The 52,501-nt window shown below is 43.8% G+C and carries 40 protein-coding genes, 3 pseudogenes and 1 riboswitch; of the genes and pseudogenes, 38 read left to right on the top strand and 5 right to left on the bottom strand.

Annotated features, from left to right (window positions below; genetic code table 11):
* The first annotated feature begins 107 nt into the window (after positions 1 to 107).
* On the top strand, positions 108 to 437 hold the full coding sequence (locus AB5618_RS16485; protein WP_195379234.1) for a hypothetical protein: 330 nt from the start codon (positions 108 to 110) through the stop codon (positions 435 to 437).
* A gap of 64 nt (positions 438 to 501) precedes the next feature.
* On the opposite strand, the gene AB5618_RS16490 is transcribed toward AB5618_RS16485, so the two are convergent.
* A complete protein-coding gene (locus AB5618_RS16490) occupies positions 502 to 1,197 on the bottom strand; it encodes a GTP pyrophosphokinase family protein (RefSeq protein WP_368366918.1) in 696 nt (231 codons plus the stop codon).
* A gap of 268 nt (positions 1,198 to 1,465) precedes the next feature.
* Here AB5618_RS16490 and AB5618_RS16495 point away from each other — a divergent pair, with 268 nt between their 5' ends.
* The 5 genes from AB5618_RS16495 to phoU all read left to right on the top strand — a co-directional run bounded on the left by AB5618_RS16495 (position 1,466) and on the right by phoU (position 5,815).
* On the top strand, positions 1,466 to 2,326 hold the full coding sequence (locus AB5618_RS16495) for a substrate-binding domain-containing protein (RefSeq protein WP_368365694.1): 861 nt from the start codon (positions 1,466 to 1,468) through the stop codon (positions 2,324 to 2,326).
* 176 nt (positions 2,327 to 2,502) lie between these two features.
* Positions 2,503 to 3,357 (top strand): phosphate ABC transporter permease subunit PstC, encoded by an 855-nt coding sequence (pstC, locus tag AB5618_RS16500; RefSeq protein WP_148461214.1) that lies wholly within the window; start codon positions 2,503 to 2,505, stop codon positions 3,355 to 3,357.
* Positions 3,350 to 4,207, top strand: coding sequence for a phosphate ABC transporter permease PstA (gene pstA / locus AB5618_RS16505; RefSeq protein WP_368356785.1), 858 nt, complete (start codon positions 3,350 to 3,352; stop codon positions 4,205 to 4,207). Before pstC ends, pstA begins: the two co-directional genes overlap by 8 nt.
* A 176-nt stretch (positions 4,208 to 4,383) precedes the next feature.
* Positions 4,384 to 5,133 (top strand): phosphate ABC transporter ATP-binding protein PstB, encoded by a 750-nt coding sequence (gene pstB / locus AB5618_RS16510; protein ID WP_148461216.1) that lies wholly within the window; start codon positions 4,384 to 4,386, stop codon positions 5,131 to 5,133.
* Position 5,134: 1 nt separating this feature from the next.
* Positions 5,135 to 5,815 (top strand): phosphate signaling complex protein PhoU, encoded by a 681-nt coding sequence (phoU, locus tag AB5618_RS16515; RefSeq protein ID WP_148461217.1) that lies wholly within the window; start codon positions 5,135 to 5,137, stop codon positions 5,813 to 5,815.
* Positions 5,816 to 5,965: 150 nt separating this feature from the next.
* On the opposite strand, the gene AB5618_RS16520 is transcribed toward phoU, so the two are convergent.
* Positions 5,966 to 7,375 (bottom strand): sodium:alanine symporter family protein, encoded by a 1,410-nt coding sequence (locus tag AB5618_RS16520; RefSeq protein ID WP_148461218.1) that lies wholly within the window; start codon positions 7,373 to 7,375, stop codon positions 5,966 to 5,968.
* A 2-nt stretch (positions 7,376 to 7,377) separates the two neighbouring features.
* A riboswitch (glycine riboswitch) is annotated at positions 7,378 to 7,487 on the bottom strand.
* A gap of 795 nt (positions 7,488 to 8,282) precedes the next feature.
* Here AB5618_RS16520 and AB5618_RS16525 point away from each other — a divergent pair.
* The 25 genes from AB5618_RS16525 (at position 8,283) to AB5618_RS16645 (ending at position 37,279) form a co-directional block, all read left to right on the top strand.
* Positions 8,283 to 9,749, top strand: a complete 1,467-nt coding sequence (locus AB5618_RS16525) for an aminotransferase class I/II-fold pyridoxal phosphate-dependent enzyme (protein ID WP_148461333.1) — start codon at positions 8,283 to 8,285, stop codon at positions 9,747 to 9,749.
* A 112-nt stretch (positions 9,750 to 9,861) separates the two neighbouring features.
* Positions 9,862 to 10,716 (top strand): polyamine aminopropyltransferase, encoded by an 855-nt coding sequence (speE, locus tag AB5618_RS16530; protein WP_148461219.1) that lies wholly within the window; start codon positions 9,862 to 9,864, stop codon positions 10,714 to 10,716.
* Positions 10,717 to 10,719: 3 nt separating this feature from the next.
* Complete coding sequence (gene speB / locus AB5618_RS16535) at positions 10,720 to 11,577, top strand: agmatinase (protein WP_148461220.1); 858 nt, start codon at positions 10,720 to 10,722, stop codon at positions 11,575 to 11,577.
* A 42-nt stretch (positions 11,578 to 11,619) separates the two neighbouring features.
* Positions 11,620 to 12,879 (top strand): saccharopine dehydrogenase family protein, encoded by a 1,260-nt coding sequence (locus tag AB5618_RS16540; protein ID WP_148461221.1) that lies wholly within the window; start codon positions 11,620 to 11,622, stop codon positions 12,877 to 12,879.
* Positions 12,879 to 14,102 (top strand): carboxynorspermidine decarboxylase, encoded by a 1,224-nt coding sequence (locus AB5618_RS16545; protein WP_148461222.1) that lies wholly within the window; start codon positions 12,879 to 12,881, stop codon positions 14,100 to 14,102. The genes AB5618_RS16540 and AB5618_RS16545 overlap by 1 nt, the downstream gene beginning before the upstream one ends.
* Before the next feature lie 311 nt (positions 14,103 to 14,413).
* Complete coding sequence (locus AB5618_RS16550) at positions 14,414 to 14,635, top strand: hypothetical protein (protein ID WP_118582969.1); 222 nt, start codon at positions 14,414 to 14,416, stop codon at positions 14,633 to 14,635.
* A gap of 28 nt (positions 14,636 to 14,663) precedes the next feature.
* The gene (locus AB5618_RS16555) at positions 14,664 to 15,182 is read left to right on the top strand and encodes a CarD family transcriptional regulator (RefSeq protein WP_178090559.1); all 519 of its coding nucleotides are present in this window, start codon (positions 14,664 to 14,666) and stop codon (positions 15,180 to 15,182) included.
* Positions 15,183 to 15,434: 252 nt separating this feature from the next.
* On the top strand, positions 15,435 to 16,802 hold the full coding sequence (locus tag AB5618_RS16560) for an MATE family efflux transporter (RefSeq protein WP_148461224.1): 1,368 nt from the start codon (positions 15,435 to 15,437) through the stop codon (positions 16,800 to 16,802).
* A 13-nt stretch (positions 16,803 to 16,815) separates the two neighbouring features.
* Positions 16,816 to 17,403: an AAA family ATPase gene (locus AB5618_RS16565; RefSeq protein WP_148461225.1), complete on the top strand. Its 588-nt coding sequence runs from the start codon at positions 16,816 to 16,818 to the stop codon at positions 17,401 to 17,403.
* Between the two features lie 432 nt (positions 17,404 to 17,835).
* Complete coding sequence (locus AB5618_RS16570) at positions 17,836 to 18,477, top strand: class I SAM-dependent methyltransferase (RefSeq protein ID WP_148461226.1); 642 nt, start codon at positions 17,836 to 17,838, stop codon at positions 18,475 to 18,477.
* 27 nt (positions 18,478 to 18,504) lie between these two features.
* Positions 18,505 to 19,293 (top strand): class I SAM-dependent methyltransferase, encoded by a 789-nt coding sequence (locus AB5618_RS16575; protein WP_334285934.1) that lies wholly within the window; start codon positions 18,505 to 18,507, stop codon positions 19,291 to 19,293.
* A gap of 26 nt (positions 19,294 to 19,319) precedes the next feature.
* Positions 19,320 to 20,255: an acyl-CoA thioester hydrolase/BAAT C-terminal domain-containing protein gene (locus AB5618_RS16580; RefSeq protein WP_148461228.1), complete on the top strand. Its 936-nt coding sequence runs from the start codon at positions 19,320 to 19,322 to the stop codon at positions 20,253 to 20,255.
* Between the two features lie 22 nt (positions 20,256 to 20,277).
* Positions 20,278 to 21,072 carry a hypothetical protein gene (locus tag AB5618_RS16585; protein ID WP_148461229.1) on the top strand — a complete coding sequence of 265 codons (795 nt, stop codon included), beginning with the start codon at positions 20,278 to 20,280 and terminating at the stop codon, positions 21,070 to 21,072.
* 283 nt (positions 21,073 to 21,355) lie between these two features.
* On the top strand, positions 21,356 to 21,769 hold the full coding sequence (locus tag AB5618_RS16590) for a hypothetical protein (protein ID WP_368366917.1): 414 nt from the start codon (positions 21,356 to 21,358) through the stop codon (positions 21,767 to 21,769).
* Positions 21,770 to 21,807: 38 nt separating this feature from the next.
* Positions 21,808 to 24,390, top strand: coding sequence for an ATP-dependent chaperone ClpB (gene clpB, locus AB5618_RS16595; protein WP_148461230.1), 2,583 nt, complete (start codon positions 21,808 to 21,810; stop codon positions 24,388 to 24,390).
* Positions 24,391 to 24,568: 178 nt separating this feature from the next.
* Entirely contained in the window at positions 24,569 to 24,742 is a 174-nt protein-coding gene (locus AB5618_RS16600; protein ID WP_118582984.1) for a DUF4250 domain-containing protein, read from the top strand.
* Between the two features lie 396 nt (positions 24,743 to 25,138).
* The gene (locus tag AB5618_RS16605; protein ID WP_226837944.1) at positions 25,139 to 25,630 is read left to right on the top strand and encodes a MarR family winged helix-turn-helix transcriptional regulator; all 492 of its coding nucleotides are present in this window, start codon (positions 25,139 to 25,141) and stop codon (positions 25,628 to 25,630) included.
* Between the two features lie 77 nt (positions 25,631 to 25,707).
* Positions 25,708 to 27,870, top strand: a complete 2,163-nt coding sequence (locus AB5618_RS16610) for an ABC transporter ATP-binding protein (protein ID WP_148461231.1) — start codon at positions 25,708 to 25,710, stop codon at positions 27,868 to 27,870.
* Positions 27,867 to 29,714 (top strand): ABC transporter ATP-binding protein, encoded by a 1,848-nt coding sequence (locus tag AB5618_RS16615; protein WP_148461232.1) that lies wholly within the window; start codon positions 27,867 to 27,869, stop codon positions 29,712 to 29,714. The genes AB5618_RS16610 and AB5618_RS16615 overlap by 4 nt, the downstream gene beginning before the upstream one ends.
* Before the next feature lie 277 nt (positions 29,715 to 29,991).
* Positions 29,992 to 32,067 (top strand): UvrD-helicase domain-containing protein, encoded by a 2,076-nt coding sequence (locus AB5618_RS16620; RefSeq protein ID WP_148461233.1) that lies wholly within the window; start codon positions 29,992 to 29,994, stop codon positions 32,065 to 32,067.
* A 324-nt stretch (positions 32,068 to 32,391) separates the two neighbouring features.
* Entirely contained in the window at positions 32,392 to 33,405 is a 1,014-nt protein-coding gene (locus AB5618_RS16625; protein WP_173717445.1) for a hypothetical protein, read from the top strand.
* Between the two features lie 81 nt (positions 33,406 to 33,486).
* On the top strand, positions 33,487 to 34,248 hold the full coding sequence (locus AB5618_RS16630) for a class I SAM-dependent methyltransferase (RefSeq protein ID WP_148461235.1): 762 nt from the start codon (positions 33,487 to 33,489) through the stop codon (positions 34,246 to 34,248).
* 71 nt (positions 34,249 to 34,319) lie between these two features.
* Positions 34,320 to 35,198, top strand: coding sequence for an Hsp33 family molecular chaperone HslO (gene hslO, locus AB5618_RS16635; protein WP_148461236.1), 879 nt, complete (start codon positions 34,320 to 34,322; stop codon positions 35,196 to 35,198).
* Between the two features lie 70 nt (positions 35,199 to 35,268).
* Complete coding sequence (locus AB5618_RS16640; RefSeq protein WP_368366919.1) at positions 35,269 to 35,334, top strand: DUF6783 domain-containing protein; 66 nt, start codon at positions 35,269 to 35,271, stop codon at positions 35,332 to 35,334.
* Positions 35,335 to 35,362: 28 nt separating this feature from the next.
* Positions 35,363 to 37,279 (top strand): NAD(+) synthase, encoded by a 1,917-nt coding sequence (locus AB5618_RS16645; RefSeq protein ID WP_148461237.1) that lies wholly within the window; start codon positions 35,363 to 35,365, stop codon positions 37,277 to 37,279.
* Between the two features lie 93 nt (positions 37,280 to 37,372).
* On the opposite strand, the gene AB5618_RS16650 is transcribed toward AB5618_RS16645, so the two are convergent.
* Positions 37,373 to 37,828: a hypothetical protein gene (locus AB5618_RS16650; RefSeq protein ID WP_148461238.1), complete on the bottom strand. Its 456-nt coding sequence runs from the start codon at positions 37,826 to 37,828 to the stop codon at positions 37,373 to 37,375.
* Between the two features lie 184 nt (positions 37,829 to 38,012).
* Here AB5618_RS16650 and addB point away from each other — a divergent pair, with 184 nt between their 5' ends.
* Positions 38,013 to 41,345, top strand: a complete 3,333-nt coding sequence (gene addB / locus AB5618_RS16655) for a helicase-exonuclease AddAB subunit AddB (RefSeq protein ID WP_148461239.1) — start codon at positions 38,013 to 38,015, stop codon at positions 41,343 to 41,345.
* Positions 41,345 to 45,100 (top strand): helicase-exonuclease AddAB subunit AddA, encoded by a 3,756-nt coding sequence (gene addA / locus AB5618_RS16660; protein ID WP_148461240.1) that lies wholly within the window; start codon positions 41,345 to 41,347, stop codon positions 45,098 to 45,100. The genes addB and addA overlap by 1 nt, the downstream gene beginning before the upstream one ends.
* Before the next feature lie 272 nt (positions 45,101 to 45,372).
* On the opposite strand, the gene AB5618_RS16665 is transcribed toward addA, so the two are convergent.
* Positions 45,373 to 46,782: an RsmF rRNA methyltransferase first C-terminal domain-containing protein gene (locus AB5618_RS16665; protein WP_148461241.1), complete on the bottom strand. Its 1,410-nt coding sequence runs from the start codon at positions 46,780 to 46,782 to the stop codon at positions 45,373 to 45,375.
* Between the two features lie 306 nt (positions 46,783 to 47,088).
* Between AB5618_RS16665 and AB5618_RS16670 the strand changes: the two genes are divergently transcribed.
* The 4 genes and pseudogenes from AB5618_RS16670 to AB5618_RS16685 all read left to right on the top strand — a co-directional run.
* Positions 47,089 to 49,590 (top strand): LuxR C-terminal-related transcriptional regulator, encoded by a 2,502-nt coding sequence (locus AB5618_RS16670; RefSeq protein ID WP_148461242.1) that lies wholly within the window; start codon positions 47,089 to 47,091, stop codon positions 49,588 to 49,590.
* 75 nt (positions 49,591 to 49,665) lie between these two features.
* Complete coding sequence (locus AB5618_RS16675; RefSeq protein WP_148461243.1) at positions 49,666 to 51,159, top strand: hypothetical protein; 1,494 nt, start codon at positions 49,666 to 49,668, stop codon at positions 51,157 to 51,159.
* A 68-nt stretch (positions 51,160 to 51,227) separates the two neighbouring features.
* A complete protein-coding gene (locus tag AB5618_RS16680) occupies positions 51,228 to 51,290 on the top strand; it encodes a hypothetical protein (RefSeq protein WP_368072586.1) in 63 nt (20 codons plus the stop codon).
* Positions 51,291 to 51,860: 570 nt separating this feature from the next.
* Positions 51,861 to 52,253, top strand: a pseudogene (locus tag AB5618_RS16685) (pseudouridine synthase); the annotation flags it as partial.
* 57 nt (positions 52,254 to 52,310) lie between these two features.
* Here AB5618_RS16685 and AB5618_RS16690 read toward each other — a convergent pair.
* Positions 52,311 to 52,439 (bottom strand): annotated as a pseudogene (locus AB5618_RS16690) (DUF6783 domain-containing protein); the annotation flags it as partial.
* Between AB5618_RS16690 and AB5618_RS16695 the strand changes: the two are divergent.
* Positions 52,425 to 52,501, top strand: a pseudogene (locus AB5618_RS16695) (DUF6783 domain-containing protein); the annotation flags it as partial. The pseudogenes AB5618_RS16690 and AB5618_RS16695 overlap by 15 nt on opposite strands.

Here is a 52,501-nt window from a genome sequence, read left to right on the forward strand (position 1 = left end):
AGTCATTAGCTTGCCGGAACGTTGCGACGCGCGGCGGTGAATATACATTGTGAAATCGCGTCCGGAATAACGACCAACACATTAAATAGCAAAACAGGAGGTTCTACATGGGAAAAAGAAAAAAAGAAGAATTGCCCGATTACACAGTAGCCAATATGGATGTGGATGGTATGCCCTGGAATTCCAGAAGACCATGGCAGATATTTCCTGGAGATCCATCCAGACGCAGAAAAGAATTTGATGTAAAAGTGCCGGAACCGGGAATGGAAAATGAAGTGACGGATAATCTGAGCGCTTTTCAGAATCCGCCGATGACGAAGGAAGAAAGAAGAGGAATCATCTGGCTTTCGCTAAAGGCGTCACTGACTGTGGGACTGATCTTTGGCGGTGCGGCATTTTTGTTTATTTTATTCTGTGTATTCGTGTGGCTTAAATAAAAAAAGAGAACAGCGGTTTTACCTGTGAAAGTGAGCATTTCACAGGTAGAGCCGCTGTTTTTTATTAGATATCATGAAACATTCCGATTTTATTCTTAATTTTTTGCATTTCGTTATCCGTTTCGATTACTGCCTGGGCCGAGCGGAGCAGTTCTTCACTGATCTCTGCATATCCTGGCAGGTCCTCGATTCCCTTCTTGTAGCGGAGCTGATGCTCCAATGTAGCCCAGAAGTCCATGCCGTTGGTGCGGATCTGAAGTTCTACTCTCATAGGTGTTTTCCCCTTGGAGAAGAATACAGGAATCTCCACTATCATATGATAACTACGATAACCATTTGGCTTGGGATTCTTGATATAATCCTTGATCTTAATAACTTTAATATCATCCTGTCCGGCAATCAGATCAGCTACCGTATAAATATCGTCAATAAAAGCACAGACCACCCGGACACCAGCCACGTCATTTAATTGTTCCTGAATATTCTCCGCTGTAAAATCATATCCCAGCTTCTGTAGCTTCCGGTAAATGCTCTCCGGTTTCTTTATCCTTGTCTTAATAAAAGAAATAGGATTTCTCTTATACTCCACGGAAAATTCATCATCCAGAACCTCCAGCTTGGTCTGTACCTCCCGGATGGCACATCTATACATCATCATCAGATCATTAAACTTTGCTGCATTTTTGATAAAACGTTGCGGATCTGGCGTATCCAGCCAGGGCGCTTTTTTTTCTCCTTCGTTCATGGCAGATCCTTTCATTTTTAACATACAGATTATTCTGTATACAGAATTTTATATAGCCCTATTATATAAGAAAAACGCTGTGGAAGCAACGGATAATCCCTTCGAAATATTTGGTGAAAGGAAAGAAAATATTGTTAAAAAACATATAAAATACCTCTGCTATATTTTACAACGATTTTACATTCCAAAGCTAGTGTATTTTACATCCGGACAGTAAGATACATACTGTAATCGCGAGAGAGAGAAAAACATAGAGACCGCGAAGAAAAGGAGAATTTAAATCATGAAAAAAGGTTTAGCAGTAGCAATGGCGGCATTATTAGGAGTAGCAACAATGGGAACAACAGCAATGGCAGCAGCTTCCGGAGATATTACAATCTGCTCCAGAGAAGACGGATCCGGTACAAGAGGTGCATTCATTGAACTGTTTGGAATTGAAGAAAAAGACGCAGATGGAAATAAAGTAGACAATACAACAGAAGCAGCAAAGATCACAAACAGCACATCCGTTATGTTAAGCACAGTAGCACAGGACGTAAATGCAATCGGATATGTATCTCTTGGTTCTCTGGATGACAGTGTAACAGCATTAAAAATCGACGGAGCAGAGGCAACAGCAGAAAACATTGAATCCGGAGATTACAAAGTAGTTCGTCCATTCAACATTGCAACAAAGGATGATGTAAGCGAAGCGGCACAGGATTTCATTACATACATCATGAGTGCAGATGGACAGAAGATCATTGAAGACAACGGATACATCTCAGTAGGCGACAAACCTGCATACGAAGCAGCTGCTGTAGAAGGAAAAGTTGTAGTAGCTGGTTCCTCTTCTGTAACACCTGTTATGGAAAAACTTGCTGAAGGCTATAAAACAGTAAATGACAAAGTTGAAATTGAGGTTCAGCAGAGCGATTCCACAACCGGTATGACATCTGCAATCGACGGACTTTGCGATATCGGTATGGCATCCCGTGACCTGAAAGACAGCGAGACTGAGGCTGGTCTTACCGCAACTGTTATCGCAAAAGATGGTATCGCTGTAATAGTAAACAACGACAGCGGTGTTGAAGAACTTACCAGTGAGCAGGTAAAAGATGTTTACACAGGAAACATCACAATCTGGGAAGACCTTACAAAATAATAAGAAATAAAGTTACTGTTCGCAAAAAAGACCTTGTGGAATGCTACCAGTGAATAGTAAAGAAATAAAGTACCTTTACAGTTACGAAACATGAAATAGAAATAAGGAATCCTGCAAAGCCGGTTAAAAGCTTTGCAGGATCTAAATTTTCCGAATAAAAAAGGAACTTACTTTATATGAAATCGATCAATGAAACTGTAATGAAATTTGTTTTCCTTGCAGCGGCCTGTACCTCCGTATTAGCCGTTGCATTAATCTGCATTTTCCTGTTTGCAAACGGAATCCCGGCAATGGCGAAGATTGGCCTGCCAGATTTCCTGTTTGGAATGAAATGGAAACCATCCAATGGACTGTATGGAATTTTTCCATTCATTCTTGGAAGTATCTATGTAACAGCCGGGGCCATTGTGGTGGGAGTTCCAACAGCTCTTCTGCTTGCAATCTTCCTTGCATTTTATTGTCCGAAAAAGCTGTATGCACCATTAAAGGCAATGGTAAACCTCCTTGCAGGAATACCATCTGTTGTATATGGATTTTTCGGTTTGACAGTGTTTGTCCCGCTGCTTCGACAGCTTACCGGTCATGATGGAAGTACCATGCTGACAGCTTCCGTGCTTCTTGGAATTATGATCCTTCCAACGGTAACCGGCGTTGCAGAACCAGCCTTAAAAAGTGTTCCCACAAGTTATTATGAAGGGGCATTGGCACTTGGAGCAACCCACGAAAAAAGTGTATTTGGCACTGTTTTCCCGGCTGCAAAATCAGGTGTATTAGCTGGCGTGGTTCTTGGAATCGGACGTGCCATTGGTGAGACGATGGCAGTGATCATGGTAGCTGGAAACCAGACCTGGATGCCACAGGGGCTTTTCAAAGGACTTCGAACCATGACCGCAAATATTGTAATTGAAATGGGCTATGCAACCGATCTTCACAGGGAAGCGCTGATTGCTACAGGTGTTGTACTTTTCGTATTCATCCTGATTATCAACCTGTGTGTATCAGCCCTGAAAAGGAGAGCAGAAGATGAGTAAAAATAAATTATCTTATTGGAAAAATCATCCTGGTTCTGCCATCCTGAGGCTCCTGGTATGGTTATCTGCAATTATTACAGTGGCAGTTATGGCGTTTCTTGTTGGTTTTATTCTGATAAAAGGTGTTGGAAATCTGACACCAGACTTGTTTGCACTGGAATATAATTCTGACAATGCTTCTTTAATGCCGGCTCTGATCAACACCTTGATCATCACCCTGTTATCCCTGGTAATCGCTGTGCCATTTGGAATTTTTGCTGCGATTTACCTGGTTGAGTATGCGAAAAAGGGCAGCAAGCTGGTCAAGATCATCCGTATTACAACAGAAACCCTTCAGGGAATCCCATCCATTATCTTCGGTCTGTTCGGTCTTCTGTTTTTCAGTACCGCTCTCCATTGGGGATATTCCCTTCTGGCCGGTGCTATGACACTGGTGATTATGATCCTTCCGCTGATCATCCGTACTACAGAGGAGGCACTTATGGGTGTCCCGGATGCGTACAGAGAAGCTTCCTTTGGCCTTGGGGCAGGAAAGCTCCGCACTGTGTTTAAAGTGGTGCTTCCAAGTGCAATTCCTGGAATCCTTTCTGGTGTGGTACTTGCAACAGGACGTATTGTTGGTGAGACTGCAGCCCTGATTTATACTGCCGGTTCTGTGGCGAAGGTTCCATCCAGTCTGATGGGATCCGGACGTACCCTGGCAGTACATATGTATGTGCTTTCCAGTGAGGGACTTTACATGGATCAGGCTTATGCCACAGCAGTTATTCTGCTGATCTTCGTACTTGTACTGAACGGAGTGTCCGGTTTATGTGCAAAGCACTTAAGTAAAGCCACTAACGGTCAGTAAGTGCCATAGGTGTTGCTAATGTATGCAGTTGTGGCAGCGCAATAGGCGAGAAATAACTAACTTTCATATATGATAATATTGCCAGCAGGCGATACGTCAGTTTGATAAAAATTCACACTCAGCAGATTTGTTTAGAAAATGTAATAGAACTAAAAATTTCTGCAGCAAGGAGAATTATGGGTAAAATAGATGTAAAAAATATGGATCTGTATTACAGCAGCTTCCATGCCTTGAAAAATATTAATCTGGAGATTCCGGAAAAGAAGATTACCGCATTCATTGGTCCAAGCGGCTGCGGAAAATCCACATTACTGAAATCCTTAAACCGTATGAACGATCTTGTGGAAGGCTGTAAGATCACAGGCGATATTTGTCTGGACGGTGAGGATATTTATGGTGACATTGATGTAAACCTTCTTAGAAAACGTGTTGGAATGGTTTTCCAGAAACCAAATCCTTTTCCAATGAGCATTTATGATAACATTGCATATGGACCTCGTACTCATGGAATTCATTCCAAGGAAAAACTGGACGATATCGTAGAACGTGCTCTTCGAAATGCTTCTATCTGGGATGAGGTAAAGGACCGGTTAAAAAAGAGCGCCCTGGGTATGTCTGGCGGACAGCAGCAGAGACTTTGCATTGCAAGAGCTCTTGCAGTAGAGCCGGAGGTACTTCTTATGGATGAGCCTACCTCTGCACTTGATCCAATTTCCACATCCCACATTGAGGATCTGGCGCTGGAATTAAAAGACCGATACACCATCGTGATCGTAACTCACAACATGCAGCAGGCAGCCCGTATTTCTGACAAGACTGCATTTTTCCTGCTGGGTGAGATTATTGAATATAACGATACTACAGAACTGTTTTCCAGACCACAGAACAAGAAAACAGAAGAGTATATTACAGGGAGGTTTGGTTGATATGAGAGATGTGTATACCGCAAAGCTCTCCAGGCTTTCAGATGAGATCCTGGAAATGGGAAATCTGTGCGGTCAGGCCATCATGAAGACCTGTCAGCTTCTGGCAAGCGTGGAGATCCGTGAGGCTGCCACAAAGGAGATTGGAAGAATTGAGAAGGAGATTGACGACAAAGAACATAATATTGAGGCTCTGTGCATGCAGCTTCTTCTGAAACAGCAGCCGGTTGGTACTGATCTTCGCAAAATTTCCGCAGCACTTAAGATGGTAACAGATATGGAGCGAATCGGCGACCAGGCTACTGATATTGCGGAGATTCTGAACACAGGCAGCGTTCATGTGCCGGTAACAGCTATCCCACTTCAGGAAATGGCAGATTATGCCATGCATATGGTAAATGACAGCGTTACCGCTTATGTAGAGGGAAAAAGTGATCTGGCCAAAAAGGTGATCAGCAGTGATGATGTTCTGGATAACCTTTTCAATAAAGTAAGAAATGCGTTGGATCAGAACACCATGGGCTTTTCCAGTGACGAGGTTCTTGATCTTCTGATGATTTCCAAATACTATGAGCGAATCGGAGACCACGCCACCAATATCGGAGAGTGGGCAGAGTTTTCTGTAGACGGAATCCATAGAAACGGAGACAGCATCAGCGATCTGTTTAATCCGGATTCCTTATAATAAGATTGGAACAAAGACAGGGGCAAACATGTTTTGCCTCTTTTTGGCAGGAAAGTTACATATAAAAGAACCTTGTCTGACTGGCTAAAAGCATCGTATCAGACAAGGTTCTATGTTTTTCAGGAGAGGAATTCTTTCTTTTATTTTATCTTATTCGTAATTTTTATGTTTTTTAAAGAAATCCTTTGTTTCCTTTACGACTACACCGCTTAAAGCAAGCAGCGCGATCAGGTTCGGGAAGGCCATCAGGGCATTGAAGATATCTGCAATGTTCCAGACAGCAGCAACAGTCATGTACGGTCCGAAGAAGACGCAGATGATATATAACCAGCGGTAAGTCTTTACGGCAGTCATGTTGCGGTTGAAAAGGTATTCCAGGCAGCGCTCACCGTAATAATCCCATCCAAGGATGGTTGTGAATGCAAAGAATACCAGGCACAGCATAAGAGCAAAGGAGGCAAACTGTGCAGGGAATGGAAGACCTTTCTGGAAAGCTGCAGTAGTAATCGCAACACCTTCAAGTCCTGTATTCCAGGTTTCGGTAATGACAATGGAAAGACCTGTCATGGTACAGATTACAATGGTATCAATAAAAGTACCGGTCATGGAAACAAGTCCCTGGCGAACCGGTTCCTTTGTCTGAGCGGCAGCTGCAGCAATAGGAGCGCTACCAAGACCAGACTCGTTTGAGAAAATACCGCGGGCAATACCTTTCTGCATTGCCACAACCATGGTTCCCATGGCACCGCCTGCAAGGGCACTTCCGTTGAAGGCTGTTTTTACAATTGTAGCGATGGCACCAGGAACTGCAGTAATATTTGTGATCACAATGATCAGTGCAAGTGCAACATAAAGAACCGCCATAAATGGAACGATAATCTGGGAAACCTTTGCAATACGCTGAATACCGCCAAGAACTACAAGTCCTACACATAAGGTAAGAATCAGGCAGGCGATTACAGTTGCCCAGGAGTATGTATTTCCAAAAAGGGAAACGGTGTGTACGGTATCCGGGTCAAAGAAGTTCTTTACTGCAGAAGCAATACCGTTTACCTGAGTAAAGGTACCAATTCCGAAAAGACCGACCCCGGCTCCGAAGAATGCAAAAATCTTTGCAAGCCATCTCCACTGTTTTCCCATACCATTCTCAATATAATAAAATGGTCCGCCAAGAACGTGTCCGTCCTTGTCGATGGTACGGTATTTGATGGCCAGAAGGCCTTCTGCGTATTTGGTTGCCATTCCGAAGAATGCAGCAACGATCATCCAGAACAGGGCTCCGGGTCCGCCTGCAGCAATAGCAGTGGCAACACCTACGATGTTACCGGTTCCGATAGTTGCGGACAAAGCTGTGCAGAGCGCACCAAAGCTTGTGACTTCACCTTCGCCGCCTTCTTCATTTTTTACCATGAATTTCAGTGCTTTTCCAAGATGTCTTACCTGTAAAAAGCCTAACCGAACGGTTAAAAGGAATCCTGTGACCAGGATCAGAATGATTAACGGAAGTCCCCAGACTACTCCGTCAAACCAGGTGATAAAGTTGTTGATTTGTGTAAACATGTTCTCTTTCCTCCATCCTTTTGCCTGAGAGATTAACAGCATTACAAATGCTGCGTACACCTTCGGCGCTCTTCCATAAATTTTTTTGAAGAGACTCTCCTGAGTTACGAAAAACCTGCCTATACATTTTTTATAAAATGTACGAGCATGACGGCCATTCGTACTGTGTAGAAACACACTAACACACAGAATATCATATACGATCATAAATTTCAATGAAAACATTAGAAAAATATTTTGTTTTGACAAGAAAAATATTTGCCTTTACTTCATTGCATCGCGAAGCGAGTTTGAAAAGTCATTTCCGCAATCTGCTGGTATCATAAAATGAAACAGTTGACATGCATTTTCATATATGCTATGCTTATGAAGATTTTGAAAGACAAAGAAAGAGTCTTTTCAAAGCAATTATTTTGGATCACTCCATTTGGGGTTAAGGCCATACGGACAGCCGGGTCCACTGCCGCTGATGGTAACTTTGGTTGCCTTATTGATTGAGTTAGAAGCTCAAATTTTATAAGTTGGTTCCTTTGATAACCACTATGCGCCTGATGCGCAGACTTGTGAAACGGTCAATAAGAGTAGTAAAAGTATGATTGCTATATAGACTCTGACATATATCATCCGGATTTCTATTTTATGTAAATACGAGGATTTCTATATTTATTATAAGTCAATGGAGATAGAATCGGGAAGAATGATCCAAGCAGGTTTGCGGTTTTAAGGCAGCCTGCTTTTTTTATGTAATAGAAAATCACGTTGGAATTTCCTATTATATAAAAAGCTCTGCCGGGTAGGATTCCACTGCAGCGGAAGAGCAGATGGCGCTGGAGACGCCCCTTTGCAGGCGGATAATCCTGCAAACAGGATTCTTTATACAGACAAAGGAACTGGAAATGGAGACGCAATGAACAGAACTCGTTTTAAACTGGACCAGAATCGTGCACCAATTCACGAGGCTCTGGAAAATTTCCGGCGCATGAGGGTGGTACCCTTCGATGTGCCAGGACATAAAAGAGGAAGAGGAAATCCGGAGCTTACTGAGTTTCTGGGGCAGAAATGTGTAGGCGTGGATGTAAACAGCATGAAGCCGCTTGATAATCTCTGTCATCCTGTATCTGTGATCCGGGAGGCAGAAGAACTGGCAGCAGATGCTTTTGGAGCAGCTCACGCCTTTCTCATGGTTGGCGGAACTACAAGCTCCGTACAGACCATGGTGTTAACAGCCTGTAAGAGGGGAGACGAGATCATTCTTCCCCGCAATGTTCACAGAAGCGTGCTGAATGCGCTGGTTCTGTGCGGAGCAATTCCGGTTTATGTGAATCCGGAAGTAGATCAGAGACTTGGAATCTCTCTTGGAATGCGCCGTGAACAGGTGGCAAAGGCAATTAAGGAGCATCCCAATGCAGTGGCTGTGCTGGTAAACAATCCCACCTATTATGGAATTTGCAGTGATCTTCGTGCAATTGTGCGGATGGCTCATGAAGCAGGAATGCTGTGTCTGGCAGATGAAGCCCATGGGACTCATTTTTATTTTGGAGGAGGTCTGCCGGTTTCGGCAATGGCAGCTGGTGCAGATATGGCATCTGTATCCATGCATAAAAGCGGTGGAAGCCTGACCCAGTCCAGCCTTCTTCTGACTGGACCTGACGTACATGCCGGATATGTCCGTCAGATTATCAACCTGACCCAGACTACCTCTGGAAGCTATCTTCTGATGTCAAGTCTTGACATTTCCCGGCGGAATCTTGCACAGCGCGGACGTCAGATTTTCCACCAGGTAGCAGATATGGCAGAATATGCAAGGGAAGAGATTAACGCCATTGGCGGCTATTACGCATTTGGAAAAGAACTGGTGAATGGAGATTCGGTTTTTGATTTTGACATTACGAAATTAAGTGTACATACCCTGGATATCGGACTTGCAGGAATTGAGGTTTACGACATTCTGAGAGATGAATATGATATTCAGATCGAATTTGGTGATATCGGAAATATTCTGGCTTATCTGTCAATTGGAGACCGTGCCCAGGAAGTAGAGCGGCTGGTAAGTGCCCTTGCGGAAATCCGCAGGCGTTTCCAGAAGGATAAATCAGGATTGCTGGATCAGGAATATATTGATCCCCAGGTAGTAACAAGCCCTCAGGAAGCGTTTTATGCAGAAAAATGCAGCCTTCCTCTCCGGGAAACGGAAGGAAAGGTATGCAGTGAATTTGTAATGTGTTATCCCCCGGGAATTCCAATTCTGGCTCCAGGAGAGCGGATCACCCCGGAAATCCTGGATTACATTGAATATGCCAAGGCAAAAGGATGCAACATGACAGGTCCGGAAGATCCGGATATATTACGGTTAAATGTGCTGGAGCATGTTTGAAGTTACTGTGAACGGAGTGAACAGTAACTGTTTGAAAAAGGCTGTCTGCAAATTGTGACACACATTTTGCGGGAATAATTTTAAAACACACTCTGGCAGGGAGGTAAAGAAAATGGAAATGTGGTTTTCGGAATTTCATACACCGGATGTAAAGCATAGTATCCGGGTAAACCGTCAGCTCTACTCAAGGCAGAGCGACTATCAGCGAATTGATATTTTTGAGACACCGGAATTTGGCAGGGTTCTTACACTGGATGGCAATGTAATGCTCACGGAACGTGACGAATTTATTTATGACGAAATGATTACCCATGTACCTATGGCTGTTCACAAAGAAGCCAGGGATATTCTTGTGATCGGAGCAGGAGACGGCGGAGTTGTACGTGAACTGACAAGATATGACCGTGTTCGTCATATTGATCTGGTAGAGATGGATCCCATGGTAGTGGAAGCCTGCCGTGCCTATCTTCCGGGAAATGCCTGCAGGCTTGATGACAGGAGAGTGCATCTTCATTACGAAAATGCATTGAAATTTATCCGACGCTGTGAAAATAAATATGACCTTATCATCGTGGATTCTTCCGATCCTTTTGGTCCTTCGGAAGGCTTGTTTACCCGAGAATTTTATGGAAACTGTTATAATGCGCTGAAAGAGGATGGAATCATGGTCAATCAGCAGGGAAGTCCTTTTTATTCTGAGGACGCCCATGCCATGCAGCGCAGTCACAAAAGAATTGCCAGTACGTTCCAGATCAGTCGTGTTTATCAGGCACATATTCCTACCTTTGCTGCCGGCTACTGGCTGTTTGGTTTTGCAAGCAAAAAGTACCATCCGGTGGATGATCTGGATCCGGAGGCATGGAACGCCCTGAATCTTCGCACCCGTTACTATACCACAAGGCTTCACAGAGGCGCCTTTTATCTTCCGGCTTTTCTGGAGGAAATGCTTCAGGAGGTGGAGGACTGATTTATGATTTTACCTAATATTGAGAATTTTATCGGCTGTGACAGCAGCTTTGAGGAAGCAGGGATTGTTCTTTACGGAGCGCCCTTTGATTCTACCACAAGCTTTCGCCCTGGAGCCAGGTTCGGCCCTTCTGCCATTCGTCATGAAAGCTTTGGACTGGAAACCTACAGCCCTTATCAGGACCGTGACCTTACAGATATTCAGGTATTTGACAGTGGAGATCTGGAGCTTTGCTTCGGCAGCAGTGAAATGGCACTTGCGGATATACAGAATCGTGCCTGGGAAATTCTGGAAGCAGGAAAGATACCCTTGCTTTTAGGCGGTGAGCATCTGGTGACACTGGCGGCTGTAAAAGCCGCAGCCAGAAAATATCCAGGACTTCATATTATTCATTTTGATGCCCACGCAGATTTGAGGGATGATTATCTTGGTGCTCGTTTAAGCCATGCGTGTGTCATTCGCAGATGCCATGATATTCTGGGAGATGGACGGATCCATCAGTTTTGCATCCGAAGTGGGGAAAGAGAAGAATTCCAGTTTGCAAAGGAACATACAGATTTTCATCCCTTTACCTTTGAAGGCTTGGAAGAGACCATACAGGAATTGGACAGAGAGCAGGTTCCAGTATATTTTACCATTGATCTGGATTGCCTGGATCCATCCGTATTTCCGGGAACCGGTACACCGGAGGCGGGAGGTGTAAGCTTCCTTGAGCTTCTTGCGGCTATCCGGAAGGTATCAGAATTAAATATTGTGGGAGCAGATGTCAATGAGCTGGCACCTATGCTGGATCCAAGCGGTGTTTCCACAGCCACAGCATGCAAGGTGGTCAGGGAACTGCTGCTGGCAGTGGCGAAATAAAAACAGCTGCGATAGTGAATTATAAAAAAGGAGATAAAAAATATGAGCAGAGTACTTGTAATCGGCTGCGGCGGAGTAGCCAGTGTAGCAATCCAGAAATGCTGTCAGGCAGATGAGGTATTTACAGAACTGTGTATTGCAAGCAGGACAAAAGAAAAATGTGATGCCCTTGCCCGGAAACTGGAAGGAAAAACAAAAACAGTTGTTACCACAGCAAAGGTAGATGCAGATGATGTAAACCAGCTGATCCAGCTGATCAATAGTTACAAACCGGATCTGGTAATGAACATTGCACTTCCATACCAGGATCTGACAATTATGGATGCCTGTCTGGCATGTGGCGTAAACTATATGGATACGGCAAATTATGAGCCAGAAGATACCGATGATCCGGAATGGCGGGCTATTTACGAAAAACGCTGTAAGGAAGCTGGATTTTCCGCATATTTTGATTATTCCTGGCAGTGGGCATACCGGAAGAAATTTGAAGAGGCAGGACTTACTGCACTTCTTGGCTGCGGCTTTGACCCGGGCGTTACACAGGCATACTGTGCATATGCATTAAAGCATGAGTTTGACCAGATTGATACCATTGATATTCTGGACTGCAACGGAGGAGACCATGGGTATGCATTTGCAACCAACTTTAACCCGGAGATCAACCTTCGTGAGGTAAGCGCTCCTGGAAGCTACTGGGAGAATGGACATTGGGTGGAAATTCCTCCGATGGCCATTAAGCGGGAATATGATTTTGACCAGGTTGGCGATAAGGATATGTATCTTCTTCATCACGAGGAAATCGAGTCTCTTGTCCAGACAATTCCGGGAGTAAAGAGAATTCGTTTCTTTATGACCTTTGGACAGAGCTATCTGGATCACATGCGTTGTCTGGAGGATGTGGGAATGCTTTCTACTACCCCGATCAACTATAACGGACAGGAAATTGTTCCCATCCAGTTTTTGAAGGCTCTTCTTCCGGATCCGGCAAGCCTTGGTCCCCGTACCAAAGGTAAAACCAATATTGGCTGTATTTTCACCGGAGTAAAGGATGGACAGGAGAAAACCTACTATATTTATAATATTTGTGACCATCAGGAATGCTATAAGGAGGTTGGAAGCCAGGCAATCAGCTACACGACAGGTGTTCCAGCCATGTGTGGGGCATTAATGATGCTTACTGGAAAATGGATTCGTCCAGGAGTGTATACAGTAGAAGAATTTGACCCGGATCCGTTCCTGGAGGCACTTGACAAATACGGACTTCCACGCAGTGAAAATCATAATCCGGAGCTGGTTGATTAATGGAAAAAACAGATACAAGACCACCCTTTGCAGCATCCGGCGGAGTTATTCCGCCGGAATTCCGGAAAATCAAGACGCCTTGTTATGTTCTTGACGAAACAGCGCTTATAAAAAATGCAGAATTAATGGGAAAGATCGCCGAAAAAACAGGATGTAAAATGCTTTTGGCGCAGAAGGCTTTCAGCAATTATGACTGCTATCACCTTCTGGAGCCTTATCTGGCTGGAACAGAAGCAAGTGGACTGTACGAAGCAAGGCTTGGCGCCCAGGAGATGCCAGGAAAAGAGGTACATGTATTTTGTGCCGGATACCGTGAGGATGAATTTGAAGAGCTGCTTTGCTTTGCAGATCATATAGTGTTTAACTCACCCTCCCAGCTTCTCCGTTTTGGAAAAAGAGCGAAGCAGGCTGGAAAAAGTGTAGGGCTCAGGATCAATCCGGAATGCTCTACCCAGGAAGGACATGCAATTTATGATCCCTGTGCACCAGGCAGTCGTATGGGTACCACGAGAGCACAGTGGGAGGCTACTGTGAAAATGCATCCGGATCTGACCGGATTATTGGATGGTATTCACTTTCACACCCTTTGCGAGCAGGATTCCTCTGATCTGGAAACCACTCTTGCAGCGGTGAAGGTGAAATTCAGAGATCTGATTTCTCAGGTAAAATGGCTGAATCTGGGAGGAGGACATCATATTACAAGACCAGGTTATGATATTGCACGGCTTGAAAAGTGCATTGAGGCGGCAAAGGAAGAATGGAAGGTGGATATTTACCTGGAGCCTGGAGAGGCATGGGCTTTAAATGCCGGATTCTTTCTGACAACCGTGCTGGATGTGCTGCAAAATGGTGATACCCGGCTTGCAATTTTGGATGGAAGTGCTGCATGTCATATGCCGGACGTTCTGGAAATGCCTTACCGTCCGCCCCTTCTTGGAGCAGGGGAGCCAGGAGAGAATGCCGTTACCGTCCGTCTTGGAGGACCAACCTGCCTGTCCGGGGATGTTATAGGAGATTACAGCTTCCAAAAGCCTTTGGAATACGGAGAGCTTCTCATGTTTGGCGATATGGCCATATATACAACCTGCAAAAACAATACCTTTAACGGAATGCCCCTGCCTGATATCTGGCTGCGGCATGGTGATAAAACCATGGAACGTCTGACTGATTTCGGCTACGAGGATTTTAAAGGCCGACTTGGACACCGCAGGAAATCAGAGTAGGTCTCCTGCAAAATTTGTAAAAAGACGTAAGTCATAGAAATATGGCTTGCGTTTTTTTCTGTCTGGAAGAAAGTGAGATATAATGACACAACACCAGAAAAGATCTGGAACGTATGAAACAGTCTGAGTATATGTAAACGTATGGTAATAATATCTAAAAAAAGAAGATACATTTTTAGTAAAAAACGCTTTTGAAATAAGAACAAAATGGTTTTATAATAAAAATAGAGGCAGGCGGCGTAGTGATGCGGGAAAGAAACATCTCATATGCTGCCTGTTGTTTATAAAATGAATTTCAGGAGGAACCATACATGCATGAATATGAAATCTTTATTGAAGAAATAAATCCGTGTGGAGGAGAACAATACAGTAAAAAAACTTTGATTGAGGCAGAAGCAGTAAGTCCGGAAGCTTATGTAAAAGAAAACGGAAGATTTCCGGTTCTGGAATCCACATGCAATGAGAGCGGCGATGTTGTAATAGTAACAGGAGACAAACAGGGTTCTTTTGTACGTTATACTTTTACGGAATAAGAGTTCCGGGCAGCAAGGAGAGGATTTTGTGAAATATGAAATTGGAGATTTTGTCAGCAAACCAGTTACAGGTATCTGTAAAATAGAGAACATTTTATATTTGAATCCGCAGGATGAAAAAAATGATAAATTGTATTATCTCATGAAACCGGTAGAAGATGAAAAGGAAAAAATATATGTTCCTGTTTCAAATTCAGCTTCGAGGCTGCGACTGTGTCTGACAAAAGAGGAAGCATGGAATCTGATCAAACGAATTCCAGAGATTCCGACAGCATGGACAAATAATGAAAAAATGAGAGAGCAAAGCTATAAAGAGGCAGTAAAAGCAAATGATCCTGAAGCCTTAATTGCTATTATAAAAATGATTTATCAACGAAAACAAAAAAGGCTTGCACAAGGGAAAAAGTGCACTGCTACAGATGCAAGATATTTTCAGGTGGCCGAAAATCTGTTATATGTAGAGCTTGGAATTGCTCTTGGAAAACCAAAGCAGCAAATCTGTAAAACAATTATTGATTATATGAATCAAAGTGAACCAAAGAGTTGACAATCGTATTTGAAAAATGGAGGAATTGTATAGAAAACGCAAAAAAATTTGTTTGACTTTTAGAAAAACAGGCAATATAATTAAATCAAACGAGTAGCAGGTAAGCGTAAATCCAGTTTACAAGCTGCTCGTTTTTGTTTTACTAAAAATGAATATCGCCATGAAAAAGTGTGTAGCCTGTCAGCGTAAGTCCAGCTTATATGACAGGGTGCGCGCTTTTTTTGTGCAGAAAAAGAGAGGAGTTAAAACAAAATGGCGGAAAGCAACAAGATGAAGGAGATGCCGGTGAATAAGCTGATGGTCCAGATGGGAATTCCGATGATCTTATCCATGGCATTGCAGGCAGTCTATAACATTGTAGACAGCGCATTTGTAGGAAATATGAGAGTGGGCAGTGAAGCAGCACTAAATGCACTGACTTTGGTATTCCCGGTTCAGATGCTTATGGTGGCAGTGGGAATCGGAACGGGTGTAGGAACCAATGCACTTCTTGCAAGGACACTGGGACAGGGAAACCGTAAAAAAGCTGCAAAGGTAGCAGGAAACAGCCTGTTTTTGGGTGTGATCATTTATGTAGTTTGTTTATTATTTGGCATCTTTGGAGTGAAAGCGTATATTTCATCTCAGACAGTAGATGCAGAAGTACTTGAGAGGGGAGTCAGTTATCTGCGGATATGTTGTGTGATTTCTTTTGGAATCATCTTCTTTTCTTTATTTGAAAAGCTGTTACAGGCCACAGGACGCTCTCTTTATTCTACAATCGGTCAGGTGGTTGGAGCAGTTGTAAATATTATCCTTGATCCGATCATGATCTATGGGATTGGACCTTGCCCGGAAATGGGAGTGAAAGGTGCAGCCTACGCAACTGTAATTGGACAGGTAGCATCCGCAGTATTACTGCTTATCTTTCATATCAAATTAGATAAGGAATTTGAGCATGGGGCAAAATACATGAAGCCGGATGGCAGAATTATCAAGGAAATCTATGCAATTGGACTTCCGGCGATTATCGCTCAGGCGCTGATGTCTATTATGGTTTATGTGATGAATCTGATCCTGAAGTTCAATCCGTCAGCACAGACAGCTTATGGATTGTTCTATAAAGTTCAGCAGTTTGTTCTCTTCCTTGCATTTGGTCTGCGAGATGCAATCACTCCGATCATTGCATTTGCTTATGGAATGAGAAGCAAAAAGAGAATCCAGGATGGAATCAAATATGGTCTGATCTACACTATTGCATTAATGATTATTGGAATTGCAATTACGGAGATTTTCCCTGGAGCATTTGCAACGCTGTTTAATGCAGGACAGTCAAGAGAATATTTTATCGGCGCGATGAGAGTGATCTCGGTAAGTTTCCTGTTTGCCGGAATCAATGTTGCTTATCAGGGCATTTACCAGGCACTGGACGGTGGTGTGGAATCATTGGTTATTTCACTTTTGAGACAGCTTATTATCATCCTGCCGTTGGCAGGAATCTTTTCCCTGTTTGTGAGAAATGGTCAGGTGGGCGTTTCCTTGATCTGGTGGGCATTTCCGATTACAGAAGTAATTGCATGTCTGGTAGGATATGTATTTTTAAAAAGAATCAGAAAAAATAAAGTTGATGCTTTGCGTTAAGGAGGAACTGGAAATGGCAAAAAGAATTATTACAATCAGCAGAGAATTTGGAAGCGGTGGACGTTTTATCGGAGAAGAAGTCGCGAAGAAGCTGGGAATTGCTTATTACGATAAAAATGTTATTAATGAAATTGCAGAAAAGTCCGGATTATCGCCAGAATACATTCAGGAAAATGCAGAATTATCTCCGAAAAAAGGGATGTTTGCATATGCACTTGCCGGACGTGACATCACAGGAAGATCTGTGGAGGATATGGTATATGAGGCGCAGAGAAAAGTTATTTTAGAACTAGCCGAGAAGGTCCCTTGCGTGATCATTGGAAGAAATGCGGACTATATCCTGAAAGACCGTGATGATGTGCTGAATGTATTTATTCATGGAAATATGCCGGAGAAAACACAGCGGATCATTCGATTATATAATGTAGATGAGAAAAAAGCTGTGAAAATGATGGCCGACACAGATAAAAGACGTATGACAAATTATAACTTTTACACGGAGCATAAATGGGGAAAGGCCAGTAATTATACGTTGTGCCTGAACAGTTCACAGCTTGGATATGACAGATGTGAGAAGATCATTATGGAATGTATTAAATAACAGGAGGTGTATACTGTTTACTACAAATTGCTGTTGGTTCCAGGGCAGGAATATTAGACGAAATAGTCAGTGAGGTTTCTATGGCGATTTCTATTTTTCGCTATGGATGGAAAAATATGGATTGTTCTGAATGTGAGACATAATGACAAAATCTGCTTGATAAACCAGATAAAGGTGATATACTGGATGCATAAGAAAAGAAACCGTGTGGAATTACAGTTTTGTTTTCACACGGTTTTTTAGAAGATATGAGTTAGATAATACTAACACTGGCGACTTACTTGAAAAAGAGGGCAGATTTTTATGAAAATATTGATTTATGGAAAATGAATATTTGGGGTTTCCTGTCTTTACAAATTCTAATGGTTATGTGAAAAAATTGAAGACATGTGAATGTAAGGCGAAAACAGCACAGTGATTGGAGGAAAAAGCATGAGAAACGAAGAATACAAAAGGTTGTCGATTGCTGAATTTACAAAAGCAGCAGGAAGATATGAAAGTAACCATGCGGGTATATACGAAATGTGTAAGAAGGATTATCCAGATATTCTGGCGGAGCTGGAGAAAGAGTCGTTTAGAGAATTGTTGGATGCAGGCTGTGGTCCGGCTCCAATGATTTCTTTATTATCAGAAAAATATCCAGACAGGCATTATACCGGGTTGGATCTGACTCCTGCGATGATCGAACAGGCAAAAAAGAAAGAGATTCCAAATGCAACATTTGTTGTGGGAGACTGTGAGAATTTTCCTTTTGAAAATGATTCATTTGATGCAATTATTTGTTCTATGAGTTTCCATCATTATCCGGATCCACAGGCATTTTTTGACAGTGTAAAAAGATGCCTTCGCCCAAATGGGAGATTGATTCTGCGTGATGTGACCAGTGACAATAAAGTATTGGTATGGCTGATGAATACACTGGAAATGCCTTTGGCAAATATATGTGGACATGGAGATGTCCGGGTTCCAACAAGAGATGTGGTCATGAAATGCTGTAGGAAAGCAGGATTAAAAGTAGAAAAATTTGAAATCCGTAAAGGTATGAGGATGCATTGCGTTGTAAGAAAACAATAGAAGAAGGCGATAGACAATGAAAAAAAAGTGAATGTGACAGGTGTGCCGGAAACGATGGTACAGACTTTGTATGCAAGAGCAAAAGAAACAAAAAAGCAAAATGCCAAAATCAAGGATGAGATTGCAGTAGAACTTGTGGAGAAGCTGGACTATAACTTTTCCAAAGCAGATAAGGATAAAGCCATGAATTATGGCGTAATTGCTAGAACAATCGTATTAGACCGGATGGTTAAGCAATATCTGGAGAAGCATGCAAATACAGTTGTTATAAATATTGCATGTGGACTGGATACCAGATGTTATCGGATGGAGAGAAAATATCTGCACTGGTACAATGTGGATCTGTCAGAAACGATGAAGATAAGGAGTCAGTTCCTTACCGAAACTGGTCCGGTATATCAGATTGCAAAGTCTGCAATGGATGAATCCTATGTAGATGATATCGATTATCATGGTGAGAATGTTCTGGTAATAATCGAAGGTCTTACAATGTATTTGTGTGAAAAGGATATTAGAAAAATGTTTTCTATTATTGAGAAATCATTCCAGAAGGTAACCGTAATGGTTGAAACCATGTCCCCTTTTGTTGTAAAACATGTGAAAGAAAAATCTATAGAGGGGAGCAATGCAAAATTCACATGGGGAGTTAAGAATGGAAAGGAACTGCAAAGAATCATACCGGCATTTTCTGTTCGACAGGAAGTCAGTCTGATTGAAGGAATGAAAGAGCTTATGCCGATTTATCATGTGATAGGAAAGTTTCCAATCGTTCGGAACATCTCAAATAAAATAATAGTTATGGAGAAACGTGGCTGATATTATACAAGCAGGAGATGATACAGATGATGAAAAGACATTTTGATGTGGAATCAGATGGATTTTATGGTGCATACTGGAAATGCAAAACAGGTTCAGACTGTGCAATGATTGCAATGATCGGAGATGATCCGGAGGATTATCTGGCGCGTACATCCGTGAAATGGCTACATAAACTCGGTGTGAATGTGATGACAATGTCACCTGGAAAAAAGGATTATGGACATCACAATTATCCGCTGGAACGTATAGAGAAAGCAATCGATTGGTTAAAAGTACATGGTAATCAGAAGATAGGTATTGTCGGGGCATCTACTACAGGAACACTTGCCTTAACTGCCGCTTCTTATTTTGAAGATATTACATTGACGATCGGTCTGACACCGAGTGACTTTGTCTGGCAGGGATTTATGCAGGGCAAAAAGGATGGCTGTAAGGAATGGCCGATAGAGGGAGAATCTCTTTTTTCGTATAAAGGAGAACCACTTCCGTACATGTCTTTTTGCTATGAACATCCGGATTACTGGCATGTGATTGAAAAAGAAACAAAGCGAACCGGTGATATGATTAATTCAAGAAAACTGTTTGACGATTCGGAAAAGGCTCATCCAATCCAAGAAGACGAGATGATCAAAATTGAAAAGATCAATGGAACATTATTGCTGATTGGTGCGGAAGATGATGTGTTGTGGGATACTGCAAAATACATCCGCCGAATGAAGCAGCGTATAAAAGAACATCCGCATACATGCAGATTAGAGTCTGTAATTTATGAGCATGGAACCCATTTTGTTTTTCCAGAGAGCATGCTAAAGACAATGCTTCCGGTTGGTTCCGGACTCTTTGTGAAACTGGCATTTCAGGCAGCAAGAAAACATCCGAAAGAATGTCGCAGAGCACGTCTGGATATTGACCAGCGGGTGAGAAATGCTGTTGCAAAATGGAAGAGAGTAGATAGATAAAAAATAGACAGAAGGTGGAAGTGTGGTATTTAAAACAACAGGAAATAAATCAAATCCAGTCATTTTGTTTTTTCATGCAATGGGAGTAACTGGGGAAAGCAGTATGCCGGTTGCAGAGAAAATGGCAGAAAAATATTATTGCATTATGCCAACATCGACTGTGTATTGCTCCGGACAGAGGTATCAAAGCAAAAGAGATGAGATACAACAGATTGTACGATTTTTGGTGAACCATGGAATCAAAGAAATAGAACTTATAGTTGCATCTTCGATTGGAGCAGATCTCGCCATGGCATTCCTGACAGAGATAAAAATACCGGTAAAGCATGTTTTTTTTGATGGCGGGCAGTTTGCACAGATTGGAAAGGCAACACGCAGAATCATGGTTCCGTTCTTATATATAGCAATGAAAAGTTTATATTGGTCAAAAGGAAAGACACTAAAGAGAATCATGTGGTGTGACGATGATAAAATTAAACCTTATTTTATAGAGGCAGGAAAGAACTTGACGTATGGAAATCTGAGAAGACAGCTGACAGACAGTTTGGAAGATAAGCCATTTTCAGAACTGTCAGAAGAATTGCAGAAACATACATTCTGGGAATTTGGAAGTATAGAAGAACATTTTAAATACAGAAATGCAGTGATGCAGACTTATATATACGGTAACTTTCCGGTTTTTGAGGGATTCAACCATATGCAGTATCAAATTCAAAATCCGGAGGGATTTGCCAGAATGTTGGAAATGATTATTGAGACCGACCGATTACCGGAATTGACATTTGCGAAAAATAAAAAATCTAAACAGCTGACTTGATTATATCTATGATCATTATGATAATTTTAGATTATTGTTGAAATGCGGAGACAGTGGAAAATTTGAATTATTCATACACAATATAGTGGATCGTGAAATGAAGTCCAGCCTGAAATATTTGGAAAAAATGAAGGAGGCTGGTGTAAAAATACCGGTTGTAGAGGAAAGCCTTATGCACATGACAGGATGCAAGTCATGAGGAAGTGGTGGCAGCGGCATTCCAAGAATTATAGACAAAGTAAAAGCTTCCGGACTGCAGGAGCCGGAGTTTATTGGTGGCGAAGTGGATTTGCGTATCAATATTTATCGAGGTCAGGTTGATACAAATAACGCCATAATTAACGCCAATGGCACTAAAAATGGCGCTAATGGCGTTAAATGTGGTGCCGATGATGGCACTAATGACGCTGAAGTGCCGCTTAATAAGGAACAGACGCAGATAGAAAAATTGTTGCAGATTATAGAGAAGAATCCGTCCAAGCAAATTTGCAGGGCGTTTATTTTCGCCATTTGCATGGCATGTAGATTTAACAAATTCTTCACAAAAAAAATTAGCACTCACCTCTTGACAGTGCTAACAATCGGTGATATATTAAAAACCGTAATAAGAAACTACCTATACAAAACGCAGCCCCTGCGAGTTACTTTTTTAAAGAGCCGCGGCAGCTGCGTTTTATATATAAAAATAGGTGGGTGAAATTATTTTCATTCACCCAAGCTGAAGGAGGAGAGCCTATGAACATCAGCAAATTTACGCAGAAATCCGTACAGGCTGTTCAGAATCTGGAGAAGGTTGCTTACGAATACGGCAATCAGGAAATTGAACAGGAACATCTGTTATATACCCTCCTGACACAGGAAGACAGCCTGATTCTCAAGCTTATTGAGAAAATGGAAATAAATAAAGATTACTTTGTTGATACTGTAAAGAAAGCTCTGGATGCCAAGGTAAAGGTATCCGGCGGAGAACTTAGATTCGGACAGTATCTGAATAAGGCTTTGGTAAACGCAGAAGATGAAGCGAAGGCAATGGGAGATGAATACGTATCCGTAGAGCATCTTTTCCTGGCACTTCTGAAATATCCAAGTCCCAGCATGAAGAAAATCTGGAGCGAATTCGGCATTACCAAAGAACGCTTTCTGCAGGCACTTTCCACAGTGCGTGGGAATCAGCGTGTAGTAAGCGATAACCCGGAAGCCACATACGATACACTGAATAAATACGGCGAAGATCTTGTAGAGAAAGCAAGAAGCCAGAAACTGGATCCGGTAATCGGACGTGACAGTGAGATCCGGAATGTGATCCGTATTCTTTCCCGTAAGACCAAGAACAATCCGGTTCTCATCGGTGAACCTGGTGTTGGTAAAACAGCCGCTGTGGAAGGTCTTGCACAGCGAATTGTAGCAGGAGATGTTCCAGAAGCACTGAAGGATAAGAAAATTTTTGCCCTGGATATGGGTGCACTGGTAGCAGGTGCCAAATACCGTGGTGAATTTGAGGAACGTCTGAAAGCGGTTCTTGAAGAGGTAAAAAAGAGCGAAGGTCAGATCATCCTGTTTATTGATGAGCTTCATCTGATCGTAGGTGCAGGTAAGACGGATGGCGCAATGGATGCCAGCAATATGCTGAAACCAATGCTTGCCCGTGGTGAGCTTCACTGCATCGGTGCTACCACATTGGATGAATACCGTCAGTATATTGAGAAAGATGCCGCCCTGGAACGTCGTTTCCAGCCGGTTATGGTAGATGAGCCAACTGTGGAGGATACTATTTCTATCCTTCGTGGTCTGAGAGAACGTTACGAAGTATTCCATGGTGTTAAAATCACAGACAGTGCACTTGTTGCAGCTGCAACACTTTCACATCGTTATATTACAGACCGTTTTCTTCCGGATAAGGCAATTGACCTGGTAGATGAGGCCTGTGCCCTGATCAAGACAGAGCTGGATTCCATGCCGACAGAGCTGGATGAGCAGCGCCGTAAAATCGATCAGATGAAAATGGAAGAGCTGTCTCTGAAGAAGGAGACCGATAATTTAAGTAAAGAGCGTCTGGAAGAGCTTCAGAAGGAGCTTGCGGAAATGCAGGATTCTTTCAACACCCAGAAGGCTCAGTGGGAGAACGAGAAACATTCTGTAGAGAAGCTTCAGAAGCTTCGTGAACAGATTGAGGATATGAACAAACAGATCCAGATCGCAAGACAGAACTATGATCTGGAGAAAGCTTCCGAATTGCAGTATGGCGAGCTGCCGAAATTACAGCAGCAGCTGGAAATCGAAGAGCGCAATACAAAAGAGAGCGACAGAAGCCTTGTCCACGAAGTAGTAACAGACGATGAGATCGCAAGGATCATTTCCCGTTGGACTGGCATTCCGGTAGCAAGGCTGACAGAGGGAGAGCGTGCCAAACTGCTTCATCTGGAAGATGAGCTCCACAAACGTGTTATCGGTCAGGACGAGGGTGTACGCCGTGTAACAGATGCCATCCTTCGTTCCAAAGCAGGAATCAAAGATCCGACCAAACCAATCGGTTCTTTCCTGTTCCTTGGACCTACCGGTGTTGGTAAAACAGAGCTTGCCAAAACCCTTGCACAGACTCTTTTCGATGATGAGCAGAATATGGTTCGTATCGACATGAGCGAGTACATGGAGAAATACTCTGTATCCAGACTGATCGGAGCTCCTCCGGGATATGTTGGATACGAGGAAGGCGGACAGCTTACAGAGGCTGTTCGTCGGAAACCGTACAGCGTTGTACTTTTCGATGAGATTGAGAAGGCACATCCAGATGTATTCAATGTACTTCTGCAGGTACTGGATGATGGTCGTATTACCGATTCCCAGGGACGTACTGTAGACTTCAAGAATACAATTCTGATCATGACCTCCAATATCGGATCTCCTTATCTGCTAGATGGTATTGATGAAAATGGAGAAATCAAGGAAGAAGCCCAGAAAGAGGTTATGGATGATCTGCGCGGACATTTCCGTCCGGAATTCCTGAACCGTCTTGATGAGATCATTCTGTTTAAGCCGTTGACAAAAGATAATATTGGTAGTATCGTTGATCTGATGGTAAAAGAGCTGAATGACCGTCTTGCCGACCAGGAGCTTTCCTTGGAACTGACAGATGCAGCCAAGAGGGATGTCATTGACAATGGTTACGATCCTGTCTACGGTGCAAGACCTCTGAAGCGTTATCTTCAGAAATATGTAGAGACACTGACTGCCAGGAAGATCCTTTCAGGTGAAGTCCATACCGGCGATACACTGGTACTGGATGTGGAGAATGGAGAGTATGTGGTTAAAGTGAAGTAAAGGTTACTGTTCACTGGTAACGTTCCGCGAGGCGTTTTTTGTGAACAAAGTTCACAGAAAACCCGAGAATTGCGGCGCGAAATCATGCGAATGCATGATTTCTGTGCATCGCGAAGCGCGTTACTGTGAACGGAGTGAACAGTAACAAGTAAAGGAAAAGAAAAGGAGTCCAAGTCTTATGATACCAAAAGATCCTATGATTTTGCTTAGTTATGTAAATACCCAGCTTCGGGATTATTACGATTCTCTGGAAGCCCTGTGCACCTGCCGCGGACTGAACAGGGAATCCCTGTTGGATAAGATGGATTCCATCGACTACCACTACGACGAAGAGACCAACCAGTTTATTTGAAATCACAATATTCAATAATTTAATACCGCTTGTTAAAGCTGTGAAAACCGCTTGGCAGGCGGTATTTTTTTGTAACAGGAAATTCCTGTTACGTATTACATAAAAAGCCTACCGGGCAGGATTCTTTTTATCATGAAAACTCCGGACAACAGATACTGTGGTCTTATACATAATAATTAGCCGACAAAATAAATACATATTTTCAATTCAATAAAATTAAGCTATAAATCTAAAAAAAATATAAACTGCACAAAAAACACTTGCGCTTTTTGTGAAAAAGTGTAAACTATAAAATTAGTCGGCTAACTAATATAAGAAAGCTGAACAGGAACCTGAAACTGTGATACACACTCCAAAGCCTGTATCTCAGTTTCAGACAGCAAGTGAGGTGAGAATTTGGAAAACGACAATGAGAAAAGCATTCAACGTCTGATTATGGAAATCAGCCGCATGTATGTGGAAAAATGCTTTGGTAAATTAAAAGGTCTGGGAATCCATCCAAGACAAATGCCTATTCTGGCTGTTCTGTGGAAAGAAGACGGATGCAGCCAGAAAGAACTGGCCAGCCAGTTAGGCGTGAAGCCGCCTACTGTTACCGTAAGTATCCAACGCCTGGAAAAAATCGGTATTATAGTTCGAAAACAGGATGAAAAAGATCAACGCATAAGCCGGATTTATCTTACAGAAGAAGGAAAAGCAATAATTAATGAAGGTATGCGAATGGTAAAGGAAGGAGAAAAACAGGTTCTGACAGGATTTTCCGAAAGTGAGTTATGTCTGATGAAACGATTCTGCATACAGATTAAGGAAAATATTGCGGCAATGCCAGCACCAGAGTTTTCACCGGAAGAAATGTGCATGGGACATTTTTGCCATAATAAAAAGTAGCACAGGAAACTGAAAAACAAAGCAAAAGGCAGAAAAGCCCGGATGCTTTGAAAAAATGTAGAAAGGACAACCCAAGCATGATTAAATTAATGAAGTATCTGAAAAAATCAGCAGGCTACATCGTCCTGATCATTGGACTGCTGTTTTTGCAGGCATACTGTGATCTGTCCTTGCCGGATTATACCTCCAAGGTAATTAACGTAGGGATCCAGCAGGGGGGAATACCAGATGGTGTTCCGGAAAAAATGCGTCAGAGCACAATGGAAAATCTGCATATTTTTATGGACGAAGACACACAGAAAGAAGTTCAGGACTCTTATGTCCTGGATGGAGACACATATGAACTGAAAGATGGCATTACAGGGGATAAACGTGAGGAATTAAACGATCTTCTGTGCAAACCTCTGATGATGTACACCTCTTTTACCTCTGGCAGTGAAGAGAGCCAGAAAATGCTTTCCCAGATGCAGGTACCGGAAGGAACGGACCCAATGCAGGTTTTGTCAGCAATGCCGGAGGATGCAAAAAAACAGATGCTGGAGGCTGCAGATGAGAAGCTTTCCGACATGCCGGAATCCATTCTTACACAGGCCGCTGTCAGTGGTGTAAAAACAGAATACGAAGCTATGGGCGAGGATTCGGACGCAATTCAGATGAATTACATCCGGACATCCGGAATCCAGATGGTTCTGATGGCGCTGGTGATCATGCTGACCGCTGTAAGTGTTACCTTCCTTTCAGCAAGAGTGGCAGCAGCCCTTGGACATGATCTGCGAGATAATGTATACCGCAAGGTTATTCATTTCTCCAGTAACGAATATCATAAATTTTCCACTGCATCCCTGATCACGCGAAGTACCAACGATGTGCAGCAGGTACAGCAGGTTATGACCATGATGTTCAGAATCGTTCTGTATGCGCCCATCCTTGGCATCGGAGGCGTGATCAAGGTTCTCCAGACCGATTCCTCCATGACCTGGATCCTTGGAGCCGCAGTAGCCATCATTCTGATTGTTATTTTTGTACTGTTCCAGATTGCAATGCCGAAATTCACCAGGCTGCAGACTCTCATTGACCGTCTGAACCTGGTAACCAGGGAAATCCTTACCGGAATCCCGGTTATCCGCGCATTCAGCCGTGAGAAGCATGAGGAAGAGCGTTTTGAAAAAGCAAATATGGATCTGACAAAGACAAACCTGTTTGTAAACCGCTGTATGACATTTATGATGCCGATCATGATGCTGATCATGAACGGTGTATCTGTAGCGATTATCTATTTCGGTGCACATGGCGTTGACAATGGAACTATGCAGGTAGGAAATATGATGGCATTTATCCAGTACGCTATGCAGATTATTATGTCCTTCCTGATGATCACAGCTATTTCCATTATGCTCCCAAGGGCAAACGTGGCAGCAGGCCGAATCTGTGAGGTTCTGGAAATGGAGCCATCTGTAAATGATCCGGAGGAACCGGTAATGCCAGATAAGCAGGAAAAAGGAACGGTCGAATTTGACCATGTAAGCTTCGCTTATCCGGAAGCAGGGGAAAATGTCATCAACGACATTACCTTTAAGGCAGAAAAAGGCCAGACTGTTGCTATCATCGGAAGTACCGGAAGCGGCAAGAGTACGCTGATCAACCTGATCCCCAGATTTTATGATGCAACGAAGGGCTGTGTCAAAGTAGATGGTGTGGATGTACGAAATATGACACAGCATGAGCTTCGTGACCGTCTGGGCTATGTACCTCAGAAGGGAGTCCTGTTCTCTGGAACCATCGACTCCAACATTCGTTACGGTAAGCCGGATATGCCAGAGGAAGATGTAAAACTGGCAGCTCAGATCGCACAGTCTGATGACTTTATTGAAGCGAAACCGGAAGGCTACAAAGCACCTATTTCCCAGGGAGGAAATAATGTATCCGGTGGCCAGAAGCAGCGTCTTTCCATTGCAAGAGCGATTGCCAAAAAGCCGGAGATCCTGATTTTTGACGACAGCTTTTCCGCACTTGATTTCAAGACTGACAGCAAGCTTCGCAAGGCCCTGAAGGAAAAGACAAAGGATATTACCACTATTATCGTAGCACAGCGAATCAGCACCATCCTGAATGCAGATCAGATCATCGTGCTGGATGACGGAAATATGGCAGGCATCGGCACCCACAAGGAACTGATGAAGAACTGCGAGGTTTACCGCCAGATCGCCATGTCACAGCTTTCAGAGGAGGAATTAGCATGAGTGAAAACAAAGCCAGAGGCCCTGTGATGGGTGGTCATCGGAGCCGTGCAATGAACTCCGGGGAAAAGGCAAAAGACTTTAAAGGAGCAATGAAACGACTTTTGAAATACATGGAACGCTACAAAATCCGTTTCGTTCTCATGTTTCTGTTTGCAATTGCAGGAACCATTTTTAACATTGTAGGACCAAAGATCCTTGGAAAGGCAACAACAGAGCTTTTTAACGGCCTGGTAGCCAAGGTAAACGGCACCGGAAGCATTGATTTTGAAAAAATTGGCTATATTTTGTTATGGACATTAGGACTGTATCTGGCAAGTGCCTGCTTCTCCTTTATCCAGGGTTATGTGATGACCGGAATTTCCAACGACGTTACCTACAATTTACGTAAAGATATTTCAAAGAAATTCAGCCGCCTCCCAATGAACTATTATGAGAGCCGGACAAACGGCGAAATCCTTTCTCGCGTAACGAACGATGTGGATACCCTTCAGATGAGCCTGAACCAGAGTATTACCCAGCTGATCACATCAGTTACCACCCTGATCGGTGTGTTTGTGATGATGCTGTCCATCAATGTGTGGATGACTCTGGCTGCCCTTCTGATCCTTCCGCTGTCCATGCTTATCATCAATTTCGTTATGAAGCACTCCCAGAAATATTTCCAGGCACAGCAGAAGTATCTGGGTGAGGTAAATGGCCAGATTGAAGAGAACTACGGTGGACACAATGTAGTGAAGGTATTTAATAAAGAAGAAGACGTAGTTGCAGAATTTGAAAAAGACAACCAGAAGCTTTACGAATCAGCATGGAAATCCCAGTTTTTCTCCGGAATCATGATGCCGGTCATGCAGTTTGTTGGAAACCTTGGATATGTTATGGTAGCCCTTCTTGGAGGATGGTTCACGATCAAAGGTTCTATTGAAGTAGGTGATATTCAGTCCTTCTTCCAGTACATCCGTAACTTTACCCAGCCCATCCAGCAGATCGCACAGGTAACCAACCTGCTTCAGTCCTCAGCAGCCGCTTCCGAGCGTGTGTTTGAGTTCCTGGATGAGGAGGAAGAGGAGACCACCAAAGAGAATGCCGTTTCTATTGACGGGCTCAGCGGAAATGTAGAATTTGATCATGTAAGCTTCGGTTACAATCCGGAAAAGATCATTGTCCACGATTTTTCGGCAAAGGTCAGAGACGGTCAGAAAATTGCGATTGTAGGTCCTACCGGTGCAGGAAAAACCACCATGGTTAAGCTACTCATGCGTTTCTATGATGTAAACAGTGGTTCTATTAAGGTAGATGGCCATGATGTAAAAGATTTCAACAGAAGCGAGCTTCATGAAATGTTTGGAATGGTGCTTCAGGACACCTGGCTGTTTTCCGGAACCATTATGGAAAACATCCGCTATGGACGGCTGGATGCTACCGATGAGGAAGTGATCGCAGCAGCAAAGGCTGCTCATATCCACAACTTTATCATGCAGCAGCCGGGAGGCTATAACATGGTTCTGGATGAGGAGACCAGCAATGTTTCCCAGGGACAGAAACAGCTTCTGACAATTGCAAGAGCCATTCTTGCAGACAATAAGATCCTGATCCTGGATGAGGCTACCTCCTCTGTTGATACCAGAACCGAGGTACAGATCCAGAAAGCTATGGATAACCTGATGAAAGGCAGAACCAGCTTTGTCATCGCTCACAGACTTTCTACCATCAGGGACGCAGATCTGATCCTGGTTATGAAGGATGGCGACATTATCGAGCAGGGCAGCCATGAAGAGCTGCTTGCAAAGAAAGGTTTCTACGCAGATCTTTACAACAGCCAGTTTGATAAGACGCAGACCGCATAAAAGTAAGTGAAACAGATAAAAAAATACAGCAGCTTTTTCGGAAAATATACGGAAAAACTGCTGTTTTTTTTGTCTTCAGAGAGAAAAAATCCAGGGATTTGCTGTCTGTACTTTTACCCTCAGATAATGTATAATGGAGCAAAGTTTCTGCCGGAAAGGAAGGCAGGGACAAAGTCATGACAACGAAAAAACCTCATTTATTGCAGCAGCTCTGGGTGTCTTTTTACAAGACTGGTAGAAAGGGCTGCAGCGCGAATGTTAAAGGAGTATACCCCCAATGACAATTGATAATAAAGACGGAGCAGCTTTTCTTGCATACGTTACAGATAAATTAGAAACCAGGATCGCCCATATCAGCCAGTCCATTCTGGAAGGACAGAAGGATATCGAAGGAATGCATGAGTATTACTGGGAGAACTATACGGAGATGGACCAGTATGGTTACGAAAATTTCGATAACCAGCAGGCACTTCTTCACCAGATCAACGCCAACGAGCAGCAGATCCATCTGCGAAAAAGATTTCGTAAAATGCTGGATTCCCCTTTCTTTGGAAGAGTGGATTTCGTATTTGAAGGGGATGAGGAGCCGGAGATCTTTTATATTGGAATCGGAAATTTCGCAGAAGAGGCAGGGCATACGCCTCTGATCTATGACTGGCGTGCTCCTGTCAGCGGGCTTTTTTATGACTATGATAAAGGTCCGGCGTCTTATCAGGCACCGCTGGGAACCATCTGCGGTGAAATTGCCTCCAAGTGGCAGTACAAGATTCGAAATGGCCGTATGATTTACCAGTTTGAAAGTGATGTGAAGATTGATGACGAGATTCTTATGGCAGAGCTTGGCAGCGGAGGCAGCACTGCGCTGAAAAATATTGTCCGCACCATCCAGAAAGAGCAGAATGCCATCATTCGAAACACCAGGGATAAGATCATGGTAATCCAGGGCGCAGCCGGAAGCGGCAAGACCTCCATTGCCTTGCACAGAATTGCCTATCTTTTGTATCACGACCGCAAGAACCTGAAATCCTCCAATATCCTGATCCTGTCTCCCAACAGCATCTTTTCTGATTATATTTCCCATATACTTCCGGAACTGGGAGAGGAAAATATTAAAGAAATGAGCTTTGATCTTTTTGCCTACAGACAGCTGAAAGATACGGTATCTGACTGCGAAGACCGCTATGACCAGATTGAGCGCAGCCTGAATTTCCCGGATATGCCTTCCTTATATAAGGAAAAACAGTCCAGGGAATTTTTGAATCAGATGGAGGGGTATCTCACATCCTTGGAAGATGAGCTGATGGATTTTCATGATGTGGAATATAAGAGCTTTACGAAAAAAGAAGAGGAGATCATTGATCTTTTTTACTTTAAATTTCAGGATATCCCTCTGTTATCACGTATGGAGGCAGTTGCAGAGAATTTCATTGATGAGGTAGAGACGCTTCGGGACAATGATATGGATGAGGAAGAACGTGCCATTGTAATGGAGAAATTCATGAATATGTATGAGACACAGGATCTCTATGTGATCTACAGCCGTTTTCTGGAAAGTTGCGGCTATCCGGGACTTCCCCATGTACAGCTTCAGGAGCGAAAGCTTCGTTACGAGGATGTCTATCCGGTACTTTACATGAAGTACCGCCTTCTTCGCCAGACCAGTCACAATGGTATCAAGCACCTGGTAGTAGACGAAATGCAGGATTATTCAAGGCTTCAGTATCTGATCCTTAAAATGATGTTTCCATGCCGTATGACCATCCTGGGGGACAAAGCCCAGACTATGGAAGATGAGGCTCAGGATGTTCTGGGATTTTTACCGAAAATTTTCGGAAAAGATATCCGCAGGATCGTTATGAACAAAAGCTACCGAAACACTGTGGAGATTGCTTCTTATGCGAATCAGCTTGCAGGGATTACAGATATGGATTTGTTTGATCGTCATGGCGATCCGGTGGAAGAATTATTTTTTAAAGGGAAAAAACAGCAGGCAATGGAAGCGGCTCTGGACGAGCTTGTGAATAAGCTTCAGCTGGGAACGGAACAGTTTGAGACAGCTGCGTTGATCCTTCGCACGGAATCTGAGGCAAAAGAAGCCGCCCGCATTTTGAAAGAAAAACTGGAAAATACAGGGTTTGATATGGAAAATCGTTTCTCGTACCTGCATCGTGACAGCAACAGCTTCTGCAAAGGCCTTACAGTTACTACGTTTTATCTTGCAAAAGGTCTGGAATTTGACCAGGTATTTTCCCTGTTCCCTGCAGCAGATCAGAGTCCGATTGCAAAACAGGGACGTTATATTGCTGCTACCAGAGCGCTTCATAAATTGCATATGTACGAATATGGAAAATAAATATTACAAAAGTATGACAAACAGAGCGTAAAATAAAAAAGAAATTCAGGTTAGTAAAATATGCTGTCAAATACAACGTACATTTTGCAGACAGTATTTTACCAACACTCTTTGAAAAAATATATAAAGTTCGTCACGAAAGTTTATAATATTTTCACAGCAAATTTAGATTCTGTAGTGGGAAATCCATTGACAGGATTGTAATAAAATTGTAAAATACAGCTCGGGAGATTTTTATAAACGAGAAATATTTTCGTTTTGTTAATGAAATAGAATAATGTAGATTTACAAAATTTACTTATGAAAAGAAATAAGGAGGATACTATGAAGAACAAAAAGATTTTAGCAATCTTAACGATATCAGCAATTGTTTCTGCAGCTGCTACAGGCTGCAGTTTTGGCGGAGACGAGCCGGAAGAACAGGTAGTGGTAACTGAGACACCTGCTCCGGAAGCAACCGCTACACCTACTCCGGAGCCAACCATCGCGCCAGACGTACAGGACAGCACCTATACATCAAGCAATGGGGCTGTCTCCATTAAGCTTCCAGATGCTACCTGGTCCAATAAGGCGGATGAGGCAGATATGCTCAGTTTCGAATCCCCGGAGCAGGGTAAGATCCTGATCCTTCATGGACAGGGAGAAGAGGATATGTCTTCTGCTATGCTTCCGGATACGCAGGATCTGGCTGTGGCATTAGAGCAGGCTTCTGACCTTGCAGAAGGTACTGACTTTGAGATCCAGGATTATACCGCCAGTGATGTGGAGGGAGTAGGCGTTTATTCTTACACTGTGAAGTACACAGATGCTTCCAAGAGCGGCGGATATGTTTATGCGATCCATAAAATTTATAAGAGCTCTGATGAGTATTACAATATCTGCGGATCTGTTGTGGATGAGGCTTCTTATGCAGGAGTTAAGGCTGCAGTTGATTCCTTCGGAATTGCAGGAGAGTCTTCTTTGAAAGCTGCTGCACCGGTACAGTCTTCTGACAGTGCAGACGGAAGCACTGAGGGAAGTACAGATGGTTCCACTGACGGAACGCAGAGTGCAGGTACTGATTCTGCGTCCTCAGGTGATGGAAGCAGTGATGGAACAATCACAAACTCCGGCGGATTTACCCAGGAGCAGCTTACAGACACCAACCAGACCAGAACTATTTACCGTAACTCCGATGGCCATCCCCTTGTAATTACTCCGGATGGAAATGGAAACTGGGTTGACTTTGATGGAAATACCTATCGTTTTGTAAATAATGAGGACGTTTACGATCAGAATGATGTGGATTATTACTGGCATGGAGAAGGTGCAGACGTATATTACATGCCTGTAGAGTAATAACAGAAAAAGCAGAATGTTGACTTACACGGACACAGCTACCCGGGATGGATGGCTGTGTCCGTGACAGTTGGAGGGAATATGGATAATTTTCAGGCTTATGGCGAATTTGCCAGAGTATATGATATGTTCCAGGACAATGTGGACTACCAGACCTGGGGCAAATGGCTGAAGCAGCAGCTTGCAGCGCAGGGAATCACAGACGGACTTGTGCTGGATCTTGGCTGCGGCACGGGAACCATGACTGAGATACTGGCAGAGGCTGGCTATGACATGATCGGAGTGGATAATTCCGGGGAAATGCTGGCAGAGGCCATGGAGAAGCGGGTAGAGTCCGGGCATGACATCCTGTATCTTCTTCAGGATATGCAGGAGTTTGAACTTTATGGAACCGTACGGGCTGTGGTAAGCGTGTGTGACAGTCTGAATTACATAACAGAGGAAGAGGAGCTGGAGCATGTGTTTGCCCTGGTAAATAATTATCTGGATCCTCAGGGGATTTTTCTGTTTGATATGAATACGGTTTATAAGTATCAGACTATGATCGGGAATACTACGATTGCTGAGAACCGGGATGAGGGAAGCTTTATCTGGGAGAACAGTTATGATGAGGAGACCGGGATTAATACGTATGAGCTGGCTCTGTTTATTCCAAGAGAGGACGGACTTTATGAGAAGGATGAGGAGGTTCACTATCAGAGAGCCTATTCTTTGGAGAAGATTAAGGAACTTATTGGAAAAGCGGGAATGGAGCTTCTGGCAGTGTATGATGCTTATACACTGGAGCCACCGAAGGAAGATAGCGGCAGGCTTACCTTTGTAGTAAGGGAACATGGTAAATGATAATATAATAATAAGATAAATAGCTATAGGATTACGATTAACATTATAACAGTATAGATTGGAGAATACACATGAATGATTATATCATCCGCGCGACTGCAGCTAACGACCAGATCCGTGCATTTGCGACAGTGACCACTGAGATGGTGGAGACTGCAAGAGAGCACCATAATACAAGTCCGGTGGCTACGGCAGCGCTTGGAAGACTTCTGACTGCAGGAGCCATGATGGGCTCCATGATGAAGGGGGAAAAAGATGTTCTGACCCTTCAGATCAAGGCCGGCGGTCCACTTCAGGGAATTACGGTAACTGCCGATTCCCAGGGAAATGTGAAGGGCTATGTAGGAAATCCAGATGTCTGCATTCCGGCAAATTCCAAAGGTAAGCTGGACGTTGCAGGAGCAGTTGGTCCTGGATTCTTGACTGTGATTAAGGATATGGGGCTAAAAGAGCCATACAGCGGACAGGTTATGCTTCAGACCTGTGAGATCGCAGAAGACCTGACCTATTATTTTGCAACAAGCGAGCAGGTACCGTCCGCAGTTGGACTTGGAGTCCTGATGAATAAGAACAATACAGTACGTCAGGCTGGTGGATTTATTGTACAGCTGATGCCATTTGCAGAGGAAGAAGTGATTTCCAGGTTAGAGCAGAACGTACAGAAAATCAACTCTGTCACCAACCTGTTAGAGGAAGGACATACCCCGGAGAGTCTGCTGGAGAAAGTGTTGGAAGGCTTTGACATACAGATTAACGAGAAGATGGACACCCGCTTCCACTGTAACTGCTCCAAGGAGCGAGTAGCGAAAGCGTTGATCAGCATCGGCAGAAAAGAATTAAACGAAATGATCCAGGAAGGCAAGCCAATCGAGATGAACTGCCATTTCTGTAATACCAACTACAATTTTACAGTAGAAGAGCTGAAAGAAATTCTAAGAAGATGCAAATAAGCTGAATTGAGACAGAATCACTATTTTCCGTCATAGAGTTTGCACTGGTGACTGGTGTGCAGATTGCGGTATATTTCACCCAAATTGTGACGCACATCTTGCAGAAAGCCTTTTTCAAACACACTCTAAGGCGTGAAAATGGTAGGATAAGAGAGGACTAGGATATGAATCAGGGATTTATTAAAGTAGCGGCAGGAACGCCGCAGGTTACAGTTGCTGATTGTAAGGCCAATACTAGGGCAATTCTGGAAGTAATCCGTGAAATGGAGACACAGCATGCAAAGCTGATGGTACTGCCGGAACTTTGCATCACAGGCTATACCTGCCAGGATCTTTTCCTTCAGAGAAGACTGCTGGACAGTGCATGGGAGAGCCTTCTGACTATTGCAGAGGAGACTGCGGATGTGGATGCGCTGATCTTTGTGGGACTTCCTATGCGGATGAACGGCAAGCTCTACAATGTGGCAGCAGTATTGAACCACGGAAATATTCTTGGATTTGTACCTAAGACTCATATTCCAAACTATAATGAATTCTATGAGCAGAGACACTTTGCTTCCGGGGCAGATGTGTGGACGGATGTGACAGTTGGGGAGGAAAGCGTACCTTTTGCCAGCAATCTGATTTTCTCATGTGAAGGACTGCCGGAGCTGACAGTTGGCGCGGAGATCTGCGAGGATCTGTGGGTTCCACTTCCGCCTAGTGTAAATCTGGCACAGGGCGGTGCCCATATTATCGTCAATCTTTCAGCCAGTGATGAGATGGTTGGCAAGGATTCCTACCGCCGTGATCTGGTGAAGGGTCAGTCTGCCAGACTGGTGTGCGGCTATATTTACGCCACAGCAGGAGAGGGTGAATCCTCCCAGGATCTGGTATTTGGCGGACAGAACCTGATCGCAGAGAATGGCACCATGCTGGCAGAGGCGAAGCGCTTCCAGAACACTGTGATTTACGGAGAAATTGATGTGCAGAGACTGGCAGATGAGAGAAGAAGACTTTCCACCTATCCGGCATCTGATGATGCTGACTGCCAGATCGTACCTTTTGATGTGGAAGTGGAAGAGACCTCTCTTACCAGGAAGTTTGCCCCCTATCCTTTCGTACCTTCTGTAAAAGAAGAGCGTGATATGCGCTGTGAGGAGATTCTGAACATTCAGGCTATGGGACTTAAGAAGCGAATGAGCCACATCCACTGCCAAAAGGCAATGGTCGGACTTTCCGGGGGACTTGATTCTACACTGGCATTGCTTGTAATTGCACGTACTTTCCAGCTGATGGGACTGCCATCTGAGAATATCCGCTGCATTACCATGCCATGCTTTGGTACCACAGACAGAACTTACCAGAATGCCTGCAAATTAAGCCAGTGCCTTGGTGCTGCTCTGACGGAGGTCAATATTAAAGAGGCGGTAAATATCCATTTCCGTGATATCGGTCACGATGATTCCGTTCATGATGTAACCTATGAGAACTGTCAGGCCAGAGAGCGTACGCAGATTCTTATGGATATGGCAAACCAGGAGGGAGCACTTCTTGTGGGAACCGGTGACCTTTCCGAGCTTGCTCTTGGATGGGCAACCTATAATGGAGACCATATGTCCATGTATGGTGTAAATGCCTCTGTTCCCAAAACGCTTGTAAGACATCTTGTCCACTATTATGCAGATACCTGCGGAGAGAAAGAGCTGGAAGAAGTTCTTCTGGATATTCTGGATACTCCGGTAAGTCCGGAGCTTCTGCCGCCTAAGGACGGCAAGATTGCACAGAAAACAGAAGATCTGGTTGGTCCTTATGAACTTCATGATTTTTATCTGTATTATATGCTTCGTGCAGGCTTTGAACCGGATAAGATCTATCGCATTGCCTGCTGTACCTTTGAGGGTACCTATGACAAGGCTACGATTCTGAAATGGCTGAAAATCTTCTACCGCAGATTTTTTGCCCAGCAGTTCAAACGCTCCTGTCTTCCTGACGGCCCGAAGGTAGGTAGCGTGGCACTGTCTCCAAGAGGTGACCTGCGTATGCCAAGTGATGCAAGCGCAGCGGTATGGATGGAAGCTCTGGAGAAGCTTGAAGTATAAAACGATTGTGCGGTACGCTTTCCATGCATTTTGTAACTGTATTTCGCGTAGCATACAGCTGTAAAGGTAGGAAATAATTAGGTTTGTTTATTGCTATGCCGGCGGAGAACTTACATGGTTCTCCGCCTTTTTTAATGCATCTTCAATGGCAGAAATAAGCAGCTGTGACGTATATTTTCTGTCCGTGGAATATTTCAGGTCGTCCAGGGACTGGCTGTCAACAATCTGGCTGGCCAGTGATTCCAGGGAAGGCTTTACCAGCGGAAACATGGCAGTGGTGCTTTCACTTAAATTTACCAGCTCAATAGACTGGATATTGTTTTGATCTACTGTAACCTCCACGTCAAAAGTATTTTTATTCAAAGTAAGGGAACTGCGGTAAACGCCAGGCGTATAAATCCCCTCTCCAGCAGCAGAAGTGGTCTGGCTTTTTCCAGGCCCGAACATAAAGTAGATCAGGATTCCCAGAAGAACAGCAAGAATCAGAAAGGCAATGGTATATACCACTTCCTTCATATGTAACACGATGATCCTGGTTTTCGAACTCATGGACTGCGCCTCCTGTATCGCACTGATAATGAAAAAATAATCCTGGCCGCAAAACCAGGCTCTAACCTTCTTATTCTATCCTATTATCAAAGCATGGAAAATATGATAGAATATAAAACAGAATGATTTTTTATCAGATACAGGCTTTTTTTATTCCATACAATTGGCAGAAGGAGGAAAAAACGTGTCCCTACAATTCATTATCGGCAGCTCCGGCATTGGCAAGACGCATTATGCATGTGAACAGATCATCCGGGAATCTATGGAAAATCCACAGCACCTGTACTATATTATCGTCCCGGAACAGTTCACCATGCAGACACAGAAAAACGTAGTCGAAATGCACCCCGGAAAGGGAATCCTGAATATCGACGTGCTCAGCTTTCAGCGCCTTGCCTATCGTATTTTCGAGGAGACAGGCGGTGCCATGGAAGTGCTTCTGGATGACACTGGAAAAAGTATGGTTCTTCAGAAGCTGGTGCAGCAGCATCGAAAAAATCTGCCCTATCTTGGCAGCCAGATGAACAAACCGGGCTGTCTGGACGAAGTGAAATCTCTGATTTCAGAATTTATGCAGTATGATATCCGGGAAGAAGAACTGCAGGACATGCTGGGAAAAACAGGGGAGGACTCTCTTCTTCATATGAAAATGCAGGATGTGGGTGTCCTCTATCAGGCCTTTCTTCAATATCTGGAAGGTCATTATATGACCGGCGAAGGCGTGATGGACGCTTTGAAAAAAGCCATTCCTTTTTCTGATAAACTGAAAAAATCCGTACTCCTTCTGGATGGCTTCACCGGTTTTACTCCGGTGCAGATGAACGTGATCCGGGAACTTTTAAATGTCTGCGATAAGGTTCTGGTAACTGTCACCATGGATGCCGGAGAAAATCCCTTACAGATGGGAAAACCACATCAGTTGTTCTACATGAGCAGGAAAATGATCCACACCTTGTCCGGTCTGACCAGCAATCTGGATGATCCCATTCTTCTGAAAGATGAGAGAAAGGGCCGCTTTGGAAATTCCACCTCCCTTGACTTTCTGGAGAAGCATCTTTTTCGCTACAGAAGATCTGTCTATGAGAAGAAACAGGAAGAAATCTGCATATTTGCAGCAGAATCCCCTGTAAAAGAACTGGAAGAGACAGCCAGGAGAATACGCCGTCTGGTCCGTGAAAAAAATCTGAAATACGGAGAAATCGCTGTGATTACCGGAAATCTGGAGGCGTACAAAAGTATTGCATCTCAGGTATTCGAGGAATCCCGGATCCCTTACTTTCTGGATGAGAAGCACACCATTCTGATGAACCCATTTATAGAATATATTCGTGCTGCTCTTGAAATGGTTACAAAGGGTTTTTCCTACGAAAGTGTTTTTCGGTATCTGCGCTGTGATATGTCAGGCCTTGGAAGGGACCAGGTGGATATGCTGGAGAATTATGTGCTTGCCCTTGGAATTCACGGTTACAAAAAGTGGTCCGAGAAGTGGGTGAGAGTTTACCGGACCATGGATCCGGAGGATATTCAGGTCCTGAACGAATACCGGGAAATATTTGTGAGGGAGGCTGAGATCCTAGCTCAGGGATTTTCCAGTGGAAAGAGAAAAGTATGTGAATATTGTTATAGTTTATATCAGTTTATCGCAAGCTGTGAAATACAGAAAAAACTGAAGAAACAGGAGCTTTTCTTTAAAGAAAAAGGGGAAAAAGCCCTGGAAAAAGAATACGCCCAGATATACGGAATTGTTATGGAGCTTCTTGACCGTATGGTAGAGATCCTTGGAGAGGAAGAAATTACAAGAACGGAATTTGTCCAGCTTCTGGAAACTGGTTTTGCCAAGTCAAAGGTTGCGCTGATCCCGCCCAGTATGGATCAGGTCCTTATTGGAGATATGGAAAGAACCCGTCTGAAAGAAATAAAGGCACTGTTTTTTGTAGGTGTAAACGAGGGAAATATTCCGAAAAATACAGACTCAGGCGGAATTCTGACCCAGATGGACAGAGAATTCTTTGCAGATGAGGGAATGGAGCTTGCACCAGGTCCGAAAGAGCTGATGAACACCCAGCGCTTTTACCTGTATCTGAATCTGACAAAGCCAAGTGAGCATTTGTGCCTTTCCTACAGTTTGTCAAATGGAAAAGGAGAACCTATAAGCCCGGCATATCTGATCCACAGTATACAGGCTCTATATCCCGGACTGGAAGTGAAAAATGCAGGTGATGAGGAATTCAGCCTGAACGCCATGGAGCTTCCGGGAACCAGTCTGGAATGCTTCCTGAAAGGTCTTGGAGAGGGTGCTGTGGGACAGGGAAGTCCTTTGTACAGCGAGCTTTACAGCTGGTATCTTAGAAGTCCTAAATATAGGACTTTAGCCAGAAAGCTGGTGGAGGCTTCCAGAATCAGAAAGCCTGCCGATATTATCAGTGAAAGTGTGGCAAAGGTTCTCTATGGAGAGGTGTCATCCTACAGTGCCACCAGGCTGGAGCGTTATTCTGCCTGTGCTTTTGCCCATTTCCTCCAGTATGGTCTCAAACTTACGGAGCGTGCAGAATATGAATTCCGCGCCATGGATATGGGAAATATTATGCACAAGGTGCTGGAGTCTCTGATAAAGGAAGTGAACAAAGAAAAGCTTTCTCTGGCAGAGCTTTCTGAGGAAGAGAGGGATGCGCTGGCAGACTGCCTGGTAGATAAAATAAGTGCAGATTATGGAAATACCATTCTAAAAAGCAGTGCACGCAATGAATATATGATTCAGCGCACCAAGCGAATGGTACGAAGAACTGTGTGGGCAATTCAGAAACAGCTGAAATCCGGGGAATTTGAGCCGGAAGGTGTGGAAGTTGTTTTTCAGGGCGGTCGGATCGATCGCGTGGATACTATGGAGACAGATGATGGGAAGCTGTATGTCCGCGTCATTGATTATAAGACCGGGAATACTTCTTTTGATCTGGTTTCCCTGTATCATGGTCTGCAGCTGCAGTTGATGATCTACATGGACGGTGCCCTTACCGTAGAGCAAAACAAGCATAAGGATAAAGATGTGATTCCTGCAGGGGTATTTTATTACAATATCAAGGATCCTATGATTCAGGAAAAAATAGATGCAGATATAGAGACTGTCCAGGAAAAAGTGCTGAAGGAACTAAAGATGAACGGACTGGTTCTGAAAGATAAAGAACTGGTACAAAAAATGGACAGTTCCCTTGTGTCAATTCCCGTATCCTTTAACAAAGACGGAAGCTTCCGGAAAAATTCTTCTGTAGCCTCAAAAGAGCAGTTTGATATTTTAAACCGTTATGTAAAAACAAAGATTTCTCATATCAGACAGTCCATTATGACCGGAGATGCCCAGGTTTCCCCTTATATGATGGGAAAGAAAAATGCCTGTACCTACTGTCCTTACAGCGGCGTATGCGGTTTTGATATGGACATTCCAGGCTATGAATTCCGCAGGCTGAAAAACTTTACAGATGAAGAGCTGTGGGATGCTTTTGTGAAGGAGGTGGATGAATAATGGCAGTGAACTGGACGAAAGAGCAGGAGCAGGTTATTAATTTAAGAAACCGGAATATTCTGGTAAGTGCAGCAGCTGGTTCCGGAAAGACTGCGGTGCTTGTGCAGCGAATTCTAAAAAAGGTGATGGATCCGGAGCATCCCGTTGACATTGACAGGTTGCTGATCATGACATTCACAAGAGCAGCAGCAGGGGAAATGCGGGAACGAATTGCAAATGCCCTGGAAGATGCTCTCTGTGAGAATCCGGACAATGAGCATCTGCAGCGCCAGACTACCTTGATCCATACGGCGCAGATCACCACGATAGATGGCTTCTGTGCTTATGTGATCCGCAATTATTTCCATCTTATTGGTCTGGATCCTGGTTATCGGACAGGAGAAGAGGGAGAATTGAAGCTTCTGAAAGAGGACGTGATGAAGGAGCTTCTGGAGAACTATTACATAAAAGATGACAAAAAGTTTAAGTATTTTATCGAATGCTACGCATCAGGCAAAACAGATGATGGAATTAAAGAACTGATTTATTCTCTGTATAATGCTGCCATGAGCAATCCATATCCGGATACCTGGCTGGAAGAATGCATAGATAGTTATAGAAATACGGATTTAGAGTCTGTAAAATCCTCAGAATGGATGAATTTGTTATGGAAAAACATTACGGAGGATCTTTGCCAGGCAAAGGAACTGATTACTCAGGCAAGAAGCTTTTGTAATGCGCCAGGAGGACCATACCTGTATGATGAAGCACTGCAAAGTGATCTCATCCTCATTCGTGCAGCAGAAGAGAAAGCCGCCGCCGGTGATTTTGACGGAGCAGGAGAGCTTCTTGGCAAACCGGCTTTTGCCGTTCTTTCCAGAAAGAAACCAAAAGATCCTGTAGATGATACGCTGAAAGAGCAGGTAAAATCTCTTCGGGAAAATGCAAAGGATATTTTAAAGGATATTGGAACACGGTATTTTTCCGTAAAGGAGGAGGAACTTCCAGTGCTTCTGGAAACCTGCCGGGAGCCTGTAGAAATGCTGGTAGAGCTTACCAGGGAATTTATCCGTATGTATGGAGAGAAGAAGCGGGAAAAAAATATTCTGGACTTTACGGACATGGAGCATTTTGCGCTGGAAATCCTGATTCAAAAGGTTCATGCAGAGGAAGAAAATGGCGAAAACGACGGTGATTGGACTGGAGAGAGCAAGTACATTTATCACATGAGTCCGGCAGCACGTGAACTTTCCCTGAAATATGACGAGGTCATGGTGGATGAGTACCAGGACAGTAATCTGGTACAGGAAATGATTACCAACTGTGTTTCCGGTTGGGCAGATGGAAGAAAAAATATATTCATGGTAGGTGATGTGAAGCAGAGCATTTACCGGTTTCGCCTTGCCAGGCCAGAGCTTTTTATGGAAAAGTATGAACAGTACAGTTTAACGGACAGTACTGAACAGCGAATCGATCTTCATAAAAACTTCCGCAGCCGGTCCCAGGTATTGGATAGTGCAAACTTTATTTTCCGTCAGATTATGGGAACAGATCTTGGTGGAATTGCCTACGATAAAGCCGCAGCTCTTTATCCTGGAGCTGTGTTTCCGGAAGGAAACCAGGAAAGCTTTCTTCCTACAGAAGTTCTTCTGGTAGAAAAGGATTCCGAAGAACTGGAGAATCTGATGGAAGGAAAGGATGCCCGGGAACTGGAGGCTCTTGCTATTTCCCACAGAATTAAGGAAATTGTGGGAAAAGAGCTGGTACTTGATAAAGAAACCAAAGAATATCGTCCTGCGAAATATGGAGATATTGTAATCCTTCTCCGCACCGCTTCCGGCTGGTCAGAAACCTTTACAGAGGTACTTTCTGCCCACGGAATTCCTGTGTATGCCGCTTCAAAGACGGGATATTTTTCCGCACTTGAGGTGGTTACGATTCTGAATTATCTGCAGGTCTGCGATAATCCTCTTCAGGATATTCCTTTGACGGGTGTGCTGAGGTCGCCGCTGGTGGGATGTACTACCCAGGAGCTTGCCGTTTTGCGGGAAGAACATCCGAAGGGGATGCTGTATGACAGCGTGTTGAATTTCCTGGAAGAATATGAGGGGCAGGAAAGAACTCTTTACAACAAATTACATGGTTTTATAGTCCTGCTGAATGAAATGCGTGATCTTGCGGTGTACACTCCTGTGCATGAGCTGATTCTTGAGATTCTCCGCAGAACCGGCTATGGTAATTATGCGAAAGCTCTGCCAAATGGTGCACAGCGGAGCGCCAACCTCGCTATGCTGGTGGAAAAGGCAATGGATTATGAGAAGACCAGTTACAGAGGCTTATTTAATTTTGTCCGATATATTGAACATTTGCAAAAATATGAAGTTGATTATGGCGAAGTAAATCTTTCTGGCGCAGGAGAAGGTTCCGTGGAAATCATGACGATCCACAAGAGCAAGGGACTCGAGTTTCCGATTGTAATCCTTGCCGGTATGGGAAAACAGTTCAATATGCAGGATCTGAACGCCAGACTTCTGATTCATCCGGATTACGGTCTTGGCGCTGACGCCATTTTGCCAGACCGGCGGATGATTGTGTCAACACTGTATAAGCAGGTGATCCGCCGTAAGCTTCTGGAAGAGACTCTGGGGGAGGAAATCCGAGTACTTTACGTTGCCCTGACGCGTGCCAAGGAGAAACTGATCATGACCGGAACAATAGGAAATCTGGAAAAAAGGCTGCTTTCTTTATACAGATTCCGCGAAAATGAACAGGAACTTCTTCCGGCAGAAACGAGACTGAATGGAAAAACTTACTGGGATTATGTGCTTCCTGCGCTTGCAAGGCACCGCTGCATGGATGAACTTTTTGAGGAGTTTGGATTGCTGCCATCCCATGATAATCTGCTTTATGATGATCCGGCAGAGTTTCAAGTGAAAAGGATCACAGCGAGGACTTTAACGGAGGCTGAAGTGGTGGAACAGGCTGCAGGGCAGATGGAAGACGATATTCTGGATAACTGGGATTGTGAGAAAATCGTGGATCCTGAAATCAGAGCGGAACTGGAAAAGCGCTTTGGATTTGTATATCCTTATGAATATCGTAAGGATATTCCAGTGAAGGTCAGTGTATCGGATCTGAAAAAGAAGAGTTACCATGAAGATACGGATATTGAAGAAGCTGTATATTTCGAACCGGACATTGTTCCGCTGGTTCCAAGATTTATTGAGGAAAAGAAGGAAACGGAAGAGGCGTTCACAGGTTCGGCAAGAGGTACTGCCTACCATCGTGTGATGGAATGTCTTGAGTACAATAAAACGGACAGTGCACAGCTGCTGAAAGAGCAGATTGACGCACTGGTTCAGAGCAAAAAAATGTCTGAGGCAGAAGCAGAATGTATCAGAATTTCAGATATTCAGTCTTTTGTGAATGGGACACTGGGGCAGAGAATGAAAGCCGCCGCATTATCGGGGCTTCTTTTCAGGGAACAGCCTTTTGTCATTTCCAGAAGTGCTGCTGAAATAGATGAGGCATGGGATCCCAAGGAACGTGTGCTTGTGCAGGGAATCATAGACGCTTATTTTCTGGAAGGGGATGAGATCGTGCTGGTTGATTACAAGACGGATCGTGTGCGCAGGGGGGAAGAGCAGAAGCTGGTTGATCTGTATCACACTCAGCTGGAGGATTATGCTCAGGCACTTCATAGAATGACTGGGCGCAGGGTGAAAGAGAAGTATATTTATTCCTTTACGTTGAAAAAAGAGATATTGTTAGGATGATTGCTTGTGTTCGCAGAAGGTGCGTGGATGTGGCGTGCCTGATCTGAGAACTGTGCGAAGAACCCGGAAAATCTAAGAGGACAGGATTTTGCTAAAAGCGAAGACATGAGAGGCCAAACTCGCTCCTTCGGAGCTCAGACAGTGTCCTCTCATGTCTTCAACGCAAAATCCTGTCCTCTAAGATTTTCTCGGAACCTCCGCAAAGCCCTCAGACCAGGCACGCCACATCCACGCACGTCGCAGGCGGAAGGGAAAGCGAAAATTTGACAAACTTACACTCTCCACCCCGCTGGATACTTATTTTTCAATGTCCCATTCACAAGTTTTCCAAACCCAAGGGGATACCCTTCCACACAAAGCAAATGCCATCCTTTAGAATGAGCAGCCTCCTCAGGCTCAATTGTAAGAGTTTCCCCTTTCAGATACCGCTCCAGTCTTGGATCATCTACAGAAAGGGAAATCACAGCTTCAGCTTCATTTTTCCGGAAAGCCAGTGCAAGCGGCTGAGCCGGTTCAAACCGGTTTTTCTTCAGATCTCCCAGATAAAGTCCGTTCCGAATAAACGTAAGTCCTCTGAAATTATAGGAAACAGACGGCAGATAATAAACTTTATCTGCCCGGACCTCCACCCGGTTCCAGTCAAACTCCTGGCCATCTAAAGTTTTCAACCCGATTTCTCTGAAAAATTCTTCCATATACTTCCGGACATCTGCAGCCAGACGACTGGTCTTAGAAGTACCAGCGGAAGGTCCAGCCGTTCCCTCCTTTTGCAAGAGGGCTAGAAAATGCCCCTCCCCCTGCATCTTATGGGGAAAAATGCGCACACATTTTTTCAGTTGTGGATTCCCATCTCCCCATTCAGGATTTCCGGTGGAAAAGCCCTCATAATCCTCCATGGAAATCAGAGACAGTTCCGGCCGTTCCCTGAGAAGCCAGGAAATGATCTGCTCATCCTCACAAGGTGCAAAGGTACAAGTAGAATAAAGCATCTGTCCTCCCGGCTGCAGCATGTCTGCCGCATTCAGACAAAGCTGTTTCTGAATTCTGGAAAGCTCCTCAGACTTCTCAGGAGTCCAGTCTTTGGCAAGAGCTTCCTCCTTACGGAACATCCCCTCTCCGGAACAAGGTGCATCCAGAATGATCTTATGGAAAAATTCCGGAAAATTCTTTACCATTTTTTCAGGCTTTTCATTGGAAACAAAAAGATTGGGAATCCCAAACAGTTCCAGGTTTCGAAGCAGTGCTCTTGCCCTGGTAGTGCTGATATCATTTGCAACCAGAAGTCCTTCACCCTTTAGGGCGGAACCAACTGCAGTTGCTTTTCCTCCAGGAGCTGCACACATATCCAGCACATATTCCCCTGGCTCCACCGGAATACGGGAAGCGGGGGTCATGGCACTTGGTTCCTGAAGATAATAAAGTCCAGCCTGATAAAGAGCACACCGGGATGGCCTTACATCCTCATTGTAAAAATAACCATTCGAAACCCATGGGATTTTTTTCACTTCAAAGGGCACAATCTGTTCAAACTCCTCACAGGAAATCTTTGCCGTGTTTACCCGGAGCCCATAAGTACGCGGCTGTTCATAAGCTGCCAGAAAAGGTTCAAAATCATCCCCAAGCATATCCTTCATCCGATGAAGAAAAGCCTGAGGCAGAGCTGATAATCTATCTGAATCCATAGAAAAATCTCCTTAGTACTGAAATAGAATGATATGAGTGTCAGATTTACTGCGTAAATTTCACGAAAACAGTGAAACACATCTTGCAGAAAGCATTTTTTAAACACATTTTAGTATAGCGGAAGAAAAAGAACAAGTCAAACATAAGCAAAAGCAAAAGAATCCATTGGAATTTCCTGTCTTTTCCACTATAATTAAAAATAGAATGATCATTAGAGCGTGTTTGAAAAATTATTCCTACAAATCATACTCCGGAAACGGTGTAAACAGCAATATACTTATAAAACAAGAGAGTGAGGGTATGAAATGCCAAAAGAAAAAATCAGCCTGAATTCTATTTACATATCAGAACGTTTACAAAAATCCCTGCAGCCTGTTTCCAACAGCGCGCTGACAGCCATAACAGCCCCTATGGGATATGGCAAAACAACCGCCGTAAACTGGTATCTGTCCAGACTGGCGAAAGACACTCAGGCTTTGCTGATCCGGATCAGCATCTACTCCCAAAACCTTTCCATCTTCTGGAAAAGTGTGCAAAATGCATTTTCCTTCGCAGGTCTTAACTTTCTGGAAAACTACGACTGCCCGGAAGATGAAGCCTCCGCTGGATTTTTGACGGAAATTCTATGCTATCAACTGGAAAAATGTGAAAATTGTTATATTTTTATAGATGACTTTCATCTGTTAAAAGATGACCGGGCGGCCACTTTCCTGTGCAGAATGGCAGGGAGGATTCCGGAAAATGTGCATCTGATCGTAGCAAGCCGAAATCATTTTATCAGTGATGACTGGATTGTAAGACTTGGAGGAAGACTTCACAGAATAGAAATAGACGATCTGCGTCTAAACGCTGGGGAGCTGTCAGCCTATATTCGCCGCTGCGGAACTAGCCTGACAGACAGCCAGCTTGAGCAGCTTCTGAAATCCAGCGAAGGATGGTTCGCAGCTGTTTACCTGAATTTGTGTTCTTTTTCAAAATCAGGAGAATTGCCAGGAAAAACATCTGATATTTACCAGATGTTTTCCGCTTCCATGCTGAATCCTTTGCCAGAAGACAGAAAAGAATTTTTTAGTGCCATGGGGCTTGCAGATGAATTCACGGAAGAGATGGCAGAATTTATTACAAAAAGAGAAGACGTACACCAGATCCTGAAAACGCTCACCAGGCAGAATGCTTTTGTCACCTGCCTGAATGACGGGCAGACTTACCGCTTTCACCATATGATGAAAGAGTGCGCGTTTCGTGCGTTCAGAACACTGGATGATTCCAGACAGGCTTTCTATTATGAAAGATATGGTGCATGGTATGAAAAATATGGTGCCTATATCCATGCCTTGTCAGCATACCGGCGAAATCAGAATTTTGCAGCTATTCTCCGGGTGGTGCAAAAAGATGCCGGAATCTTACTTGCTTCTCTAAAACCGGAAGAGGTTCTGGAAGTTTTGAACAGATGTCCGGTTTCCGTTTTAAAAGAATATCCGCTTGCAATTCTGGTTCTTATGAGATGCATGTTTAACTGGAAAAATATTCCCAAAATGCTGGAACTGAAAGAACTTCTTCTGGCATCCATCAGAGAACATCCAAAGCTGTCTGAGGAAGAGAGAGGAAATCTTCTGGGCGAATGCGACCTGATCCAGAGCTTTCTTATGTACAATGATATTTCGAGAATGAGTCAGTTTCACCGCAGTGCCAGCGAGAAGATGACAAGACCTGCCATCAGTATCCGAAGTGACGGAGGCTGGACGTTTGGCTCCCCATCTGTACTTATGATGTTTCACAGGAAAAGCGGAGATCTTGACAAAGAGCTGGAAGAGATGAACCAGTGTATGCCTCATTATTACAAGATCACAAACGGACACGGACAGGGTGCAGAAACGATTATGAGCGCAGAGGCTCACTTTATGCGCGGAAATTTTGTTGATGCCCACATAGCATTGGAAAAGGCTTATACCCAGATTCAGGGAAACGGGCAGGAGAGCATTGCACTTTGCTGCGATTTTCTGGCACAAAGGCTGTCTATCTGCATGGACATAAAAATGAGAAATACATTTGAAGAACGTCGAAAAGAACTGCTGCAGGGGCATAATACCACCTGGGTCAATATTTTTGACAGCACCTGCGCCTATTACTATGCAGTCACCGGACAAACGGAGCGGATTCCGGCTCTCTTTGGAGCGCATATGCTTTCTACGGTGAATTTTCTGGCACCTGGGAGACCGATGATGGAAATGATCGAGAATCAGGTTTATCTTGCCCAGGGAGAATATTCGAAGGTGATCGGAAGAAGCGAATCCATTCTTGCCATGTGTCAGGCTCTTCACTACGATCTGGTGGCGCTTCATGTGCAGATCCAGCTTCTTGCGGCCAACTGGAAGCTGGGAAAAACAGAACAGGCGCTTGAACTTTTGAGAGGATCACTTTCCCAGGCTTTTCCAGATGGAATCCTTATGCCATTTGTGGAGAATTATCCATACATAGAGGAGCTTTTGAAGGGAAGCTTTTTCGGAATCAATGAAAATTTTCTTTTCAGGATCACCAGAATGGGGAAAGAATGGGAAATGCGGTGCGATCAGTTAAAAAAAGAGGAGGCGTATCCGCCGGTCTTTAAAGTACTGTCAGATCGTGAGCTGGAGATTACGGAGCTTATGGCGAAGCATATGAGCAACAAAGAAATCGCCCAGAGTCTGTTTTTATCCGAGGGAACTGTGAAGCAGTACATCAATCAGATTTATTCCAAATTACAGATTCCCGGGGATGTCCGGGTGAAGCGCAAGTATCTTTTGGAGATGATGGAAGGGAAAAGCTAACTGGAAGTTAATACTATTTTTGTCAGAGAAAACGTATAGTAAAGGTACAACATATTTCGACAGGAGGAAAATGGTATGAAGAGAAAAATAGTTACAGCGGTCATCGCGTTTATTTTATGTGCAGCAGTTGTTCCCACAGCTGGTATTTACAGCGTAATGGCAGAAAACGAGGATACGCTTCAGGTAGAGGACGGAGCTGACTATGCAGCACTTTCCGGTGTATGGAAAAATGAAGATGCACAGGCTGATGAAACTCTTACCTTAAGTGCAGACGGATTGTTTGTATATCACACCGGAGAAGGCGATGATGTTCAGGGATATCTGGAATATGTGGATGAATACAACGACGGAAATGGCAGATATGACATGTACAATCGCATGGGCATGTGGCTGGAGGGATTTTATCTGGACTCCGCGGATACTCTTCATATGGGAAATGACGGAGCTGCGGTTTTTACCAGAGCAGAGGAAGATCAGGCAGAAGAGAATTCGGAAGGTCAGACTGAAAACGAAGACAGCGTGGAAAAGAAAAGCTATGTCCTCATGTCAAATAAACGCTATACAGGACTGCGCCCTCTTTATAACAATTCCAGTTGGGAAGGAGGGTATTTCTATTCCGATATGACAGAGGACTGTATGACGGTGATCGTCAACTGCAGTGCTTTAAATGACAATGAATTCACCGGTACCCCGGAGGAATATATGGAACAGTTTGCAGGCTTTGTAAGTGAATCGGAAATAAAGGATTTCACAGCAGTACAGAACCAGGAATATACAGAGAAATTCACTTATCCGGCATATGAACTGGAATTTACCACCGGAGCAAATGAAGATACCTGCAAATGGAAAATGCTGTATTTCCAGACGGATACCAATACCTTTGCTTATGCTTACAGAGTTTCAGCGGATTTTGCTGAGGAGATGGAGGCGGAATACCGGGATGCCATTTCTTCTCTGGAGCTGACGGAGATTGAGGGCGTTGAAAATACAGAAACCACTTTCACTCAAGGGGAAGATTATGATCCAAGTGCCGAAGGAGAGAGCCTGGAAATGTTTATCTCTTATTTTGACAGCTGGTACCAGTATGGAGATTTAAATGCCATGAATATCCGGCTTTATGGAGAAGGAACCTGGGAAATCTACAACAGCCTGAATAGTGATAAAACAGGGGGATATTTTTTTGACAGCGGTACTTTTACCACACTTGGCACAACTGCCCTGAAATTGGTCAATGACAGCGGAATCTATGTGGCAGATGTTACTTTGGATGGAGATGGCGATCTGATGCTCAGTCCTGTGATTTCCGGATATGGAAATATTTATGCAGGTGCAGCTTTTTTACGAGAGTCCGATTCTATCGCCTACGAAGCCCAGACAGCTGACGATGGTGAAGGATACGGAGACTACATTCCTGATGAAGATTATGTAGAGGAAAGTGATCCGGGAGATACTTATTACTGGTATGATGGGGAAGGAAATGTAATGTACTTTGATGGTTCCGACAGCTATTATATAGGACCGGATGACGTGTTCTATATTGATGAGGCAGGAAGGCTGATGGAATACTGATAAGCAGGTAAAACTAGTACATCGTTTCGTAAATAACTATACCAATCGCGTAGGATGGGGATTCGAGTGTGCAGATTGCAGAAAGCCTTTTTCAAACACGCTCTGGGACGTGGACAAAAAGAATTTCCTGAAAAATATATGACAAATTTTGCAAGCCGAATACCTATGTGTATTTCGGCTTGCTTATTATTTACTGTTTTAAGATCATAGGGGATTTCATAAGCTTTCATTTTGTGATAAACTATGTGATAAAGCTAAACAAGCTTCGTGTTTTGAGCAGCGGAGATTTCATTTTGACAAAGATATGGGCAGGAGCTATCAAGGATGCAGATATGGAAAGATATCTTGAGATAAGGATCACAGAGTCTGGAAAAGTAGGAGAGGTTTTGCGGGCTGAGGCAGGGCTTACAAAGAGGCAGATCAGTCAGGCAAAGTTCAGGCCGGGAGGTATCCTTAAAAATGGAAAACAGTGCCGTGTAACGGAAATAGCAGTGCCTGGTGATCGGCTTCAGGTATGTCTGGAAGCGAAAGGGATTGATTCAAAGCAACTGGTGTGTCCAGATACAAGTAGTTTCATAGAACGAGGAAAAAAACAATTATTGGATTTCGAAAGACAAGAGCTGGAAGAAGGATTAAAACCCCAGAAACTTCAGATCCTTTATGAAGACCAGGATTTACTTGTAGTAAACAAGCCGGCTGGTATGGTGACGCACCCATCCGGAAGCCATTATCAGGACAGCATTTCTAACCTGCTTGCAGCCTATTTTCGTGAAAAAAATGAGACAACACGCATTCGGTCCATTGGACGTCTGGATAAAGAGACCTCCGGGATTTTACTTTTTGCCAGAAACCAGGTGGCGGCAGCCAGATTGCAGAAGCAGAGGGAAGAAGGAAAGCTGCAGAAGAAATATCTGGCGCTTGCAGAAGGAGATTTATCAGAAGCAAATGATTCTGTATTCTGGAAAGAAATTGCTATACCACTTGCCCCGGATCCGGAAAATCCCATGAAAATGACAATTTCTCCAGATGGACTGTTGCCAGGAAGCAGGAATGCAGTTACGTATTATAAGAACATAAAAAGTTTCGGCAATGTGACTCTTGTTGAGCTTCAGCTGGAAACCGGACGAACCCATCAGATCCGGGTTCACATGTCAGGGATAGGTCACCCTCTTCTGGGAGATACGATGTACAATCCTAGAGTGTGTTTGAAAAATCATTCCCACAATCTGCACGCCCCACTTTGCGGTATATTTTGCCCGAATTCAGTTGCCGTAGCCCGCTACGGCGCCCTCATCCGGGCAAAATCTCCCACAAATTGTGACGCACATCTTGCAGAAAGCCT

The organism is Ruminococcus sp. J1101004sp1_RTP21198st1_B9_RTP21198_201120, assembly GCF_040924245.1.
GTDB lineage: Bacteria > Bacillota > Clostridia > Lachnospirales > Lachnospiraceae > Blautia_A > Blautia_A faecis.

Coding starts and splice junctions, on each gene's coding strand:
- AB5618_RS16490 (WP_368366918.1), bottom strand. CDS start 1,197: ATGAAAGGATCTGCCATGAACGAAGGAGAAAAAAAAGCGCCCTGGCTG.
- AB5618_RS16630 (WP_148461235.1), top strand. CDS start 33,487: ATGGATAATTTTCAGGCTTATGGCGAATTTGCCAGAGTATATGATATG.
- AB5618_RS16670 (WP_148461242.1), top strand. CDS start 47,089: ATGCCAAAAGAAAAAATCAGCCTGAATTCTATTTACATATCAGAACGT.
- clpB (WP_148461230.1), top strand. CDS start 21,808: ATGAACATCAGCAAATTTACGCAGAAATCCGTACAGGCTGTTCAGAAT.
- AB5618_RS16665 (WP_148461241.1), bottom strand. CDS start 46,782: ATGGATTCAGATAGATTATCAGCTCTGCCTCAGGCTTTTCTTCATCGG.
- AB5618_RS16610 (WP_148461231.1), top strand. CDS start 25,708: ATGATTAAATTAATGAAGTATCTGAAAAAATCAGCAGGCTACATCGTC.
- AB5618_RS16620 (WP_148461233.1), top strand. CDS start 29,992: ATGACAATTGATAATAAAGACGGAGCAGCTTTTCTTGCATACGTTACA.
- AB5618_RS16645 (WP_148461237.1), top strand. CDS start 35,363: ATGAATCAGGGATTTATTAAAGTAGCGGCAGGAACGCCGCAGGTTACA.
- pstB (WP_148461216.1), top strand. CDS start 4,384: ATGGGTAAAATAGATGTAAAAAATATGGATCTGTATTACAGCAGCTTC.
- AB5618_RS16550 (WP_118582969.1), top strand. CDS start 14,414: ATGCATGAATATGAAATCTTTATTGAAGAAATAAATCCGTGTGGAGGA.
- phoU (WP_148461217.1), top strand. CDS start 5,135: ATGAGAGATGTGTATACCGCAAAGCTCTCCAGGCTTTCAGATGAGATC.
- pstA (WP_368356785.1), top strand. CDS start 3,350: ATGAGTAAAAATAAATTATCTTATTGGAAAAATCATCCTGGTTCTGCC.
- AB5618_RS16525 (WP_148461333.1), top strand. CDS start 8,283: ATGAACAGAACTCGTTTTAAACTGGACCAGAATCGTGCACCAATTCAC.
- AB5618_RS16615 (WP_148461232.1), top strand. CDS start 27,867: ATGAGTGAAAACAAAGCCAGAGGCCCTGTGATGGGTGGTCATCGGAGC.
- AB5618_RS16650 (WP_148461238.1), bottom strand. CDS start 37,828: ATGAGTTCGAAAACCAGGATCATCGTGTTACATATGAAGGAAGTGGTA.
- AB5618_RS16600 (WP_118582984.1), top strand. CDS start 24,569: ATGATACCAAAAGATCCTATGATTTTGCTTAGTTATGTAAATACCCAG.
- AB5618_RS16675 (WP_148461243.1), top strand. CDS start 49,666: ATGAAGAGAAAAATAGTTACAGCGGTCATCGCGTTTATTTTATGTGCA.
- addA (WP_148461240.1), top strand. CDS start 41,345: ATGGCAGTGAACTGGACGAAAGAGCAGGAGCAGGTTATTAATTTAAGA.
- speE (WP_148461219.1), top strand. CDS start 9,862: ATGGAAATGTGGTTTTCGGAATTTCATACACCGGATGTAAAGCATAGT.
- AB5618_RS16625 (WP_173717445.1), top strand. CDS start 32,392: ATGAAGAACAAAAAGATTTTAGCAATCTTAACGATATCAGCAATTGTT.
- AB5618_RS16520 (WP_148461218.1), bottom strand. CDS start 7,375: ATGTTTACACAAATCAACAACTTTATCACCTGGTTTGACGGAGTAGTC.
- AB5618_RS16545 (WP_148461222.1), top strand. CDS start 12,879: ATGGAAAAAACAGATACAAGACCACCCTTTGCAGCATCCGGCGGAGTT.
- speB (WP_148461220.1), top strand. CDS start 10,720: ATGATTTTACCTAATATTGAGAATTTTATCGGCTGTGACAGCAGCTTT.
- AB5618_RS16580 (WP_148461228.1), top strand. CDS start 19,320: ATGATGAAAAGACATTTTGATGTGGAATCAGATGGATTTTATGGTGCA.
- AB5618_RS16565 (WP_148461225.1), top strand. CDS start 16,816: ATGGCAAAAAGAATTATTACAATCAGCAGAGAATTTGGAAGCGGTGGA.
- AB5618_RS16495 (WP_368365694.1), top strand. CDS start 1,466: ATGAAAAAAGGTTTAGCAGTAGCAATGGCGGCATTATTAGGAGTAGCA.
- hslO (WP_148461236.1), top strand. CDS start 34,320: ATGAATGATTATATCATCCGCGCGACTGCAGCTAACGACCAGATCCGT.
- pstC (WP_148461214.1), top strand. CDS start 2,503: ATGAAATCGATCAATGAAACTGTAATGAAATTTGTTTTCCTTGCAGCG.
- AB5618_RS16560 (WP_148461224.1), top strand. CDS start 15,435: ATGGCGGAAAGCAACAAGATGAAGGAGATGCCGGTGAATAAGCTGATG.
- AB5618_RS16485 (WP_195379234.1), top strand. CDS start 108: ATGGGAAAAAGAAAAAAAGAAGAATTGCCCGATTACACAGTAGCCAAT.
- AB5618_RS16570 (WP_148461226.1), top strand. CDS start 17,836: ATGAGAAACGAAGAATACAAAAGGTTGTCGATTGCTGAATTTACAAAA.
- AB5618_RS16540 (WP_148461221.1), top strand. CDS start 11,620: ATGAGCAGAGTACTTGTAATCGGCTGCGGCGGAGTAGCCAGTGTAGCA.